Source organism: Brevibacillus sp. FSL K6-2834, assembly GCF_038592925.1.
Taxonomy (GTDB): domain Bacteria; phylum Bacillota; class Bacilli; order Brevibacillales; family Brevibacillaceae; genus Brevibacillus; species Brevibacillus borstelensis.
The window spans coordinates 1,853,625-1,911,295 of record NZ_CP151945.1; the positions used below are offsets into that span (position 1 = coordinate 1,853,625).

Below are 57,671 nucleotides of genomic sequence, written 5' to 3' on the forward strand. Positions count from 1 at the left end.
TAATCCGGAAGAGTACGTTGAAAAACTGAAGGAACGGGCCCCGCAGCTGGACGTCACGATAGCCAGCCTGAGGACGTCGCGCTCCCATTACGTACCGAAGGATCATCCGGTCATCCAAACACTCTCCCGCGTCTACACCAATCATACGGGAGAGGAAGCGACACTGCTTTCGTCCGGCGGTGCAACCTATGCCAAATCGCTGAAAGCAGGAGTCGCATTCGGCCCTCTCTTCCCCGGAAAGAAATCGATGGCTCATCTCACCGATGAGTACGCAGAGATTGACGACTTGCTCAGGGCGATGGCTATCTACGCGGAAGCCATGTACGAACTGGCGAAATAACATCATGGAGGTTGAGCCATGTCCCATTACCTCGTAAAACGCGTTCTGATGATGCTGCTCACACTGTGGATCATCGTGACGCTGACGTTTTCTTTGATGCATGCCATCCCTGGTGATCCGTTTGCTTCCGAATCGGATCAGCTCCCGGAACAAATTTTGGCCAACCTGCGCGCCAAATACAACCTCGATGAGCCGTTGCCCGTACAGTATGTGCTCTATTTGAAAAACCTCGTCATGCTTGACCTCGGTCCATCGATCAAGTCAGACACGCGCGGCGTAAACGATATGATCGCCGACGGATTTTCCGCTTCCGCTACCTTGGGGGCGCAAGCGATTGTCATTGCAATATTTTTCGGGATCACCTTTGGAATCATCGCAGCGCTGAACCGAAACAAATGGCTTGATTACGCTGCGATGGCGATAGCCGTCCTAGGCATTGCCATTCCGAGCTTTATCATGGCGCCGCTCCTGATCAACTTTTTTGCGATCAAGTTTCCGATCTTTCCGGTCGCAACGTGGGGCACCTGGATGCATACGGTTCTGCCGTCGCTCGCCTTGGCTTTCGGGCCGCTGGCGATCATCACCCGTTACATGCGGGCCAGCATGATCGAAGTGATGAACCAGAACTACATTCGCACCGCAGAAGCCAAAGGTGTTCCTACCTTTGCGCTTGTGGTCAAGCACGGCATTCGCAACGCGATCCTGCCGGTCGTCACCTTCTTGGGACCGCTTATCGCTTCGTTGATTACGGGAACGTTCGTGGTGGAGAAAATCTTCGCCGTTCCGGGCATCGGGAAATACTTTGTGGATGGAATCTTTAACCGCGACTACCCGGTAATTTTGGGAACGACGATTTTCTACAGCTCCATCCTGATCGTAACGATCTTCCTGATCGACTTGGCGTACACCCTGATTGACCCGAGAATTAAGCTGACGAACAAGGAGGGATAACCAGTGGCGATGGAACAACGTATCGATCCGCTGTTCCGACCGCTTTCCAAGCAGTCGGAAGCCCATGACATATCCATGCGCCCCAGTCTGACAAATGTTCAGCAAGTGGTGCGCAAACTCGTAAAAAACAAACTGGCCATGCTCGGTCTTGCGATCATCCTGCTGCTCGTGGTGATGGCAATCATCGGTCCCCATCTGGTGCCTTACAGCGCATCGGATCAAAGCCTGCTCACGAAAAACAAGCCGGTGTCGGCAGAGCACTGGTTCGGAACGGATGATCTCGGCCGGGACATGTTCGCCCGTACCTGGGCCGGAGCCCGCATCTCCCTCACGATTGGCGTAGTTGCCGCTCTGATCGATTTGATTATCGGCGTGACCGTCGGCGGTATTGCCGGTTACATGGCCGGCAGAGGAAAGCGGGGTGAGCGGATCGACACCATCATCATGCGTGTGATCGAGGTACTGTACGGGTTGCCGTATCTGCTCGTCGTCATTTTGCTGATGGTCGTGATGGAACCGGGGATGCTCACTATTATCATCGCGCTCTCGGCTACCGGCTGGACAGGGATGGCGCGGCTTGTGCGCGGTCAAATCCTCCAGTTGAAGAACCAGGAGTTCATCCTTGCCTCTCAAGTGCTGGGAGCCAAGTTTTCCCGAATTTTGTTTAAACATCTGATTCCCAATACGATCGGTGTCATCATCGTCAACCTGACCTTTACGATTCCGTCTGCGATTTTCGCGGAATCATTCCTCAGCTTCCTGGGCCTGGGCGTGCAAGCGCCGGACGCAAGCTGGGGAACCATGACCAACGATGCGATGGGGGTTATTTTGACAGGCGACTGGTGGCGGCTTTTCTTCCCTGGCCTGATGATTTCACTGACGATGTTTGCGTTTAACGTATTTGGAGACGGCTTGCAGGATGCACTTGATCCGCGTCTGCGCGAGTAGGACTGGAGGGAGGAACCGCGATGGAAAAACATCTGCTAACGATTGACAACCTGAAAGTGAACTTTAAGACATACGGCGGCGAAGTACAAGCTGTTCGTGGCGTATCCTTCCATGTGGACAAAGGGGAGACGCTGGCGATCGTCGGCGAGAGCGGCTGCGGAAAAAGCGTAACCGCCCAGGCGATCATGGGCTTGATTCCCAATCCTCCGGGCCGGATCGTGGACGGAAAGATCGTCTTTGAAGGAAGCGACATCACCCATCTGACGAAAAAAGAGTGGATGCAAATCCGCGGCTCCAAGATCGGGATGGTGTTCCAGGACCCGATGACTGCGCTCAATCCGACGATGAAGGTCGGAACGCAAATCGTCGAAGGATTTATCCGCAACCATCAGGTAACCCGCGAGGAAGCGCAAAAACGCGCGATTGAGATGCTGCGTCTCGTCGGGATTCCCGATCCGGAAAAACGGGTCGACCAGTATCCGCACCAATTCAGCGGCGGGATGCGCCAGCGTGTCGTCATCGCGATCGCACTGGCGTGCCAGCCCCAGCTTGTCATCGCAGACGAGCCGACGACAGCGCTGGACGTGACGATTCAAGCACAAATCCTCGACCTGCTGCGGCGTCTGCAGGAGGAGCAGGAGCTCTCTGTCGTCATCATTACCCATGATCTCGGCGTCGTGTCTGAAATCGCCCACCGCATGGTTGTCATGTACGCGGGGATCGTGGTGGAGACGGGAACGGTTGAAGACGTGTTTGCCGCGCCGCGCCACCCGTATACATGGGGTCTGATGCGTTCTCTGCCGCGAATTGACGGAGAGGAAAAGCAGCGGCTTGTCCCGATCGACGGAACGCCGCCGGACTTGTTCAACCCGCCGAAGGGCTGTCCTTTTGCAGCCCGCTGCGATTACGCCATGGAAATCTGCAATCAGCAAATGCCCGAGATCAGCACGTTCGAGCCGGGACATCAGGCAGCCTGCTGGTTGCATGATCCGCGTGCGCCGCGTATCGAGGAATTGGTTGCAGCAGGGAGGCAGGGAGAATGAAAGACAGCTTGGTAGAAGTAAACAACCTGAAGAAGCACTTTCATATCGGAAACGGCCAGCTTTTGAAGGCGGTCGACGGCGTGACATTTTCCATCAGGCAGGGCGAGACGCTCGGCCTGGTGGGAGAGAGCGGCTGCGGAAAGTCTACGCTGGGGCGGACGATCATCCGTCTTTACGAAAATACGGACGGAGAAGTGCTGTACAAAGGAAAGAACGTCCATCGCCTGAAAGGGAAGGAAGCGGGCCAGTTCAACCGGGATGTACAGATGATCTTCCAGGACCCGCAGGCGAGTCTGAATCCGCGGATGACGGTGGAGGACATTATTGCAGAGGGACTGGACATCCACGGCCTCGCCAGGGGAATGCGCCGGGAGCGCGTTACCGAGCTGCTGCAGCTCGTCGGCCTGAGAAAGGAACACGCTTCCCGTTTTCCGCATGAATTCAGCGGCGGTCAGCGGCAGCGGATCGGCATCGCCAGGGCGCTTGCGGTGGAGCCTGAATTTATCATTGCGGACGAGCCGATTTCCGCCCTGGACGTTTCGATTCAGGCGCAGGTGGTCAATCTGCTGGAGGATTTGCAGGCGGAGCGCGGGCTTACTTATCTGTTCATTGCCCATGATCTGTCGATGGTGAAGCATATCTCGACGCGCATCGGCGTCATGTATTTGGGGAAAATGGTAGAGCTTGCAACCAGCAACGAATTGTACAAGCTGCCGCTTCATCCGTATACGCAGGCGCTGCTCTCCTCGGTGCCGGTACCAGACCCGACCGTCAAGCGGGAGAGAATTATTTTGCAGGGAGACCTGCCAAGCCCGGCCAACCGCCCGAGCGGCTGCGGATTCCGTACCCGCTGTCCGAAGGCGACCGAGCGCTGTGCACTGGAAGAGCCTGTCTGGAAAGAAGCGGAGGCAGGCCACTGGGTAGCCTGCCACCTTTACGACTGATAGAGATAGAAGCAAGTTAGCACAACCGAAAACATCAGCAGGGCAGCCCCCGCCCACAATGACAGAGACGTGCAGACTCGGATCAGCGTCTCTGTCTTTTTTTGCAATACCGGGTCCTTTTCTTGAAACCAATCGCTTTCCATGACCCTGGGCCGCTTGAAAAAAAGCAGCTTTAATTGCTTGAAGCCTTGGAAGAACACAGTGAAAAAGCCGGAGCGAAGCACCAGAGCGATGCTGCCGAGAAGCAATAAAAACAGTCCCGCTAGAAAGCTTTGGTTGATCAGCCCCAGGAGCGTCTGCGAAGAGAAGAGGAATCCTGCGGCGAGTGCGAGCAGCAGCGCCGCGGGGAGCAGGTATGCGAGCCGTTTGCTCATGGTGTGATCCACGTCCTTTGTACAGTGAGGTTGAACGGATTCATAATTCTATATTCCTATGATAACTTATTTTTCCGCTCTCTTGTGTCTAAACCTTTGGAAGCTTAGGAAACTTGTAATAGCTTCTGATCAATACGAAAGGCGGCGAGTGTGGATGGCCAACAAATATCCCCGTGCCGCAAGCTCCGGCCGGGGATATTTTGATGAAGCAGCTTTTGGATAGGCTTTGGTTTCTACAGGTTTCCTTGTCAAAATGGCTGCCAGCGAAGATTTCTCGCTTGTTGAAACCGCTCCTCGACATAGGGCCAGTTGACCAGCTTCCACCAGTTTTCCACGTAGTGGGCCCGGTCGTTCTTGTACCGCAAGAAATAGGAATGCTCCCAGACATCGAGGACGAGCAGCGGGATGACATCCCATTGTGACAGATTCTGATGCTTTTCGGCCTGCAAAATCTCCAGGTGCTGTGCACGCGGGGACCAGACGAGAATGGCCCAGCCCGGACCCTCTACTTTTTCGGCGGCCTGGGAGAAATGGGCTTGAAACGCGGCGAATGAGCCAAAATCGCGGGCGAGCTGTCGCGCGAGATCTCCCGTCGGCTCGCCGCCGCCCTCCGGACTCATTACGTTCCAAAAAATCGTATGGAGGTAATGTCCGGCTCCGTTGAAGGCCAGCTCCCGTTCCCAGTGACGGACGAGCTCAAAGTCGTTTCTGGCGCGAGCTTCCGCAAGCTTACTCTCCGCCTTGTTGAGATCCTCTACGTACTTGCGATGCAGCTTGTCGTGATGGATGCGCATCGTCTCGGCATCGATATACGGCTCCAGTGCATCGTAGGCATAGGGAATCGGGGGCAATGTATGCTTGCCTATAGGTACAGGGCGAGCGATGGGTATCGGTGCCGGTTGGCGAGCAGGCGGATAGACCGACTGGCTGACTTCGGGCTCCTGTTTTTCGCGGTCCTGGATCAGACGCAGGAACTGGTGGAATTGCTGCTGTACAGCTTCTGCCTGTTGCATAAGCGCAGGAATGGCTGTTGCGGATTCCTCATTTTTAAGTGAATTCGCCCTGCGGCCTATTTGGCTAAAGGCTTCTTCAAATTTGTGCATATGCCTTTCCAGTTCGCGATTGAAGCGATGCTGGCGGCGGAGATGCTCAATCCATTGAATGCCCCACTGGCTCCAGTTGGACAGGTGTCGGGTATGCTCCTGCAATGGTTTTCCTCCTCGCTTGCAATCTCATCTACAACGTATGACAGAAGCCCAGAGAGTGTGCGGCATTCGCGGAGTACATGGTAAATATCCAGCGCATATGGTAGTAGCGAAAATAAAAGGAAGTGGTATGCTATTAGGTATGGACAACACAACAGGGGAGACACACCGATGAGCGACCATGAATCTATAGCAATCATTGATTCCGGAGTGGGGGGGCTGACTGTTGCCAAAGAAGTCATGCGGCAGTTGCCCGGTGAATCCATTCTATATTTCGGCGATAATGCCCGCTGTCCTTACGGGTCCAGAACGTCGGAAGAGATACGTGCCTACAGTTTTCAGATGATTGAGTTTGTCTCGAAGTTTCCGATCAAGGCGCTCGTCATTGCCTGCAACACAGCGACAGCGGTGGTGCTGGAAGAAGCGAGGAGAAGGCTTCCGTTGCCGGTCATTGGGGTAATCGAGCCGGGGGCAAGGGCAGCGATAGGCGTAACGAAAACAAACCGGATTGGGGTGATCGGAACAGAAACCACGATCCGCACCAAAGCATATGAGCAGGCTGTCAAGCGATTGAGACCCGATTCATGTGTAGTCGGACTTGCTTGTCCTGCCTTCGTGCCTCTGGTGGAGACGCATTGTCAGCATTCAGAGGAAGCGCAAAAAGAGGTGGAGCGGACCCTTGAGCCGTTGCAGGGTCTCGAACTGGACACCTTGATTCTCGGGTGCACGCACTATCCGCTGCTTGCGCCATTGATTCAGAAAGCCGTCGGATCGGGGGTTGCCCTCATCAGCTCGGCGGAGGAAACGGCACGCGAGGTAAGCCGGTTGCTGGGAGACGTCACGAACGGTTTGGCGCGGGGAAAAGAGCGACCTGCAGATCCTCCCATACACTGCTTTTACACGAGCGGAAATGCGCTTTCCTTCCAGCGAATAGCGGAAGAATGGCTGGGCTTTCCGGTACAGGTTGAAAGCAGGTCGCTGGAAAAGCTGTATCAATCCTGAGTCGGCAAATAAACGCAGGAGGTTCTTTTTCGTCAGTCATTCTCTGATTGACGCGAAAGAACCTTCCTTTTTGCGGACAAACAACGCATAAACCCAAGCCATGCTCGTATACATGTTAGTACAAAGTGTCTGGAGGAGGCTGGATAACATGGAAATACGACGCATCGGCAAAATGACGGCCGTGATCGGGGTTAGCGCCCTGCTGCTTTCAGGGTGCGGATTGTTTGGGCCGGAAAAGGAAGCGACCAGCATCGACCCGCCCCCGTTGTCGGAAGTGGCGGTGGAGACGCCAGGTACCCAAACCCCCGCAGACGCTGCAGCCGGAGAGACAGTGGCGGCAACACAGGAATCGGTCGACCGAACCGTTTATCTGCTTGATAATAATGGATACGTCGTACCTGTATCGTTGACGCTGCCAAAGGTGGAAGGCATGGCAAAGCAGGTACTGACCTACATGGTGAAAGGCGGTCCGGTAGAGAGCATGCTGCCCAGCGGTTTTTCGGCCGTCCTGCCAAAAGGGACAGAGGTAAAGGGGCTTGTCATCAAGGAAGGTGTGGCTACGGTCGACTTTTCCAAGGAGTTTAAGAAGTACGACGAAAAGCAGGAAAAAAAGATTGTCGATGCGGTGACGCGGGCACTCACTGAGTTTGGCAACGTAAAATCGGTACAGATCTGGGTAAACGGCACGCCGCTCTCGGAAATGCCGGCAAGCAACACGCCAACCACGTACCTCGACCGCAATCAGGGAGTCAACGTGGAGCTCGGAGAGGGGGCGGTACCCGGGAAAACGTCCTCGGTCACCGTCTATTTTCAGGGGCAGCTCGATGACAAACGGACGTATTTTGTACCGGTGACGAGGCTGGTGCCAGAAACAGAGAACCTTGCCAAAGCAGCTGTAGAGGAATTGATCAAGGGACCAAAAGAAGGCTCGCCTCTTTTCAGCTCGCTGCTGCAGACGACCCGCGTTCTCGATGTTCGCCAGGAAAACGGGCTGGTCACTGTCAATCTGAGCGATGATATCCTGAAATACGATGACGGCAGGGAAGCGAGTCCGGAGGCTTTGGAATCGCTGGTGTTGTCGCTTTCCGACAGTACGGGAGCGAAAAATGTTCAGCTCATGGTGGAAGGCAAGCCGCTCAAGAGCGGAAGCTTTGATTTCAGCAAGCCGGTCAGCCGGTCCGTTCACATCAACCCGATCCAATATTAAGGAAGGATATCATTCCACGCCTCTGGTCCCGGCGTGGTTTTGCTTTTCCGAAAGTCGGCCGGCAAACTTTCAACGCACCTGCGCAAGTCAAACCCCGTGCAGAGTGGCAAGTGGTTTTGTCTCTCTGGTATAATGGGCGGAGTTGATGAAAGTACACTAGGAGGAACATGGAATGAGAAATGATGGCCGCACCCATGACCAACTGCGTCCTGTTAAGATTACGCGGAATTACATCAAGCACGCGGAAGGTTCTTGCCTGATCGAGGTGGGAGACACCAAAGTAATCTGCACGGCGACGCTGGAGGACCGCGTTCCGCCGTTCATGCGCGGTGGCGGCAAAGGATGGATTACAGCCGAATACGCCATGCTCCCCCGGGCTACGGAATCACGCAATGCCCGAGAGTCTTCCAAAGGGAAAGTGGCAGGGCGAACCATGGAAATCCAGCGTCTGATCGGTCGGGCACTGCGGTCTGTCGTTCAACTGGAAGCGATGGGTGAACGTACGATCTGGCTGGACTGCGACGTAATCCAGGCGGACGGAGGCACCCGGACAGCGTCGATTACCGGAGCCTACGTGGCGATGGTAGAAGCAATGTCAAAGCTCGTCGAAAACGGTACGTGGAAACAGTACCCGCTGACTGATTTTCTCGCAGCGACATCTGTCGGAATTATCGACGGGGAAGTCTTGCTTGATCTGAACTACAAGGAAGACTCGACAGCGACGGTCGATATGAACATCGTGATGACCGGGGAAGGAAAATTCGTCGAGCTGCAAGGCACCGGGGAAGAGGCTCCTTTTTCCGTAGAACAGCTGCAGGAGCTGCTTGCACTGGCGAAAAAGGGCATTGACCAGCTATTTGCCGCTCAAAGGGAGGCCTTGTCCGAGCTGACGCTCTCTTTTGAGAACAAAGGCGAAGGCGATCAGGAGAAAGAGGCGGAGGAAAATCATGTCTGAACCGAAAAAAGTCGTACTCGCTACGCGGAACAAAGGAAAAGTGAAGGAGTTTAACAAGCTCTTTGCAGAATTGGGATGGGAAGGAATCAGCCTGGATGCGTTCGAAGGCGTTCCGGAAGTGGTGGAGGACGGCGATACGTTTGAAGCCAACGCACTGAAAAAAGCTGTAACCATTTCTACATACTTGAACATGCCGGCAGTCGGTGACGATTCCGGTCTGGAGGTAGATGCGCTGGGCGGCCGTCCCGGCGTCTACTCCGCCCGGTACTCCGGCGAGAATGCGTCTGATGAAGCCAACTGGCGAAAACTGCTGGGCGAGCTGGCTGACGTGCCGGACGAGCAGAGGACGGCGAGATTTCGCTGCGTACTCGCCCTCGTGGAGCCGGGACGGGAGCCGGTAGTGGCAGCGGGCTCCTGCGAGGGTGTGATCGCCCGCGAACCAAAAGGCACCAACGGCTTCGGCTACGACCCGGTTTTTTATCTGCCGCAGCAAAAGAAAATGATGGCCGAGCTGACATCCGAGGAAAAAAATCAGATCAGCCACCGCGCCATGGCCATGCAGAATTTGCTGACGACCTTAAAGTCCGGCGAGTAATTCAGTGTACGCAAGGAGAGTGAGGAAAAGTGAGCATTCTCATCCTGAGCGATACCCATGGACTGGTCCGTGAAGTAAAGGAAGTAGTCGAAAGACACAAGGCGGAGATGGTCTTTCACTGCGGCGATTACTGCGTCGACCATCAGCGCGAGCCGTTTTCGGGCATGAAGCTGGTCAAGGGAAATTGCGATTTCCCTTCGGACGTGCCGACAGAGAGGAAGACCTCCTGGAAGGGACTTACGATCCTCCAGACACATGGACATCTGTTTGGCGTGAAAAGCTCGCTGCTGCGCCTTCATTACCGAGCAGAGGAAACAGGGGCGAACGTAGTGCTGTTCGGTCATTCCCACGTGCCGGGATGCGCAGTTGAGCGCGACATCCTTTTTTTGAATCCGGGGAGCCTGCAGCTTCCGCGGGGGTATGATGTCCCGACATATGCGATTTTGAAAAAAGTCGAGCAAAAAGAGTCGGCCGTGGTCGTTCAGGTAACCTACTACGACCACAAGGGCAAGGTAGCTCCGAAGCTGGGGGGAACTTTTTCCCTGCGGAGCTGACTTCTTGAAAAATGGAGAATATGTGCTATACTTGAATGGTTATAATGGCTAGAATTGCACCGCCCTGTCATCACGGTCCTTGCCAGACCCGACAGGCGTGTTTCTCTTGAATCAATCTAGGAGGGGAAGTTTACGTGGCAGCAAAATGGGAAAAGTTAGAGAATAACCAGGGAGTCCTGACGGTAGAAGTAGACGCTACGCAAGTAGATGCAGCACTTGACCAGGCGTTCAAAAAAGTTTCAAAAAAGGTTAATGTACCAGGCTTCCGCAAGGGAAAAGTACCGCGCAAAATGTTCGAAGCGCGTTTTGGCGTGGAATCTCTCTATCAGGATGCGCTTGATATCATTCTTCCAACCGCTTACGGACAAGCTGTTCGCGAAACGGGCATCGAGCCTGTGGACCGTCCGGAAGTAGACGTAGAACAAATGGAAAAAGGCAAAAGCCTGATCTTCAAGGCGACAGTTACTGTTAAGCCGGAAGTAAAACTGGGCGAATACAAAAACCTGACCATCGAGCCGAAAGAGTTCGCGGTAACTGACGAGGATGTAGACGCTGAACTGAAGCGCATGCAAGAGCGTCACGCCGAGCTGGTTGCTGTAGAAGAAGGCCAAGCTCAAAACGGCGATGTCGTAATGATCGACTTCGAAGGCTTCCAGGATGGAGTGGCATTTGAAGGCGGCAAAGCGGAAGACTATTCTCTGGAGCTCGGTTCCGGAACGTTCATCGCTGGTTTTGAAGAGCAGGTTGTCGGCATGAACATCGGCGAGGAAAAAGAGATCACCGTAACATTCCCGGAAGAGTACCACTCTCCGAACCTGGCTGGCAAAGAAGCTGTTTTCAAAGTGAAGCTGAACAGCCTGAAGCGCAAAAACCTGCCGGCATTGGACGACGAGTTTGCCAAGGACGTAAGCGAGTTCGATACATTGGACGAACTGAAAGCAGACTCCAAGAAAAAGCTGGAAGAGAAAGCTGCACAGGACAAGGAACAATACGTGCGCGAGCAGCTCGTTCTGAAAGCGGCTGAAAACGCTGAAATCGATATTCCAGAAGTCATGATCGAACACGAACTGGATCAAATGGTCAATGAGTTCGGACAACGCCTGCAATTCCAAGGTCTGACTCTGGATCTGTACTACCAATTCTCCGGCATGGATGAAAGCCAACTGCGTGATCAACTGCGCGCTGACGCTACTTCCCGTGTTCGCACTTCTCTGGTGCTGGAAGCAATCGGAAAAGCAGAAAACATCGAAGTCAGTGAAGAGGATGTAACTGCTGAGTTGGAAAAACTGTCTGGCGTTTACGGCCGTCCAGCTGACGAGCTTCGCAAAATTTTCACTGCGCAAGACGGACTGGCTGCACTGTACCGTGATGTGCAAACTCGCAAAACAGTCGATTTCCTGGTTGCAGAAAGCAAAGTTAGTGCATAATCTTAGGAAGACCGCATGATCGTTCGGGGGCGAATTTTCGTTCCCGAACCTTCGATACCAAGGCACGATACCCTCGTGCCTTGTTTTTCACCATCGCGTTTCTTTTTTGTATCCGTCCCGCCGTACAAGCGGGAAATGCTTCATCTGCAGCCGGCCGGCGGCCAAAAAACCGCCAGGGTAAGCTGCAATACCTCTTTTGCTGACAGAGGAGGAAATACATATGTTAATTCCAATGGTAATCGAACAGACCAATCGGGGAGAACGCGCATACGATATTTATTCGCGGCTCCTGAAGGACCGGATTATTTTTCTCGGCAGTGAAATTGACGATGAAGTGGCCAATGTCGTAGTCGCTCAATTGCTTTTCTTGCAAGCAGAGGATCCGGAAAAAGACATCAGTCTCTACATAAACTCTCCAGGCGGTTCCGTGACTGCGGGACTTGCCATTTACGACACGATGCAATTTATCAAGCCCGATGTCTCCACTATTTGCGTCGGTATGGCTGCAAGCATGGGAGCCGTGCTTCTGACAGCAGGCGCAAAGGGAAAACGCTTCGCCCTGCCCAACAGTGAAGTGATGATTCACCAGCCACTGGGCGGAGTCCGCGGTCAAGCAGAGGACATTCGGATTCATACCGAATGGATTTTGAAAACAAAGAAGCAGCTGACCCAGATTTTGGCGGACCGGTCCGGTCAGCCTTATGAGCGCGTGGAAAAAGATAGCGATCGTGACAACTTTATGAGCGCAGAGGAAGCCAAAGCCTACGGATTGATCGATGCCATTATTGAACGGAAAAACTGACCCGGTGTGAGGTGATACGCGCATGTTTAAGTTTAATGATGATAAAGGACAGCTGAAATGCTCGTTCTGCGGAAAATCCCAGGAGCAGGTAAGGAAGCTCGTTGCTGGACCTGGCGTTTACATTTGTGATGAGTGCATCGAGTTGTGCAATGAAATCGTTCAGGAAGAGCTGGGTACCGAAGAAGAAATCGACATGAAAGAAATTCCGAAGCCGATGGAAATTCGCAACATCCTCGACGATTATGTGATCGGGCAGGACATGGCGAAAAAATCTCTCTCGGTTGCGGTTTACAACCACTATAAACGGATCAATTCCGGTGCCAAGATCGAGGATGTGGAGCTGCAAAAATCCAACATCCTGCTGATCGGACCGACGGGCAGCGGTAAAACGCTGCTGGCCCAAACACTGGCGCGGATTTTAAATGTTCCGTTTGCCATCGCTGATGCGACATCGCTGACCGAAGCGGGTTATGTGGGCGAAGATGTGGAAAACATTCTTCTGAAACTGATTCAGGCGGCAGATTACGATGTGGAAAAGGCCGAAAAAGGCATAATCTACATTGATGAGATCGATAAAGTCGCACGCAAATCGGAAAATCCGTCGATTACCCGCGACGTATCCGGTGAAGGTGTACAGCAGGCCCTGCTGAAGATTCTGGAAGGAACGGTTGCAAGTGTTCCGCCACAAGGCGGCCGCAAGCATCCGCATCAAGAGTTCATCCAGATCGATACCTCCAATATCCTGTTCATCTGCGGCGGTGCGTTTGACGGTGTTGAACAGATTATCAAGCGCCGTCTGGGCAAAAAAGTAATCGGCTTTGGCACAGATATGAACGAAGGCGTAAAAGGCGACCTCAAGCAAGGCGAGTACCTGAAGTACGTCTTGCCGGAGGATTTGTTGAAGTTTGGCTTGATCCCGGAATTCGTCGGCCGTCTGCCGGTTCTTGCCACGCTCGAACCGCTGGATGAAGAGACGCTGGTGAAAATTCTCACCGAGCCGAAAAATGCGTTGGTCAAACAGTTCCAGAAGCTGATGAGCCTTGATAACGTCGAGCTGGAGTTCGATGCAGGGGCATTGAGCCAGATCGCCAAGGAAGCGATCAAGCGCAATACGGGTGCGCGCGGACTTCGTGCCATCATCGAGCAGATCATGCTGGATATGATGTACGAGCTGCCGTCTCGTGAAGACGTGAGCAAATGCGTCATCACGGAAGAAACGGTTCGCGATAAAGTGAAGCCCCAGCTTTTGACAAAGGAAGGCCAGGAGCGAAAGCACGAGAGTGCCTGATTCATACTAATGCGCAGAAACCACCTCAACCCGAGGTGGTTTTTTTCGTCGGGGACGGACTTTTTTCTTTTTCACGGCCAAGTCCAGATCTAACCTCCAATTCGGCTTTCTGCATCACGGCAATAGACGGGACCTGCTCGTTTTTGAGTTTATGTCCCGCACTGCGAGGCAATACTACTCATTATAGTTCAAGAGACGCGAACGAAAGGCCGTTCTGGGATAGTAACGCCGACGAGTACGGACAGCCTGCTAAATAGTTGCCAGTGAGCATGGGAGGGACTGCGGATGAACTATACGACACTAGTCATTGCCTGCATTGAAGTGATTGTCGGGATTATCATAGGAACCTACTTTTGGAATTTGCTGCGAACCCAGCGGGCCAACAAGACCTCAACCGAAAAGGAATCGCGCAAAGATCTGGATCAGTTGCGCCGGATGCGCATGATTGCCTTGACCGAGCCGCTGTCAGAAAAAACACGGCCTGCTGCTATGGAAGAAATTGTCGGGCAGGAGGACGGCCTGAGAGCGCTGCGCGCAGCTCTGTGCGGTCCCAATCCGCAGCATGTGATCATTTACGGACCCCCGGGCGTTGGGAAGACGGCTGCTGCGCGGGTAGTATTGGAAGAAGCGAAGAAAAACAAGATGTCGCCTTTCAATTCGGAAGCCAAATTTGTCGAAATAGACGCCACGATTGCCCGTTTTGATGAGAGAGGCATCGCCGACCCGTTGATCGGCTCTGTCCACGATCCCATTTACCAGGGGGCGGGTGCCTTGGGCCAAGCCGGGGTGCCGCAGCCAAAGCCCGGAGCCGTGACCAAAGCGCATGGAGGCATACTGTTTTTGGATGAGATCGGGGAGCTTCACCCCGTTCAGATGAATAAGCTGCTGAAAGTATTGGAAGACCGAAAAGTCATGCTGGAGAGTGCCTACTACAGCGAAGAAAACACGCAGATTCCTTCGCATATACACGAAGTATTCAAGTACGGGCTCCCGGCTGATTTTCGCCTGGTCGGAGCAACGACGAGGATGCCGGAGGAATTGCCTGCCGCTCTTCGTTCCCGCTGTCTGGAAATCTTTTTCCGTCCGCTCAAACCGGCCGAGATCGGCAGCATCGTTCGTACGGCTGTTTCGAAAATGGACATGACGATGGAGGATGCCGCTGTACATGTGATTGAGCGGTACGCGACCAATGGACGGGAAGCGATCAATACGGTGCAGATCGCCGCAGGGATTGCCTTGACGGAGGAGAGAAAAGTTATACAGTCCTCCGATGTCGAATGGGTCGTTCATAGCAGTCAAAAGTCGCCGAGACAGGAAAAGCAGGTACACTCCACTCCGCAGGTCGGTTTGGTCAACGGTCTGGCCGTCTACGGACCGAATATGGGCAGCGTAATGGAACTGGAAGTAACTGCGACACGTGCAGCGATCGCAGGAAACGGACGCATCACGACGACCGGCCTCGCCGAAGAGGAGGAAATCGGCGGCAGAAGCAGAACGATCAGGCGCAAGTCCATGGCCAAGGGTTCGATCGACAACGTTCTGACAGTGCTGCACCGCTTGGGCATCCACCCTTACAATTACGATCTCCACATCAACTTCCCTGGCGGAGTGCCTGTAGATGGGCCATCTGCTGGTATCGCGATTACGACAGCCATCTATTCTGCGATCAAGGAAATTCCGGTAGATAATCTGCTGGCGATGACGGGGGAAGTCAGCATTCACGGAAAGGTGAAGCCTGTCGGCGGAGTAGTGGCCAAGGTGGAGGCTGCCCGCGCAGCAGGAGCGACGCGTGTGTTTATCCCGGAAGAGAACTGGCAAAGCCTGTTTTCCGACATGAAGGGGATCGAAGTCATTCCTGTTTCAACTGTGCAGCAGGTTTTGGAGCTGGCTTTTAAGGATCATGCCGAGCCGGAGGTTGAAAGTGCCGGATTTACGCTGCAGCTGCCTGCAGAAGACCTGGCGTCCTCGCCACTCTCCTTGTAAAGAAGGATCGCACCTTGAAATTAGACATTGGAATGTGTTTGCGCTACAATGGTAAGAAGCTTCGACTTTCTCCAAAAGAAGGGAGAAAGCAGCGTGTCTTGGTGACCAAAAACGGCTGTTCAGGAGCCGTTTTTGCTTGTATAAAAAAGGCGGTCCGACCAAGTCTTTCATTTTGGGCAAGCATGGTTAACCCGCTTTTTCACACAAAAACTGCAAGAGACTGTTCAGATCAAGGAGAGGTGCATAAGATTGGGCGATCGTTCCGGTAAACGAGAGATTCCGCTCCTCCCGCTGCGTGGGCTGCTTGTGTATCCATCGATGGTGCTGCATCTGGATGTCGGACGGGAAAAGTCTGTCCGTGCACTGGAGCAGGCCATGGTGGATGACAACAAGATTTTGCTTGCAACGCAGGAGGAAGTCCATATAGAAGAACCTGAGGCCGAACAAATTTACAATGTCGGCACCGTAGCCCGCGTCAAACAGATGCTGAAGCTCCCAAACGGGACCATCCGGGTGTTGGTCGAGGGATTGCAACGGGCCAAAATTGAAGAGTATGTTCGCCAGGAAGATTTCTTTCAGGTAACCATTACGTATCTGGAGGAGGAAAGCGGAGACGAAAACGAAGTGGAAGCGCTGATGCGCGCCGTACTCAACCACTTTGAGCAGTTCATCAAGCTTTCCAAGAAGGTATCTCCAGAGACGCTCAGCTCGGTTACAGATATTGAAGAACCAGGTCGTCTGGCGGATGTCATCGCCTCCCACCTGCCGCTGAAAATGCGCGACAAGCAGGAAATTCTGGAGACGACCAACATCAAGGAGCGCCTGAACATTCTCCTCGACATCTTAAACAACGAGCGAGAGGTTTTGGAGCTGGAGCGCAAGATCAGCGGCCGCGTCAAGAAACAGATGGAGCGGACGCAAAAGGAATACTACTTGCGCGAGCAAATGAAAGCGATCCAAAAGGAGCTCGGCGACCGCGACGGACGGCAGGGAGAAGTAGACGAGCTGCGTGCCCAGTTGGACAAATCGGACGCTCCTGAACGGATCAAGAACAAAATCGAAAAAGAGCTGGAACGTCTGGAAAAAATGCCGTCGACCTCCGCAGAAGGGTCCGTCATTCGCACGTACATCGATACGCTGCTGGCGCTCCCTTGGACGAGAAAAACGGTAGACAATCTGGACATCAAGCATGCGGAAGACATTTTGAACGAGGATCATTACGGTCTGGAAAAGCCAAAGGAACGGGTACTGGAGTATCTGGCCGTTCAGAAGCTGGTCAATTCCATGCGTGGCCCGATTCTGTGTCTGGTCGGACCTCCGGGGGTAGGGAAAACCTCATTGGCTCGTTCCATCGCCCGTGCGCTGGAGCGGGAATTCGTGCGGATCTCACTGGGCGGCGTGCGTGACGAAGCGGAAATTCGCGGCCATCGCCGGACCTATGTAGGTGCCCTGCCAGGCCGGATTATCCAGGGAATGAAACAGGCTGGCACAGTCAATCCGGTGTTCCTTCTCGATGAGATCGACAAGCTCGCTTCCGATTTCCGCGGCGATCCTGCTTCCGCTCTGCTGGAAGTGCTGGACCCGAATCAGAACGACAAGTTTAGCGACCACTACATCGAAGAGACGTACGATTTGACCAATGTCATGTTTATCACAACGGCCAACAGCCTGCATACAATTCCCCGACCGCTCCTGGACCGCATGGAGGTCATCTCCATTTCCGGCTATACCGAGCTGGAGAAGCTGAATATCATGCGCGGCTATCTGTTGCCGAAACAAATGCAGGACCACGGTCTTGGCAAGGATAAATTGCAAGTGCAGGAAGAAGCAATGCTAAAGATCATTCGTCAGTATACCCGTGAAGCCGGTGTGCGGAATCTGAATCGCGAGGCGGCCAATGTGTGTCGAAAGGCAGCCAAACTGATCGTTGCCGGCGACAAGAAGCGTGTGGTCGTAACGGCGAAGACAGTGGAAAGTCTTCTCGGCAAGCCGCGCTATCGCTATGGACTTGCTGAAAAAGAGGATCAGGTTGGCTCGGTTACGGGTCTCGCTTGGACCGAAGCGGGCGGCGACACGCTGAATGTTGAAGTAACGGTCTTGCCTGGAAAAGGGAAGCTTACTTTGACAGGCCAATTGGGGGATGTCATGAAGGAGTCCGCTCAGGCTGCATTCAGCTATATTCGCTCGCGGGCTGCCGAGTGGAACGTCGACCCCGATTTCCATGAAAAGAACGACATTCATATCCACGTTCCCGAGGGTGCGATACCAAAGGATGGTCCTTCCGCAGGCATTACGATGGCCACTGCTCTTGTATCGGCTCTGACCGGGATTCCGGTTCGGAAAGAGGTAGGGATGACCGGGGAGATCACACTGCGTGGCCGCGTCCTGCCCATCGGCGGGCTGAAGGAAAAGTCGCTTTCTGCACATCGCGCAGGTTTGACGACTGTCATTTTGCCAAAAGAAAACGAAAAAGACATTGACGATATTCCAGAGAGCGTACGGAAGGATTTGAAGTTTATCCCTGTCGAGCACCTGGATGAAGTGCTTCGCCACGCGCTCGTTAAAAAGACGGTTGGTGATCACGAATGAAGATTACCTCTGCCGAATTTATCACCAGCGCTGTCGGCCCCAATCAATATCCGACTGACGGCCTACCGGAGATTGCTCTGGTAGGTCGATCCAATGTCGGCAAATCCTCGCTGCTGAACAAAATGATGAATCGCAAAGGGCTTGCCAGAACCAGTCAAAAACCGGGTAAAACGCAAACCCTTAACTATTTTCAAGTCAACAAGCAGCTATACTTTGTCGATTTTCCCGGCTACGGCTATGCCAAAGTAGCCAAATCGATCAAAGGCCAATGGGGAAAAATGATCGAGACGTATCTGAAGCAGCGGAAGGAGCTGCGGTTCATCATCCAGCTGGTCGATATTCGCCATGCGCCAAGCAAGGACGATATCGCCATGTATGAATGGTGCAAGGAGATCGGCATTCCGACCGTTGTCGTCGCCACCAAGGGAGATAAAATTGCCCGTGGCCGCTGGCTGCAGCATACAAAAGTGATCCGCCAGCATCTGAATATGCGCGGAGACGATACGATCCTCATTTTCTCGTCCGAGACGGGACAAGGACGGGACGAATTATGGTCAGAGATCAAGCGGCGCCTCTATGAATACGAAGAGGCCAAGCGAGAACAGGCGAAAGAAGAGAAGGTTCCCTCCTCTGCCGAACAGGCAGAAGGCAAGGCGCAATAGCAAGCTGGTATACGCCGGACGGGAGAGGAGGCCATTTTGTGACGTGTCACGAACGCTTTCCCATACGGGGTGTCATCGAAGGGTTCTATGGCAAGCCATGGACCCATGAAGAGCGCTTGGACATGATTGATTTTTTAGGCAAGCATCAGTTTAATGCGTACTTTTACGCTCCCAAGGACGATCCGTTTCTCCGTGAGAGGTGGCAGGAGTACCATCCTCCAGTTGAACGGGAGCAAATCGATCAACTCATCGCTGCAGCACATAAGGCGAAGCTGTCATTCTATTACTGTTTGAGTCCCGGCTTGAACATGGAGTACGCGAACCGCGCTCATGCCGATCAACTGCTGGATAAATACCGGTTTATGTACAAGAGGGGAGTCAGGCACTTCGCTCTCCAGTTTGACGATATTCCGCTGGCTCTCTTGCATGAAGTGGATACGAGGAAGTTTGGCACATTGGCGGAGGCTCATGCGGAAACGGCGTTGCAGCTGTACAAGCAGATGGCAAGCTGGCCGGAGCCTGTCAAATTGGTGCTGTGTCCGACGCAGTATTCCGGCATGGGAAATGAACCATACATTACGACACTGGGGCAGCTCTTGCCTGATGAGATCGATCTGTTTTGGACAGGAAGATTCGTCTGTTCCCCTTTTCTTACAGAAGGGGACGCTGTCCGCTTCCGGGAATACACAGGACATCGCCCGTTGTACTGGGACAACTACCCTGTAAATGACCTTGCAATGGCAAACGAGCTCCATATCGGTCCGTTGCGGCACAGAGATCCGGGTTTGGGCCGGCTTTCCGCAGGCTATGTGGCGAATGCGATGGAGTGGGCGGAGAGCTCCAAGATACCGCTGATCACGGTAGCGGATTACTTGAACGACCCGGAGGGCTACGATCCCGTTCAGTCGTGGAGGCGGGCAGTGGAGGAAGTGGCTGGAGCCGACGATGCGGAAGCTTTTCTCCGTTTTGCCGACAATGTGCAAAGCTCATTTTTGAACGAAACAGAGTCCCCAGCTCTGATGGAGACATTTATGCAGTTTCGTTTCCATTTTCTGTATGGAGACAAAAGGCAGGGTACCGAGGAGCTCAGGCGATTGTTCGCCGAGATGGAGGAAACAGCCAATCATCTGCTGACGGGTATGCAGAATCAGAAGCTGTCTGCAGAAATACGCCCATGGGTCGAAAAGTATTGGCACTGGGCCAAGGTAGGACAGACGGCAATTGCCTTGATCGATGCTGGCAGCAGTGGCAGGGTGCCACAAGCGGCCTATCATTTGCTCCGCCTGAAAAGATGGCTGAAGCGGACCGAAAGACTGCCGCAAAAGGTTTGCGGTCAGGTGATGCCCATCTTTGTCGAAGCGCTATTGCAGGAAGTAAAAAAGGCGACATAGAAATGAAAAGGAGCGGGGCTCTCGTACGTACGAGACAGACCCGCTCCTTTTTTTGTTCGATAGTTCGTTTCAGTCTTCGTTCCAATCATCAAATGCCGATCTCACGCTTTCCGAACTTTCTCAAGCCGAACTTCTGTTTTCTTCCTCGCTCTCGCGTCGGCTTCGCGATAGTTTTAGCCATTGGCCAATCGGAAGCTCAGCCAGGATCATTCCGAAGAAAATGAGCAAGCCCCCCAGGATTTGACGACCGGTAAGCACCTCATTGATCCACAGATAAGAGGTAAGGGCGGCAAATACGGGTTCGAGAGCAAAAATGAGTGCGACACGGGTAGAACTGGTCTGCTTTTGCAGAGCCGTCTGTGCGAGAAAGGCAAGCGCAGTCGCAAATATCGAGGTGATGAGCAGTCCTCGTGCGACTTCCGGAATCAAAAGAATCTCCAGATTAAATGCCCTGCTCCAGTCTTCAAACAAGAAGGTATAGACCCAACTGAGAACCGCTACTGTTGCCAGCTGCACGATGGCGAGCGGCAAAGCCGAAAATTGCGGCGCGTACTTGCCGGTGACGACGATTTGCAGCGCAAAGCAGATCGCGCATCCAAATACAAGGAGGTCCCCGATGTTGAAGCTGAGCGTCTGGTTCAGGGTCAATAAATACAGACCAATCGCGGCCAGCAAGACGCCGACGATTGCCGCGGGTTTGATGCGGCTGCGCAGGATCAGAAAAGCGAAAAGAGGGACCAGCACAACGGACAGGCCGGTGATAAATCCGGCTTTGGACGGCGTTGTATACAACAGCCCTACTGTTTGCAGCCCATACCCGAGGCAAAGCCAAAACCCGATGATACAGCCGGCTTTGAGCAAGGCGCCGCTCCATGCCCTCCACTGGCTGCGAAAGAACAGGAGTTGTATCACGAGCAGGAACAGGGCGGCGATCGTAAAGCGAATGGCATTGAAAGCGTTCGGCGGCAGCGCTGAGATCGCTTGTTGGACGACGAGAAACGTCGCTCCCCAGACAAATGCGATCAAAAACAGGGTCACATCCGCCATCCACGGTTTTTTCAAAGGCATCTTCTCTCCTTCCACCATCATCAGATGATTCAAAACGTTCAAATGATCTTGCAAGCATGATAAGGGATAGAAAGCGGGAAAGCAAGGGAAAAACTTTGCCTGTGCCTTGCCTTTTTGACAAGGTGTCTGAAAATAAAGAAAACCCGGACTTGGCTTATCCGGTTAGAGGATGGGGATAGAGAAGGGACATTGTCGTCAGAAGCTTACCGAACACCCTGAAGCGGATTGCAAAACGGTTTCGTATGGGGCTGCCTTTCGACGAATATCGCGCGCTCTGTCGCCAAAGTGTCGGCCGTTAATAAACTTTTCACAATTACAACTGACCCGTTCAGGACATAATGATATAATGATAGTGCATTTATTAGAGAATTGACTGGCATGTATGACCGGGAGGACGCTATGGATATTCTTTTGCTGGGTCTTAACTACAAAACGGCACCTGTCGAAATTCGCGAGAAGTTTACTTTCAGCGACGACGGCACGTCTCGGGCTCTTTATCTCCTCTCCCAGACGAAGAGCATCGCGGAATGCGTGATCCTCGGGACTTGCAACCGCACGGAAATTTACGTGGTTTGCGATCAGTTGAACGTCGGTCGCGATTACACGCTTCGATTTTTGGCGGAATGGTTTGGTGTGAGCAAGGAATCTTTTAAGGAACATCTCTATATAAAAGGGAACGAACAAGCCATCGAGCACCTGTTCCGCGTCTCCTGCGGCATGGATTCGATGGTGGTGGGAGAAACGCAGATACTCGGTCAAGTGCGCGATGCTTTTACACAAGCGCAGCAGCAGGAGACGACCGGAACCGTATTCAATATGCTGTTTAAGCAGGCGATCACCTTTGCGAAAAGGGCGCATACAGAGACGGCCATCGGACAGAATGCTGTGTCTGTCAGCTACGCGGCGATCGAGCTGGGGAAAAAGATTTTCGGATCGTTTTCCGGCAAAGAAGTGCTGATCGTCGGAGCGGGAAAAATGAGCGAGCTGACTGCCAAACATCTGCATGCCAATGGTTCGGGACATGTTCGTGTAGCCAACCGGACACTGGAGCGGGCACAGCTGCTTGCCGAGAAATTCCAAGGGGACGCCTGTACGATGGAGCAGTTGTCATCGGCACTGCTCACAGCAGACATCGTCATCAGCTCGACGGGGGCGACGGGATACGTCATCACCAAGGAGCAGCTGCAGCCGATCATGAAGCAGCGCAGGCATCGCCCGCTGTTTATGATCGACATTGCGGTACCGCGGGATCTGGACCCGAGCCTGCACGATCTCGACAACGTATACCTGTACGACATCGACGATCTCGAAGGCATTGTCGCCAGCAACCTGGAAGAGCGTTCCAGAGAAGCGGAACGACTGGAAGGCATGATTGCCGAGGAGATTGTCGCCTTTACGACCTGGTACCAGACATTGGGCGTTTCTCCTCTGATTGCAGCCTTGCGTGAAAAAGCGTTTGATATTCACAGCGAAGGCATGCGCAAGATGGAGAACAAGCTAAGCGGCCTGACAGAAAAAGAGCTGCACATCATCCGCAAGACGACCAAAGGAATGATTAATCAGTTATTGCACGATCCGGTCGTTCGCCTAAAGGAGCTGGCAGCCAAGAAGGATGGCCCCGATGTGTTGGACATGTTCTCTACGATTTTTGCACTCGAAGAGATTCTGGAGCGGGCCGAGCGGGAAGCGAACTGGGAAAAAGAAAAAGCAAAGCAGACTTCCGCGCGTGAACAGGTGCTCGCATCCCGGATCCCTGAGTAGATACCGATACGGAAAGAGAGGAGAGAGTACATGGCCGATGCGAGATGGATCTATGATTTGACGATCTTTCTCTACGCTGCAAGTGTTCTCTTCTATTTCAACGACTTCTTGCAAAGCAACCGGAAAGTCAATCGACTGGCTTTCGGGTTGCTTGCTGTCGTTTGGGCCTTGCAAACTGCTTTTTTTGTCTCGCAAATGGCGGAAAAGGCATACTTCCCCGTCATTACTTTATTTGAGACTTTGTTCTTTTATTCGTGGGTGCTGGTTACGTTATCGCTTGTGATCAACTATTTTTTTCGCATAGATTTGCTGGTGTTTTTTACCAATGTGATCGGGTTTGTCGTGCTGGTTCTGTCCATGTTCTTGCCTGAGACGCCGCTGAACGCCGTATCCGGTCCATTGACGTCGGAGCTGCTTCTGGTTCACATCACGCTGGCGATGTTCAGCTATGGGGCTTTCTCGCTTTCCATGGTTTTCTCGGCCATGTATCTGCTGCAGCACAACATGCTGAAAGCGAAGCGCTGGACGCCGATGCTTCGCCGGCTGCCAAGTCTGGATGTGTTGGAGGGGTACGCGTACCGAATGAACATGCTGGGCGTCCCTATGCTGCTGCTGGCCATTTTGGTCGGCATCATTTGGGGAAAACTGGTACTGCCCGAAAAGTTTTGGCTGGATGCCAAGGTTGTATGGTCGCTCGTCGTCCTGGGCGTGTACTCGTTCGGGCTCTACAAACGGTACAGCGACACATGGCAAATGCGCAGTCTGGCGCTGTTTAATCTGGCGAGCTTCGGGCTGGTGTTGATCAATTTTCTGGCTACCGATTTTTCGAAATTTCATAACTGGCTATAATCGAGTGGCTATGTTAGGAGGCTACCATGAGAACATGGAAAGTAGGAACGCGCCGCAGCATGCTGGCGCTCACGCAGGCGAACTGGGTCGTCGACCAATTGAAACAGCTTGATCAAAGCGCGTCATTTGAGCTTCACGAAATCGTGACGAAAGGAGATCGCATCCTGGACGTCACTTTATCCAAGGTCGGGGGCAAGGGACTGTTCGTAAAAGAGATCGAGCAGTCTCTGCTGGACAAAGAAACGGATCTGGCCGTCCACAGCCTGAAGGATATGCCGGCCGAGCTGCCGGAGGGGCTGGTCATCGGAGCGATTCCGAAACGTGTCGATCCTCGTGACGTGCTTCTTTCCAAAGACGGAAAGACGCTTGACGAGCTTCCGCATGGGGCTTTGGTAGGAACGAGCAGCTTGCGCCGTTCGGCTCAGCTGCTGGCGTACCGGCCCGACATCCAGATCGAATCCTTGCGCGGCAATATCGATACGCGCATCCGCAAGCTGAACGAAGGAAACTTCGACGCTATCGTTCTCGCGGCAGCCGGATTGGAGCGGGTGAACTGGGATGGTACGATCAGCCAATTTTTGCCGGTGGAGATCAGCCTTCCTGCCGTCGGGCAAGGGGCGCTCGCGATCGAGTGCCGAGCTGATGACGAAGAGACATTGGCGCTGCTGAGCAAGTTTGATCATCCTGAAACTCGTCTTGCCGTGACGGCAGAGCGGAGCTTCTTGCATCGCCTGGAGGGCGGCTGCCAGGTGCCGATCGGCGCCTACGCGACCGTCTCCGACGGGGGTGGCAAGCAGCCTGTCATTACATTGACCGGTCTCGTCGCTACGCCGGATGGCAAGCGTGTGTTCAAGCGGACGGCTACGGGTGTTGACCCGCTTGCTCTCGGACGCGAAGTGGCTGACGTCCTGGCGGCAGAAGGGGCACAAGAGGTTCTGGAGCAGGTGAAAAGGGAGAGCCAGGCATGATTCACTCGGTTGAAGGCGGGCATGTGGGGCCGCTTGCCGGCATACGCATGATGGTGACCAGATCGCGGGGGCAGGCGAGGGAGCTGATCAGTCAGTTGGAAGCTCTGGGCGGGGAAGCGTATGCGTTTCCGCTATTGAAAATGGTGCCTCCGCAAGACAGCAGCCGTTTGGATGAAGCCTTATCCCGCATCGGCAGCTTTGACTGGGTCATGTTTACCAGCGTAAACGGGGTTCGCTTTTTTCTTGATCGGATGCGGCAGCTCGGAATCGGGATCGACAGGCTGACGGGGCACCTCGCTGCGGTCGGTCCCAAGACAGCGGCAGAGCTCGCCTTGCACGGGCTGAGAGCAGAGGTGATACCTTCCGATTATGTGGCGGAGGGCATGCTCGCCAGTCTGAAAGATCGGCTTCAGCCCGGCGAGCGCGTGCTGCTGCCGCGGGCTGACATTGCCCGCAAAACCTTGCCGGAGGAGCTGCGCCGCATGGGCCTGGATGTCACGGAGGTGGATGTGTACCATACCGTGATCGATGCAAAGGACGCTCCGGAAGCGGCGGAGCGCCTGCGGAACGGCTTGATTGACGTTATCGCATTTACGAGCTCTTCGACCGTTTCGTATTTTATGGAAGCGATGGCCCCTTATGGGGGGAAGCAGCTGCTGGCGGGCGTAACCATTGCCTGCATCGGCCCGATCACGGCCGATACGGCAAGAGCGCACGGCTTGCAGGCAGATGTCGTCGCCCGCGAGTACACCGTCGAAGGCTTGCTGGAAGCATTGAAAGCATATTGGGGAGGGAATGGAAATGGCCATTTCATTTGATCGTCATCGCAGATTGCGTACAAGCGCGGGTATGCGCGATCTTGTTCGCGAAAACCATGTTCGTCTGGAAGATTTGATTTACCCGCTGTTTGTGGTGGAAGGAACGAATGTAAAAGAAGAGATTCCGTCCATGCCTGGCGTGTATCACTTTTCTCTCGACAGGCTGCGCGAAGAGCTGGACGAAATCGCTTCGCTGGGGATCAAATCGCTGATGATGTTCGGGGTGCCCGAGCACAAGGATGCCTGTGGTTCCGAGGCTTACAATGACAACGCGATCACACAGCAGGCGATCCGCCAGATCAAGGAAGCCTACCCGGATATGGTCGTGATCGCCGATACGTGCCTGTGCCAGTATACCGATCACGGGCATTGCGGCGTTTTGCACGAGGGAGAGATCGACAACGACGAGTCTCTGAAGCTTCTGGTAGCCACAGCTGTGTCTCAAGCGAAGGCGGGAGCCGATATAATCGCGCCTTCCAACATGATGGACGGGTTTGTCGCAGCGATTCGCGAAGGTTTGGACGAGGCTGGCTTCGTTCATGTTCCGATCATGTCCTACTCAGTCAAATACGCCTCCAGCTTTTACGGTCCATTCCGCGATGCAGCTCACTCCACGCCGAAATCGGGTGATCGCAAAACCTATCAGATGGACCCGGCCAATGCGCGGGAGGGGCTGCGGGAAGCGGCTTCCGACGTAGCCGAAGGAGCAGACTTTTTGATGGTGAAGCCAGGCCTCGCTTTTATGGACATGGTGCTGAGACTGCGGGAAAGCTTCGATTTGCCTCTCGTGGTGTACAACGTCAGCGCAGAGTATTCCATGGTCAAAGCAGCTTCTGCCAACGGCTGGATCAACGAACAGCAGATCGTGATGGAAACGCTCCTCGGCTTCAAACGCGCCGGGGCCGATCTGATCATTACCTATCATGCCAAAGACGTGGCAAAATGGCTGCGAGGTGAGTAGACAATGAAAATGGACAATTCGTCCCGCATGTTTGAAGAAGCCCAGCGTTACATACCGGGCGGCGTAAACAGCCCGGTGCGCGCTTTTAAAAGTGTCGGCGGAAACCCTGTCTACATCGCGAAAGGCGAAGGCTCGCGGATTACAGACGTCGACGGCAACAGCTACATCGATTTCATCGGCTCTTGGGGTCCGTTGATTTTGGGCCACGCTCATCCAAAGGTGCTGGCGGCCATTCAGGAAGCGGCTGTGCTGGGAACAAGCTTCGGCGCTCCAACCGAACGGGAAACGGAAATGGCCAAGCTGGTTTGTGAAATCGTACCGTCTGTCGAGGTTGTTCGCATGGTCAACTCCGGAACGGAAGCGACGATGAGCGCTCTGCGACTCGCCCGCGGTTATACGAAGCGCAATAAAATCATGAAGTTTGAAGGCTGCTATCATGGTCATGCCGACAGCCTGCTCATCAAGGCCGGCTCCGGGGTAGCTACGCTCGGCTTGCCTGACAGCCCAGGTGTGCCGGAAGCGACAGCAGTCAACACCATTACGGTCCCGTACAACGATCTGGAAAGCGTCAAGCTGGCATTTGAAAACTTCGGCGCTGACCTGGCTGCCGTGATCGTGGAACCGATCGCCGGAAACATGGGTGTTGTGCCGCCGCAGCCGGGCTTTTTGGAGGCGCTGCGTGAAATTACGCAGCAACACGGCACACTGCTGATTTTTGATGAAGTCATGACCGGCTTCCGTGTATCCCGTGGCGGGGCACAGGAGCTGTACGGCATCACTCCGGATCTGACGACCATGGGCAAGGTAATTGGCGGCGGACTTCCGGTCGGCGCTTATGGCGGCAAACGGGAGATCATGCAGCAAATCGCGCCGGCAGGACCGATCTATCAGGCAGGTACGCTTTCGGGCAACCCGCTGGCAATGGCGGCCGGACTGACCACCCTGCAGGAGCTGGGACAGCCGGGAGCCTATGAAAAACTGGAGGCGCTCTCTGCCCGCCTGGCGGAGGGGCTTGCGGAAAATGCCCGCAAACTCGGTATTCCGCATACGCTGAACCGCGTTGGCTCCATGGTTTGCCTGTTCTTTACCGATACGCCTGTCGTCAATTACGACACGGCCAAGACTGCCGATCTGGACAAATTCTCTGCCTACTTCCGCTATTTGCTGGAGGAAGGCGTGATGATTCCGCCGTCCCAATTCGAGGGAATGTTCGTTTCCCTTGCTCATACGGAAGAGGATATCGAGCGGACAATCGACGCCAGCTACAAAGCGATGAAAAGGCTGTAAATAACAAAGAAAGTCCCCGGTTGGGGACTTTTTTGTTTATGTTCGGGATTGGACGGGGCAAACAAGCTCTTTGGCTTTTTCAGGTCTTTTCATCATCTGCCGCAGCGTATCAGCGTTGATGAAAACAATCCCCAAAATTGTCGTAGCGGCCCCTGCGGCCATCGGCCAGGATACAGCTTCCCGGTACAGGATCGCCCCCAGGGCCATGGCGATGATCGGTGAAATGTAGAGCCAGGTGGAGGGAAACACCGGATTGGTTTTGGCGACCAGCCAGTAAAAAATCGTATGTCCGACCATCGAGCCGAACACGATCAAATACAAGAGCGAACCGATGGCGCTTGGGGCAAGCATTGTCTCGGGGTGAATCTTCTCCGTAAAAAGCGAAAGTACAAGCAGAGCGGTACCGCCGTAAATCATTTGGGCTGCATTCAGGGCGATCGGCGATGCGTCTGCAAAACGCTGGATGACGCGTTTCGAATACAGGGCGCCACTGGAATAAAACAGCTCTCCGATCAAAATAGCGACACACCCGAGCAGCCAGAACAGACTGACCGTGATCGAAACCTGCGGGAAGACGAGGAGTACGACACCGGCAAAGCCAAGCAGGCAGCCAAGCAGCGCTTTGCCCGTTACCCGCTCTCGCAGGACAGTCGCCTGAAGCAGCAATATCATGATCGGACCGGTCGCGGAAAGAATCGCTGCCGCTCCTGACGTGACATGCTGCTCCGCCCAATACAGCGTGGAAAACGTTCCGAATGTCAGACAAAGGCCGGTAATCCACATTTCCTTGTGCAAAAGCAAAGAAAAACGGGCTTGCTTTTTCCAGACCATCCAAATGAAAAGCAGGAGACCTGCGGCCAAAAAACGCAGGCCAGCCGAGAAAAAGGGAGGTGCTCCCGCATCGATCCCGATTTTGATCGCCAAAAACGTTGTTCCAAACACCAAGCACATCACGACATAATTGATGATGACCATAGTAACGCCTCCTTGGTATCATCATAAAAAGAGGTGAATAGAACAGTTTTCAAACAACAGAACAGATTCTGAAATGCTTGTATAAGATAAACATAAGGGCAAAGGAGGCAGGCAAGCATGGACGTCCGTTTTTCTTCAAGAGCAAGTACCCAAACGCTGTTTGCACAAGTGTATGAATACATCTGGACGCGAATCCAGCGCGGGGAGTGGAAGGAGCATGAAAAGCTCCCGTCCGTCCGCCTGCTGGCAGCCGAACTGAACGTCCACCGCCTGACCGTATTCAAGGCGTATCAGTTGCTCAAGGAAGAAAAGAAAGTCTATGTCAAAGACAAGTCGGGCTACTATGTGCATCCCGGCGGTGCGATGCCATTGGACAATCTGGATTCGCCGATTGTCTCCTCCTATGTTAAAAAAAGCCATTTATCCGAAATTCACAAAGTGCCGGTCACTTATCAGTTTTCCTATGCGCTGATCGACCCCAACCTGTTGCCGAACCGGTTTTTTTCCGAATACGTAAAAGAGATTTTTGACTTGTATCCAAAGGTGCTCAGCTCCTATTCCACTGTGCAAGGAGATGAGGAGCTGCGGGAGGCGCTTTGCCGATACTTCATGCACAAGCACCGGTTTCACCTGTCGCCAGAGGACATCATGATTACGTCCGGCTCCCAGCAAGCCATAGACTTGCTCGCGCGGATGCTTGTCCAGCCGAGGGACGCTGTGTTGATTGAGCGTCCGACATACAGTGCGGCTATTGATATTTTCAGGCAGCTTGGCGCCCAGCTTATCCCCGTCGAGATTCATCCGAACGGCTATGACCTGGATCAGGTTGAAGCTTATATGAAGCGGTACAAGCCGCGTCTGTTTTACCTGAACCCGACCTATCACAACCCGACGGGCTACACCGTACCGGCCGAGCAGAGAAAGCAGCTTGTAGAGCTTGCCGAGCGGTATCGCTGTTTTGTGATCGAAGACGACCCGTTCCGTGACATGTATTTTGAGAGCGAACCGCCCCCGCCTCTCTTTTCTTACAGCGTGGAAGGCTACGTCGTGTATATCCGCAGCTTCAGCAAATACGTGGCGCCCGGATTGAGGATTGCCGCTGTTTGCCTCCATCCTTCGCTGGTGAGCCATTTCTTTACGGTCAAGTCGCTGGCGGATAATGGGAGCCCGCTGCTCAATCAGAAAATCTTCCTCCATTACTTTTCCTCCAGCCGCATGCAGCAGCATATTGAAAAGCTGCGAACCGCCCTGAATGTGCGAAAAACAATTATGGAAGAGGAGCTCTCCGCTACTGCCTGGAGATGGAACAGTCCTGCCGGCGGTCTGAACCTTTGGGTCAAGCTGCCGGAATCCCTTTCCATGGAGGCGCTGCTTGCCAAAAGCATCGAGCAGTCGATCTCGTTTGTACCGGGCTCTATATGCGATCCATTAAAGGAGACAAAGTCGTGGCTTCGTCTTAGCTACTCGTATATCAGTGAAAAGCAGCTTCGCGAGGGAACGAAGCTGCTTATCTCCATGGCCAGCGAGCTCGCCGGAACAGTCGAATGAAAGCACGAAAACTCCGCCAAGTCGACGGCGGAGTTTTTACTGCCCGCGGCTAAAAGAGTTTTCGCTGCTCTCTGAAACTATTCTCTTGAACTACTCTTTTAATACACTCCAATACTCATAGGAATGAATTGCGACTCCAGCAAAAGAAGGATGGCTTGCCAACAGTTCACTCAGCTTGCTTAGCTCGTCTTCCATCCGAGCGGTTCCCTCCTCATAAAAGCTGACAAAATTGCCTTCATTGCTCTCCTTTGTCTCTACAGCGACGATTACTTTTTTACCAAGTCGGTCCGCCATCTCCAGCTCTTGCGTGACGAGGGCCGAAATGCTGTTTGGGCCTTCCGCCCGATCGCGGTATGCCATGACTGTAACATGATCGTGCCTGGAGATGAGCCACTCGCTAATCGAGACAACAGGCTGATCGGGCAAGGCCGTCTTGTCCAGCCAAAAAGGAATGTCACAGCCAACCTGGAGGGACGGGTCCAGCTCTTTTGCCTTCGTCACGTAAGCATTCACATTGCCCATCCACTGCCGGATCACTTCATTTTGATCGCTTTTCCACTCGGGGAGTGTATACGGCTCGATATCGAGATGGATACCGGTTATGGCTGCATCCGTCTCCACCGTCTGGTTGTAGCGGCCTACCCAGTCTACGAGCGACAAAATTTCCGGGCGGTTTCGCTCCAGTCCCCAGCCGGATTTGCCGCCAAGTGCGTGTACTTCCATTCCGTTGGCGCGGGCTTTCTGGATAAAAGTGTGGTAATAGGAAGGTCTCAGCGAAGTGTCGATCTTCAGATACAGCAGGTTTACCCCTTTTGCCGCTGCAAACGCAACGATCTGATCAGGGGCTGACGCAGTCTGGTATGTTTGCCACAGCCAAGTAGCTTTTACCGGTTTTTCTCCCGACGAAAAGCCGGTCAGAAATAAAGCGGGGAACATGAGAAAGAAAAGTGCCGTACGCGAAAACTGCTTCATCGTGTATCCTCCTGATGTCATTGAGCACTGCCCTCAATAACGATATTCCTTACTCATATCGGTAGGGCTGGAAGAGTTGATAATAGCGAAGAAGGTTTCCAGGCAAAAAGGGGTCGAATTGACCAGGACCGTGAATGGGGCGGGGGACAGATCTGGGTAAAAGGAAAGGGAGACGCCCTGCAGGCATCGAGATAGAAGTTTAATGATAGTTTGTTCCAAAAAGAGGATGTCATGCAGATAAAAATAGCTGCCTTTCATGCTAAGATAGCAAAAAGGGAAATGCCAGCCAAATTGATAGAAAAGGAGCTGTGTGCGATGCAGGGAGCGATCGTTCAATTGCCGGAAATGTGGATGGTAGGCGCAAGCTTTACCGGTCCCTTTCAAAGCTTGGGAGTGGAAATGCCGAAGCTGTGGGACGTTTTTTCGCAGAGGGTGAACGAAATTGGCAATCTGAAATACCCGCTATGCTTTTACGGTGTCAGTGATGAACGCAAAGTCGGTTCCTATCAATTGTTCACGGAGTACATTTCCGTTGAAGTAGCAAAATTTGACCGCATCCCGGAAGGAATGGTCGGATTTACGATTCCGGCAAGAAGCTACGCCCTGTTCACTCATCAGGGCCCCATGGACCAAGTTCAGTCAACGTATCATCGCGCTTTTGACTGGATAAAGCGCCAGGGGCTTGCGGTAGAGGAAAAGGCGCTTCGCCTTGAGCGCTACGATGAGCGATATCTCCCGCCCCGTCATGCTGCAGAGCGGGAAGAAAACGCCTATGACATCCTGATCCCGCTCGCTTAGCGGGAATTGTCCGAGCGAAGCGTGTCCGACGTAAAACGGCTGATGCCGGAGAAAACTTGCTGCAGTGTCTCCAAAGACACTGTCGTATCAAAAGGAATCTCCAGTGAATGATCGGCGTTCGGCACGATGTCCAACTCGATGTTGGCGTGTTTGTCGCGAATCTGTTCGATCGTCTCGCTGTGGTAATAATGGTCCGCCGTGCCGGTCACCAGATACATGTTCTGCTTGCAGGCCAGCAAGCTCTCTGCAAATCCTTCCTGATTCAATAGCGGCGTGAGCAGGATAGCGGAGGCCTCGGAGGGAAGCATGGACTCGCCAAATCCGCTGACAATGGGGAGCGTGCCGATCGATTTACCGATAAACAGAATTTCCTTGCGGGGCTGATCCGCCAGCACATGCCGGACGACGGCCTCTACGTCCTGGAGCATCAACGTCCCTCTTTTGCGGGGAGGCAGGCTCCAGAATTCTACCTGTATTGTAAACCTGGTTGGGAAAAAATGTTGGAAAAAATGGCGAGACTATAGAAAAAGGAGGAGAAGTAGATGAAAAAAGCGGTATTGCAAAATGGAGTCGAACTGGCTTACGAAGACAGGGGGACGGGAGACGCCGTCTGTCTCGTGCACGGCTTTTGCGGAAGCTCGGTATATTGGAAAAAGCTCATCCCGAGACTGGAGAAATCAAGCAGGGTGCTTGCTCCCGACTTGCGCGGCCACGGAGGCAGTTCGGTTCCGGATGAAACGTACACCGTGGAGAAAATGGCAGAGGATCTTGCCTTTTTCATGGATGAGACCGGGATTGAAAAGATGACGCTCCTCGGACATTCCTTGGGCGGTTATGTCGCCTTGGCTTTTGCCGAGCGCTACCCCGACAGGCTGAGTGCGATGGGGCTGATCCATTCTACCGCGTTTCCCGATGATGAGCAGGCAAAGGAAAACCGGACCAAAGGAATGGAGAGCATCCGTCAAAACGGGATAGAGCCCTTTATCAAGGCGCTGGTTCCCAAGCTGTTCGCCCCTGGCGCTTTATCCCGTTATCCGGAAGAATGGGAGCGGGTCAAACAGGTCGGCCTGCAAACACCGCCAGACGGCGCGATCCGGACATTGGAAGCGATGCGGGAAAGAGCAGACCGGCAGCATGTCCTCAGAAAGCTTGCTTGTCCCGTCCTGCTTATCGCAGGGGAACAAGACCAGATCATTCCGGCAGACAAAACCTTTACAGCAGATGGGGCGAATGTCACTCGGGTACTGCTTGCGGAGGCTGGTCACATGGGAATGCTGGAAACCCCCGAGAAAATGGCTGATGCGATCAAGCAATTCCTGTCCAATATCTAGCAGGAAGCTGAACATCTATCCAGAAATATTTGCTATAATCAGAGATGTCCTATTTTTTATTTTTTACATAACGGGAGGAGAAGCGCGAATGAAAAAAGCACGTCGCATTACCCTGGCCGCTCTGGCAGCTGCCATCTGTTCGTCCCTGATGGCCGGATCGGTCCTGGCAGCACCGCTGCATCCGGTTCAGCACGTAGACTGGATGGTAAAGAAATCCATCGTATCTCCGGGAGCAAACGGTGATCTTGCCCTTGAGCGCAATGTGACTTTGGCGGAAGCAGTTGTCGTTTTTGCCAAACTGGGCGGAAGCAAAATTTCTGCTCCTGACAAAGGGGCGCATTGGTCTGCGCCTTACCTCGCTTGGGCAAAAACCAAGGGAGCAATTATGCAGGATGACTTCAAAAACCCGACACAAGTTCTTTCTTCGGCAAAATTGACAGAGGTCGCCAAAAAGCTGGGCTACACCATTGAAATGGAAAACAAGGCGCAAGTGACCCGCGGCGATTTCTTCCAGGCGCTCGGGGATGCGGCTACTACACACATTACGATCGCGCATACCAATGATACGCACGGACATATTACAGAAGATAAAAACTTGAAGGAATTCGGTTACGCCAAGATCGCCACGCTGCTGAAGGACTGGCGTGAGGAGAACGACAACTTCCTCCTGCTTGATGCGGGTGATACCTTCCAGGGCACCGTCTACGTCAACCAATTCCAAGGGGAGTCTGTCGTACCGATCCTCAATTACTTGGGCTACAACGTAATGGCGGCAGGGAACCACGAGTTTGACTTTGGCTATGAACAGCTGCTGAAGCTGCGCGACATGCTGAAGCACCCGGTTATTTCCGCAAACGTGTTCAAAGCGGATGGAAAAGAACTGCTCGTACCTACCTTCAAGGCGGAAATCGGCGGCAAAAAGTTTGCCTTCGTCGGTTTTGTAGCGGAGGATACACCGATCCTCACCCACCCGAACAACGTGAAAGGCCTTACCTTCAAAAACCCTGTAGAAGTGGCGAAGACCGTCGTGCCACAGCTGAAAAAAGAGGTTGACCATGTAATCGTCGTTTCCCACGTCGGCGTGGATGTTGACCGTGAGATCGCGAAAAACGTACCGGGCATCGATCTGATCGTCGGCGGACATTCCCATACGCCGCTGGAAAAGCCGGAGCTGGTGAACGGCACGTACATCGTACAGGACTGGGAGTACGGCAAGTCTCTCGGACGCGCAGACCTGTACTACCTCGGCAAGGAGCTGGTTGCGTTCAGCGGCGGTTTGAAAGCGTATGACGAAACCGTTCAAGCTGATCCTGAGGTAGAGAAAATGGTTCAAGAGATCGTCAAGAAAATCGACGAAGTCATGGACGTGGTCATCGCCAAGTCTGAGGTAGACCTTGATGGCGACAGAGCGCTGGTTCGCAAAAAGGAGACAAACGTAGGAAACCTGATCGCCGACATCATGCTGGAGCGCACGAAATCCATCCCGGGGCATGAAGCAGACGTTGCGCTGACCAACGCAGGCGGTATCCGTACACAGCTAAAGGCGGGCGACATCACGAAGAAAAATCTGTACACCCTGCTGCCATTCCCGAATACCCTGGTCGTGATCGAGGTGACCGGCGAAGAGCTGCGTCAAGCGCTGGAAAGCGGTGTAAGCAAGGTGGAGACGGGAGAGGGACGCTTCCCGCAAATCAGCGGCATGTCTTTTACCTACAATCCAAGCAAGCCTGCGGGTCAGCGCGTTGTCGAGGTAAAGGTAGGCGGTCAGCCGCTCGACCTGAAGAAGACGTACAAGGTCGCAACCAATGACTTCCTGGCAACAGGCGGAGACGGATATGAGAGCTTTAACAAACCTGCGTTCAATACAGGTCTGACTTTCTACAGCATTGTGGAAGAAGAGCTGATCAAACGCAAGACGGTTAATCCGAAAGTAGAAGGTCGCATCGTCGAAGTAAACGAATAGGATTTGATCATTGCATTCCGGCATATAAGGAAAGCGGATCATTCGGGCCCTGTTCCCTTTGAGGGAAGAGGGCCCTTTTTGGTGCGCCCAGCATGGGCGATAGCTATAGGGTGAAAGTCCCGAACGGGGGTTGGCTGTACCAACCGTTAGCTCAAGGCAAGGGTGTCGACCGCGAGGTCGAATCTGAAGGAAGCCGGCGGCAAAATCCCGACCTGAGGTACACGAACCCAATTTGAGGCTGTTGTATCCGGGCGAGTCTGCCAAACAAGACAAAGCCCCATACAGCCAAGGGATACAGTAGTAAACTTGGGCAGGTACATGGGATGAAAGTTATCGTTCTTACCTGGGGAGGTCTGCATGAAACGCCTTCAACTGTTGGTAACCGTCTCCGTAAGGAGACGCTGAACATGCAGAAGTCAGCAGAGGCCATAGTACCCGAGTAGAGGACGCTTGAATGGGGAAGGGCCGAACATCAAGCCAGCATGCGATCCATGTCTTTTGATACGGTACGTCGAAGCAGAATTCTGTCAAGGAACTACTTTTGAAGAGCAGGGGTGAAGCCCCGAGGGTACAAAAGAGGGCTGAGTATCGTACAGCAAGCACGGAGTCCGCATGTGCGAAGGAAGGAACATCATTATGGATTTGCTGGAAAAAGTCTTATCACGGGAAAACTTACGGATGGCACTCCAACGAGTGGAGGAAAACAAAGGTGTCGGTGGAGTCGATGGTGTTTCAACCGAACAACTACGCGATTATCTACGTGAACACTGGCAAGCCATCCGCGAGAAGATGGAAAGGGGAACCTATAGACCTTCACCTGTTCGCAGAGTCGAAATCCCGAAACCTGACGGTGGTGTAAGGTTATTAGGCATTCCCACCGTGGTAGACCGCTTTATTCAGCAGGCCATCCTCCAAGTGTTAACGCCGATCTTCGACCCCACCTTCTCGGAATCTAGCTATGGGTTCCGTCCAAAACGTAGCGCTCACATGGCAGTAAGGAAAGCGCAAGCGTATATCTCCGAAGGATATCGTTTCGTGGTGGACATCGATCTAGAGAAATTCTTTGATCGCGTAAATCATGATATTCTAATGAGCCGTGTGGCTCGAAAAGTTCAGGACAAGAGAATTTTAAGACTGATTCGTTCCTACTTGAATGCGGGGATCATGATAAATGGCGTCTGTACAACATCAAGTGAAGGAACACCGCAAGGTGGGCCGTTAAGCCCACTTTTGGCAAATATCCTACTTGATGATTTGGACAAGGAACTCGAAAAGAGAGGCCACCGTTTCTGCCGCTACGCAGACGATTGTAATATCTACGTGAAAACAAAACGGGCAGGGGAACGAGTAAAGAAGAGTATTCAAAACCACTTGGAGAAGGTACTAAGGCTAAAAGTAAATGAGGAGAAAAGCGCGATAGACCGACCATGGAAACGAAAATTCTTGGGCTTTAGTTTTACCTTTGCAAAACAGACAAGGATTCGCATCCACCCCAAATCCCTCCTCAAGCTAAAAGAGAAAATCCGCACGATCACGAATCCGGTGTGGAGCATCTCGATGGAGAAGCGGATTGAAAGAATAAATCAGTACCTCATGGGCTGGATTGGATATTTCGCCCTTGCAGACGCGAAGGGCATTCTACAATCCATTGAGGAATGGACAAGGCGCAGGCTCCGTCTTTGTTTGTGGATGCAGTGGAAACGCGTGAGAACCAGATATCGAGAACTTCGTTCTCTTGGCATATCTCACGTAAAAGCCATTGAAATTGCAAATACCCGCAAGGGTGCATGGCGTACCACAAAATCTCCGCATATACACAAAGCCCTCGGCATTGCCTACTGGCAACAACAAGGGCTGAAAAGCTTAGTGCAACGATATTCTCAAATTCGTCAAGCTTGGTGAACCGCCGTATACCGAACGGTACGTACGGTGGTGTGAGAGGACGGGGGTTAGTCGCCCCCTCCTACTCGATCACAATTTTTACCCGTGTGCATTTATCTATTTTTATAAAGTACCTTGCATTGTATAATAGTGCTCTGGTAAGATCTAACATGGTGATGCTAAGTGAACGTTCAATTTAAAAAAGGCGTACTGGAACTTTGCGTACTGGTGCTTGTTGCCCAAAAAGACAGATATGGGTACGAACTGGTGGCCAGCATCTCAGAGAAATTTCACATCGCAGAAGGAACCGTTTATCCCCTGCTTCGCAGGTTGACCACGGAAGGCTTTTTTATTACTTACTTGGCCGAATCGCAGGAAGGCCCGCCGCGCAAGTACTATCAGCTCACCGATAAAGGGCGCAGATATATGAACGACCTCGTGCTGGAATGGAAAATATTTACGCGCGGGGTCAACCAGATTATCGAGGAGGGAATCGGTTTATGACGAGACGCGAATTTATGGATGAGCTTGACGGGCTTCTCCGCGAATTGCCCGACAAGGATCGCCTGGACATATTGGCAGACTATACCGAACATTTCTTGATCGGAGTGGACAGGGGGAAAAGCGAACAGGAGATTGCCGACAGTCTGGGCAGTCCAAAGGTTCTTGCCCGCGAGATATTAGCCGGATACCGCATTCATCAGGCACAATCGAACGCATCCATCAGTAATATGACGAGAGCTGTTTTGGCGACCGTCAGTTTGGGCTTTTTTAACCTTGTTTTCGTATTGGGCCCATTTGTCGGACTGATTGCTGTCCTTATCGGTTTGTTTGCCGTCGCTCTGGCATTGCTGCTTACACCGATTGGCTTGTTTTTGAAGTACGGAATTCCGGGAAACGCAGATGAGCAATATCTGGTTCTCTTCTCGGGGATGGCATCATTTGGTTTGGGCGGAATGCTTGCGATCGGGTTGGCCCGCTTGAGCCGATGGCTGTATCGGCAATTTTTGCGTTATCTGAACTTTAATGTCCGCATGATTAGGGGGAAATAGCATGAGAAGAATGATAAATGTCTTGTTCGTCTTTTTCTGTCTGTTGTTTCTCGTTGGAGCGATCGGATTTGTCTGGCAGTTCAAACTGAACCCCGACTTTAAGGGAGACACGGAGACAGTCAGTGAACTGCGTACAATCGACCAGCCTATCAAGGGTGTCGAAGTGGAAACGGACATCGCTGACGTCGTGTTGACTACGAGCAATTTGTCCAGTGCGACTGCAAGAATGGTCGGGGAGGTTGATAGAAAGCGATTGGACAAAATCAAGTTTACGACGGAAGTCACCCCTGACGGAATTCTGCAGGTAAGGATAAAGGAACCAACTGAAATGCAGTTCGGCTTTTTCTTTCATCAACGGGTAGACCTGGAGCTCCAGGTGATGATTCCGGAAGCGGTCTACGAAAAAATAGCCGTGAACAGCGGCACGGGAGACTTCCGTATCAATGCGATCAAAGCAAAGGAAGGAACGCTGAAAACGAGCACGGGCGATATCGAGTTGGCGGGGTTTGAAGGAGAAACACTCACCCTGAGAACAGATACAGGCGACATGGACATATCCTCCGTCAGTGCAAAAGTGGATGCCTTCAGCAGTACAGGTGATATCGATTCGCTGCAACTGAAAGACATGAAGCACGACGTAAATGTCCGAACGGATACAGGAGACATCACGGTATCCTTGTTAAAACTGCCCGAAGCAGTAAAGATGGAACTGGCTACGGATACGGGAGATATAAAAGCCGATTGGCCGGAAATGTCTTACTCGGAAAAAGGGGAGCAGAGAGTAGCGGGATCGGTAGGCACGGAAGGTCCGGCGCTGACTGTCAGCAGCTCAACAGGGGATATTCGTATTCGTCACTGAGCTTTTGGGAAACAATGGTACCAGGAGAACAGTGGTTGAAACGATAACGATTTTGACACAATCAATGCATTTTTTGTCGATTGCCGAGTGGTATCATAAGGATAAGGAATATTACCGTGTAAAGCGAGGTTTATTCATGACTGCAAAACCGTTTAACGATACGTTTTTAAAAGCTTGTCGCCAGGAACCGACAGATCATGTGCCGGTGTGGTACATGCGCCAGGCGGGGCGTTATCAACCCGAATACCGGGCTATCCGTGCCAAGCACACATTTTTTGAAATGAACTATATACCCGAAGTTTGCGCGGAAGTAACCCGTCTGCCGGTTGAGCAGCTCGGGGTGGATGCTGCGATTCTTTTTGCTGACATTATGACTCCACTCAAGCCGATCGGGGTCGATGTAAACATTGAATCGGGGATCGGACCTGTCATTGCCAACCCGATTGGATCGCTCGAAGATGTCCATCGCCTGGGCGAGCTCGACCCGGATACGCACGTGCCATACATCATGGAAGCGATCAAAATTTTGCGCCAGCAGCTCTCTGTACCGCTGATCGGTTTTGCAGGAGCTCCGTTTACCCTTGCCAGCTACATGATCGAGGGAGGTCCTTCCAAGCATTATCACAAAACCAAATCGTTCATGTACACGCAGCCGGCAGCTTGGGAAAAGCTGATGGAGAAGCTGGGCACGTTGACCATTACATATCTGAAAGCGCAAATTGCCGCAGGCGCGCAAGCTGTCCAAGTATTTGACTCCTGGGTAGGCGCCCTGAACGATGAAGACTACCGGACATTTATCGCTCCGGTCATGAACCGCATCTTGCTGTCGCTGCGGGAGACGGGCGTGCCGACAATCTATTTCGGCGTAGGCTGTGGTCACCTGCTTGAGGAGTGGAACAAGCTGCCGGTCGATGTGGTCGGCCTCGACTGGCGGACTTCGATCACAAAAGCGCGTGAGCTGGGCGTCACCAAAACCTTGCAAGGAAATCTGGATCCTACACTGCTTTTGGCTCCTTGGGAAAAATTGGAGGCGAAAGCAAAGGAAATACTTGACGAGGGCACGCAGCAGCCCGGCTATATCTTTAACCTGGGTCATGGAGTGTTCCCAGACGCCAAAGTAGAAACCTTGCAAAAGCTGACCAGCTTCATTCACAGTTATCGCCGGAACGCGTAATACGGAGGTGCTACTTATGTCCAAGCAAAAGATCGGATTACTCCTGATGGCGTACGGAACACCGCGCAAGAAGGAAGAGATTGAACCCTATTACACGCATATTCGCCGGGGCCGCAAGCCTTCGCAGGAATTGCTGGACGATCTGACAGCCCGCTATGAAGCGGTGGGTGGCGTCAATCGCTTTGCCGAAATTACGGACGAGCAGGTACGCCAGCTTGAACAGGAGATGAACCGCCGTTTTCCGGATAAGGAATTTGTCGGCTATCTTGGTCTAAAGCACATCGCTCCTTTCGTGGAGGATGCAGTCGAGGCAATGCATCGCGATGGCATCGAAAAGGCGATCAGCTTGGTGCTGGCTCCCCACTATTCCAGCTACAGTGTAAAAGAATACAACGGCAGGGCAAAGGAACACGCAGCGAGCATCGGCGGCCCTGAAATCCATTCAGTGGAGAGCTGGTATACGGAGCCCGGGTTTATTTCCTATTGGAGCGATGCGATCAAGGATACGTTCGCATCGATGCCGGAAGCGCAACGAGACAAAGCCGTGGTGATTTTCTCTGCCCACAGTCTCCCGGAAAAAATCCTCCAATCGGGTGATCCGTATCCCCATCAGCTGGAGGAAACGGCTGCATTGATCGCAAAAGAAGCGGGCATTTCGCACTACGCTATCGGCTGGCAGAGTGCAGGCAATACACCCGAGCCATGGCTCGGACCGGACGTGCAGGATTTGACCCGCGACCTGCACAACGCTCATGGATACCAAACCTTCGTGTACTGCCCGGTCGGCTTCGTCGCAGAGCATCTGGAAGTGCTCTACGACAATGACATCGAATGCAAAGCGGTAACCGATGAACTCGGAGCCAATTACTACCGGCCCCCGATGCCGAATGCCAGACCTGCTTTTATCTCCTGTCTGGCTGATGTAATCGGGAAAAAGCTGCCGGCAATGGGGAAATAGCAAATGAGCGAAAAACAGCTGCATGTCACGATCGTAGGCGGCGGTATGACTGGACTTACGGCTGCCTACTACCTGCAGAAATGGACGCGGGAACAAGGATTGCCAGTCCGGTTCACATTGCTGGAAGCAAGCGACAGGACCGGCGGGAAGGTTCAGACCTGGAAGCACGAGGGATTTACCATTGAGCTGGGAGCAGACTCCTTTTTGGAACGAAAAACGAGCGCAACCGAGCTCATCAAAGATGTCGGCCTGGGTGATCGGCTGGTAAACAACAACGCGGGTCAGGCGTATATTCTGCATAAAAACGGTTTGTACACGATTCCGGAGGGAGCCGTGATGGGTGTACCGACCAAGCTGATGCCTTTTGCCATGACACCGCTTATCTCTCCGTTGGGCAAGCTCAGAGCGGCGGCAGATTTGATATTGCCGGGGGCGCAAACTGGCGAAGACGAGTCCGTTGGGAATTTTTTCCGTCGCCGGCTTGGAGATGAAGTCATCGAGAATGTAATCGAGCCTTTGATCTCCGGCGTTTACGGTGGCGATATCGACAAATTGAGTCTTCTCTCCACCTTTCCGCAATACGCCCAGATGGAACAGAAGCACCGCAGCCTCATTATGGCGATGAGGAATTCTCGCCCTAAGCAGAGCAAACAGTCCGAGGGACAGCCAAAGTCAAAGGGAATGTTCGTGAGCTTGACCAGCGGCTTGCAATCACTCGCTGATCGATTGGAAGAACTGCTGCCTGCTGACTCGGTCCGGAAAAGCACGGCTGTCAAGCGCTTGGAAAAGCGCCAGGACGGATATAGCGTCGAACTGGCTCATGGTGAGGTTTTTGATACCGACGCTGTTATTTTAGCGATCCCTCATCATTTGGCCAGGGAAGTTGTCAAGGAGCATGTCGATATACCGCCGATCAGCGGCGCCAAGCCTACGATTATGGCGACAGTCGCTCTCGCCTATCCCGAGCAAGGCGTAAGGATCGATAAAGAAGGGACAGGCTTTGTCGTCCCTCGCAAGGAAAAGTTTACGATCACGGCGTGCACGTGGACTCAGCGAAAGTGGCCGCATACGACGCCGAAAGGCAAGGCGCTTGTACGCTGCTACGTGGGCAAGCCGGGCGCCGAAGAGATTGTAGACCGTTCTGATGAAGAAATCGTCGACGTGGTCGTCCGCGATCTCCAGAAAGTCATGCAGATCGATGACCATCCAGAATTTTACAAGGTTACCCGTTGGAACAGGGGCTTGCCGTACTTGGTTGGTCACAAGCAATGGCTCAAAGGGGCCACCGCCAAGATGAAGGAGCATCTGCCCGGTGTATGGCTGACCGGCGGTTCCTACGGAGGTGTCGGGGTGCCGGACTGTATTGACCAGGCAAAACAGACTGTACAGGAATTATTGGAATATTGGACGCAAAAACCAGGGAGCTGATACCCTGGTTTTTTTACGTTGTACGATTCCCTCGGATTGGTTCTGATAAGTGCTGCCCTTGCTCCTTATGACGAAGAACCGAGATTTTCTTCCGCCGCAGCTTTTCTATTTTAGCGGTTGGACAGGCTTTGGTGGAGGAGATGAAAAAGGAGAAAACGGCTACAGGTTCGGTGGGACACTGCTGGGGGCTGTACTGTCCGGCTCCATTCCAAAAGCAAAACCGCGTCCAAAAGCAGTCTGCTCAAGGCAGCGTCTCAGAGTTGGACGCTGAAAACGTGTTTTGCTTCTTCCATTCCGCCTGGGTAGTGTCCCAAAGACCTTCGCCGTTTTCTCCTTTTTCATCTCTACAGCTACTGATAAAGGCTGCGAAAAACTACAGACAACCTGAACCCTCCCACATGCTTTGTAAAGCTCGCAGAAGCAGATCAGATCGCCAGAGAAGCCTGTTTCCAGTCGGAGCGACTAGCGAAGTCCCACCCAGCTCCGCAATGACCCCGAGGAAACAGAATCGCAACCTATGACTACACTTCAAAGCTGCGCGCCGTTTTGCGATTCCCTCGGGAGCATTGCGGAGCGGACAGTGCTCACTTCCATGCGGAGCGTAGACCGGAGCGGAGAATGGAAACAGGCTTCTCTCCGCTACAGCAGCTTTAAACCGGGGGTTATTCCAACGTAACTGCCTACTACTCTCGGTTGAAAATCAAGGCGACTTCTTCCAAACCCAATTTTCCGGTGCTAAAAGGCTCGTCTGCCCCATATAGTGTAAAGAAATGTCCTGCACTTGAAAGGAGGAGCACGGATGGCGCTACAGGATGGACTGCTTTCGTTTGCCATCAAGGAAACCATTTTCCTCTCATCGGATAAAGCCGGAATAGACGAGTGGAGAGAATTGGAGTTGTTTCCTGATGTCGAGGTGCTGGAAACAGAGTCAGCGATCTCCATCACCGGTTGCCTGCAATTATTCGGGAAATACAAGCCGATCAAGGACACCTCTGAGACAGCTGGAGGCGGTACGGAATCCTTGGTTGAGGCGGTGACCTTTTCACCTTTTCGGCCGGGCGGGTCAGACGGGCAGCTGTACGGCCAGGAGGAACAACTGCACCACAGGATTCCGCTAAACATCACGATTCCTTTGAATCGAATCGCTGAAATAGAGGATATTTACGCAGTTGTCGACAGCTTTGATTACCAGCTTGATTCTCCCCATCAGGTGATGATTGAGGCTGATCTGAAAATCGCGGGCATCAAGTTTGCCGAGACCAATTATCAGACAGGACAACCTGCGGGCAATCCTGAACCAGTCTCCTATGGAGAAGTTCCCTCTAGCGGAGAGTGGCAATTTGCCCATGCTTCGCAAGATCAGTCAGAAGAACTTGCACAGCCTATCTCGCTAGAGGACATCGAGCGGAAGCTGGCGGAGCTGGAAAGTGAATTGCATCGGCAAATCCCGCTGGAGGAAGCACAGCAGACTCACGCAGTGCAACAGACCCACGCAGTGCAACAGACCCACGGGGTGCAACAGACCCACGGGGTGCAACAGACCCACGGGGTGCAACAGACCCACGCGATGCAACAGACCCCAGCCGCACAGCAAAGCCCGAGCGGGTTTGCAGCGATGTTTGAAGCTTCTCAGCACAAGGGGACTTCAAACCGGACAGAAAATGAAAGTCTAGGATTTGGGGATGTAACCGAGGCGCTCACGGTCAAAGAACAAGGAAAAGGCTCCGATCGCGATAGCAGCCCCTCTATCGAACAGGTGTCATGGAATGAGCCTGAAGCGAATCCGGCGCTCTACGAAGGGATGGCCCCCGAGAAGAAGTTCGTATCGCATGTCGAGAGGCAATCCGAGGAAACGGCTTCCGAGCCGTCCTTGGAGCTGCGGAAGGTGGCAGAGTCGCAGGCGGCCCAACCGGTTCGCTTCCAACCGGAAAGAAAATTCGGGGATATAGCTCCCGAGCCGTCCTTGGAAGTGGGCAAAGTGGCAGAGTCACAGGCGGCTGAACCGGTTCATTCCCGACCGGAAAAGCAATCCGAAGAGACGCTGCCCGCACCGCCTTTGGAGTTGCGGGAGGTGGCAGACTCACAGTCGACCGAGACTCCTCGCACCCAACCGGAGGCTGTGCAAGAAGAAACCGTCGCGACGGGAGTCTCCGATGAAAGCAGGGAGGAAGCGCAAGCTGAGCCGGCCACAGCGGATGCGGATGAAGCCGCTGTAGAAGCAGCAGCACAGGAGACAGCAGACGAGGAGGCCGTAGAGGTCATTGCCCAGCAGCCTCAGGAGGCAGTGGAAGAGAAGGAAGTGCGTGTAGCGATATCGGGCAAACCGGCGCGTGAAGAAGGCGGCAAGGTAAATCTCACGTCGATCTTTTCGCAAGCGACCCGGGTGCAGCAAGAGGCCAAAATGGAAGAAGAATCTTCTTCACAGGCGTCGCGAAAAGGTTCCTTTGAAGCAGATTCGGCTTCGATCGAGACGATGCACAATCTCACTTCCTTTGTCCGCAGCAAAGAGGAAAAGCAAAGCCGGCTAAAGTTGTGCATCATTCAACGCGACGAAACGCTGGAAACGATCTGTCAGCGTTATGCCATTCCTCAGTCTCGGATTCTGGAGGTAAACAACCTGCGTTCAGACCAGATCGTGGCCGGGCAAATACTCTATATTCCACAGTGAGGAGCGGGGGGCCGTGGAGAAAATCAATCTGTCCGAAGTGTGTCAACGGTATCGGGCAAGGGTAATCCACATCACCCCGCTGAACGATTGCCATCTGTTGGAGACAAACCGCGGTCCGAAAGAGCTGCGCATATGGCCACGGGTAGACATCATGCGTTGGTCGTTTGCATGGCGTGAACGAATGGTTCGCCAAGGTTTCCGCGATTTGGAGAGATTTATTCGGACGAAGGATTCAAAGCCGTATTTGGTGGTAGGCCAACGCGGAATTACGCTCACAGATCATCTTCGCCGCATCGAATCGATACCACTGGGAACGGATACCATGCGTCAATGCGGCAAGATCGTTGCGATGATGCATGAATCCCAGCGGGACGGCAGTATCTTTCACCCCGCCGATTTTTGGGAACGAGAACAGGCGAGAATGGCTGCGACAACGAGAAGGGTAAAAGATTTTTGGGAATCTCTCCGTTATCGCGGCAGACAATCAGGCAGGGATCATCGTTTTTATAGCTGGCTATTTCCGCCCCTTTTGGAGAGAATGGAGCGCTGCACCGACATGCTTTTGAGTACCAGGATCGATCAGAAAGAGCTCTTTGTCTCCCACGGCACTTTGCGCCCGGACAATTGGGGGCTGGTAAACGACAAGCTGTTTTTGCGCGGTTTTTTCCAGCCGGTTTTATCGGTCGCTCAGCGGGATACAGCCGGGTACCTGAGAGATCTGTTTGTCCGCCACGAGGATTTGTCACTGATCGAAGCGTTTTTAAGTGGTTACGAGGAAATTCGGCCGCTTGGTCAAACCGACTACACGCTCCTGTTGGCTTTCATGGCCTATCCAGAGGAAATATCGCATATGGTGCAGTCTAGCATTGAGGTGTATCGCGAGCCGGGAGAGGCGCGTTTGGCGCGAATCGAGCAGGCTGTCAACCGCCAGCAGATGGTTGATCAGCTCTTGAAATATATAGCCGAACGGGCCGAGGAAACGAGGAGTGAGTCAAAAGCATGAGTCGCTTTGACGATATCTTTCCGCTGTTTCAGGAATATGACATGTTCGCACAGACCGTTGACGTGGTGAAGGCCCCGAATGTGTACAAAGCGATCACTCCGTATGGATCGTTTATTTGCAAAAGGACACAAGCCGCTCCCCAGCGCTTGCATTTGGTCAGCGGAGTTCTCCGTCACCTGGAGCAAAAGGGGTGGGATGGGGCTGTCCCATTTTTTCATACAAAATACGACGAACCGTATGTTCTGCATGGTGAAGATACGTATTATCTAACCGCCTGGCAACCGGGGGCAGAGAAGTGGGAGGAAGAGCCGTTAGCCTGGGCGAAGCCAGCTGTAGAGCGCCTGGCAGAGCTTCATCACCTGACCCAGAACTTTCGTTTCGATGATCCGAGACAAGTGGAGCCATTGATCGATTCCTTGCTCCGCAGGTGGGACTCGATGCTGCATATGACGGAAAGAGCGGCTGAGGCGGCAGGACATCGTCTCTATCCTTCCCCGTTCGATGTCGTTTTTTTGGCCAACCACGCTTACGTCAAGGAGATGGCTCAAAGTGCGATCGGCTTGCTGCGGGACTGGCGTGAAAGGCATCGGACTCATGCTCATTTTCGCTTGTCGTTCATCCACGGTTCGCCACAGCCAGCCCACTTTTTGCCTGATCGTAACGGAAAAGTACGGATGCTGAACTTTGACCGGGCTGTGTTCGATACCCCGACCCGAGACTTGGCCATGTTCTACCGGACGTATTTTTACCTGGCCGGAGATGAGGCGGGTGCCAGTCAGCTTTACCGGCACTATTCAGAGATCTTTCCGCTGCGGCCGGAAGAAACGAATTTGCTTGCCGCTTTTCTGACTTATCCGGAAAGAATCATGCGAGATATCAGTACCTATTACAGCGAGAAAAATGAGTGGAGCGAATTGTACGCGGTCAAACGACTGGAGAAGGATATGGACCGTTTGATACGCCTGCAACGCTGGGTGCAGCAAGCTTTTTAGACACAAAAGACGTCTCACCAGGTGGGGCGTTTTTTTGCGTACATGCACCAGCTATCAGAGCCATTCAAGAAGAATGGCGACGTACAGGATAGCCAGCAGTCCCAGCAGGATGACATCAAAGGATGTAGGAACGAATATCGTGCGAATAAATTGAAACACAATCAACGGAAGGAGAATTTGCCTGCAGCCGAATTTGATCCGCAAGTAAGTGGGGTGGTATTTCCAGCGAGACATCGCGATCACCTCTCAGCTCCAGTATATGCACAAGACGAAAGGCCAGTGTCTGCTTTCTCGAAACCCCCTGCTCGAAACGGAGCCGGATGCTGTATAATGAAAAAACCGACGTTTGGACCTGCCCTTACCGGGGAACAGAATGCAGAGGGGTAGCAGAGACATGCAAATGCAAAAAGGTGATCCGTAATGGTATGGAAAGCGTTGCTTTACGCGAGCGGCATAGGGGCAGGCGTATACATCATGCTTCTCTCCCGTCAATTGGTATCGATAAAGCGTTGGTACGACCTTTCGTTTTTACAAGGTGCCGGCTTGATCGCCTGGGGATTGTCACATCTGATGGTAAACCATCCCGACATTCTCATCCAGCAACTAAGCCTCCCCTTTGATATGCTGTATTACCTGTTTTTTCTCATGTCTATACATGCGTACCCATTGGCGCCGCATATCTACTATGACCGGTGGAAGAGTATTCTGGATGCAATGGCATTTGTAGCGGTTTACGGCGCGATGGCCCTTTGCTCATGGCTGTACCAAGAGGATGCGGGTATGATGATTGTCCTGCTGCACATCCTGAGCGGCATTCTGCTGCTGGCTCCGTGGACAACCGTTTTTCTGGCAAACGGGCTGGTACACGGTAAACAAGAAAAAGAATCGAAATTGTTGGTTGCGACTTTGCTGTTTACGGTGGCTGTCATGTTTCAACCGATCATGCCCACGGCGCTTTTTATGATCATGGGTTCACTGTCGCTTGGCATCTTGCTGTGGGCTCACATTCGTTTTCCACGCAACCCTTCAAAAGGGCGACTGATGAACGAATATGGCTATTTGCATGAACAGTTGAGGTTCAGCTTTCTTGACTCGAATTCCATGCAGGTATTGCTGTTTGTAGAGGTAGTCGCGATGTTTACCTGGCCCGATTCCCGCATCCATATAATCGGGATTGGAATTGGTGCCCTTATCACTGTTTTCAGATTATTCCTGACAAAAGGTTGGAATCAATCCTTGGTCCGTCAGATGATGGACACAGCAAGCAGTCTGGAGAAAAAATTTACCGAACATATGGATCAGATTCAACGAAAGAATGATCAACTCTCGCAAATCCTTGCCATCAAGCAAACCTATGAAAAAATTTTGCTGGCTAGCAATGAACAAAGCTTGCGCGAGGTCAGCTATGAAAATCTGCAGCAGGTGATCGAAGAGCTGGTGGATGCCTGGTTTTCCAAAATGGACAACCTCGTTTACTTGCGCATTTCTCTGGAATCGCAGGAAGGTGTAGTTTATTATGAAGTGGTCAGGGGAGATCCCAACCATCCCTATATCCAGAGAGACATATCGGAACAAATTGTGGTAGATGAACAGAGGGATACGCCGCTGGCACCCAGGTATGTAGTCATGCTGGCGAAAAGCACTACAGAGAGCGTGGAAGAACTTGAACTGGAGCAATCCTTTTTTCAATTGCTGGTCGTAAACGTGCGCGGACTGATCCTCAGATGCTTGCAGGAAAATCAGCTGCTGGAGCTGCGCTTGATGGAGCAGGAGATGGAACTGGCGCAAAAAATCCAGTTTTTGCTGATTCCCCGAGAACGGCTTGTCCTGCCCGGTCTTCAAGCCAAGGCTGTGTTCCTCCCTTATACCTATGTGGGCGGAGATTATGTGGACTACCTGATGCTCGATGAGCGCTTTACTTGCTTTGTGGTGGCCGACGTTTCGGGCCACGGCCTGCCAGCCAGCCTGATGACGACAGGAATCCGCAGCGCTGTCCGGGCCGTGACGCAAACCTATTGGAAACCTGAACTGATTTTGCATCAACTGAACAAATTGCTCTACGAAGATTTGAGCAAAACACGCTCGTTTATTACGATGCTGATCGCAGTCTACGATTCGGTAGACCACACATTATCGATCAGTCGTGCCGGGCACCCGCAGCCGTTCATATTGGACGGCTCCGGGGCAAGGCTCCTTCCATGCAGCGGCGGCCTGGGTCTGGGGTTGCTCCCGAATAGCGTCTACGTTTCAGACGAAGTACCCCTGGACCAAGACGGCATGCTGCTAGCCTATACAGACGGTTTGCTGGAGATGAGCAGAAAAGACTCCCAGCAATGCTTGCAAACGTGGTTGAAAGGATTTTCGAGCTTGCTAAGCGAGGAAAAGCGGTCGGGTGAAACCGACAGTATTGCGTTGGTGGAGAACTATGTCTGGGCGAGGACGAAAGAGGGTCTGCAGTCCGATGATATATCCCTGTTAATCCTGCGGTTTCAATCAGGTACGGAACAGGAGGAAAGGAAACGATGATGTTGTGTGAGGAGTGCCCGCAGAATCCTGCGTGTCAGAACTGTCTAGCTGCATTGCGGGCAGGAGCAGGACAAAAAGTGATACCTGCCCGCACAGTCAGGGTGAAGCTGGATTCCGGCGAAGTCGCATCGGCTGAACTCCGCGCTATCTGCCGGACCGCAATCGGTCTGTTCTGTCATGAACAAAAGCTGTCAGATCGGGTCGAAGTAGAATTGGCGTCCGACTTCCGGATTATTGGGAACGCTTTCCAAGGAATTCACGATGTTCCCTACTATGTGCTGGATATCGAAAAAGTGCTTCGCCGGGAAGAGGTTTTGGGGCGATTGCTCATGGAGGAATTCCTGCAATGGCATCATAGTGCGGAAAAGCAACCGACAGACATGCTGGCCGAGTTGAAAGAGCCAGAGGATGAACGGCACCGCCTCATCAAGGAAGAGCTGCAAAAGCTCTCTATCTTGCGTCAGGTGCAGAGCATTTACTTGTACGTAATGGAGAATGGAGACATAAGACCGATTGGAGCCCAGCGGACAGAAGAATTGATGGAAGGGGACATGAGGCGAGTAGCTCTAGAGGCCATAAAGAGCGGCACTTCTGTAAGGGAGCAGCTGGTCTCGTCCGATGGCAGCAAGATGTACGAAATGTATGCCTCCCCTCTGCCGGATCAGACCTGTGGACTGGCGTTGATCGATGTGACAGAGGCCATTGCCGAAGAGCGTCGGCGCCAGCAAAAAGAATGGGACATGTACAAGCAGGTCTTGGGGGCAGTCACCCAGGACAAGCTTGTTTTATTGACAGATGCGGAGTTGACGGTACTGGCCGAAGACGGACTGAAGCTGGCAACGGTGTTGATCCAGTCGGCGGAAGACCTGGCATTCCTCAGAACGGAGTGCAGGCGGATCATGGATGCGCTCCAGGTAGAGGAAAAGCGGAAGTTCCAGTATGTCGTGGCTGTCAATGAAGCGGCGACGAATACGTTGAAGCATGGCACCGGCGGGACCGTGACCATCCACCTCGCATCTGCGGAAAATACAGTACGTGTCATTGTACATGATCACGGGAACGGAATTCTCCTGGAGGAGCTGCCGAGAGCGACACTGCGACAAGGCTACTCGAGCAAGCATTCGCTGGGGGTTGGCTTTCACGCCATGCTCCAGTTTTGCGACCGGGTATGTCTGGGCACCTCTCCATCTGGTACGAGGTTGATTTTAGAGTGTATGATCGGTTAATTCCGATGTTTGGAAATAGAAAAACTTGGGTAACTTGATAACGGGGTAATTCGTTACATAAATAAAGAATGAAAGCGTGAGAGGAGTATGTGTGCATGGACTTCCAGGCAACAGAAACGAACGGACAGGCTACCCTTTACTTTGCCGGTGAATTGGACATGGCTGTAGGTGACAAGGTCGGCAATCTATTGCGCGAATACGGAGAAAGAAACGGCTCGGTTACGGTTGATTTTCGGGATGTGACGTTCGTCGATTCTTCCGGCATCGGCAATCTGTTTTTTACGACGAAAGATTTGCTCGCTTTGGGAAAGCGGGTAGAGATCATCAATGTACGCGAAGAAATAATGGACATCCTGCACGTCCTTGGATTTGCGGAAGCGCTCGGAATCACCGTGAATTAGCCAGGTGAAACCGGGTTTGACGGGCTGCACCTGGATTGTATATAATACGATTGACATGAAATGAAACAAAGTGATTGCTGTGAACGGGAAGAGTAGACCAGGACGCCTTGGCAGAGAGGAGAATCAGTAGCTGCGAGATTCTCTAAGGAAGGGATTGGTCGAAGGTCGCCCGGGAGTTGTTTCGGTGAATGCACATATTTTGTGCTGTAGCCGCGACCGGCTAACAACCGTTATCTTGTCAGAGTGAATGCGGCACTTCGGCAATGGATGCGAAGGCTTGCATTAACAAAGGTGGTACCGCGAAACAATCCTTTCGTCCTTTGGGATGGAAGGTTTTTTTATTTTCTTAAGGAGGCATTGCCATGTCGAATCAACAAGCGACCAATGACATTGATCAGCTGCTGCCGAAAAACTACGATCCAAAGGCAGCCGAATCCAAATGGTATCCGTACTGGATCGAAAAAGGCTTTTTCAAAGCAGAGAGAGACCCCCAGAAACGTCCGTTTACAATCGTTATCCCGCCGCCAAACGTAACGGGAAAGCTGCACCTGGGCCATGCCCTGGACACGACACTGCAGGACATCATCACCCGAACCAAGCGCATGCAGGGATACAGTGCGCTGTTTTTGCCGGGAATGGACCACGCCGGTATCGCGACGCAAGCTCGTGTAGAAGCGACGCTGCGCGAGGAAGGCATCTCCCGTCACGATCTGGGACGTGAAAAATTCCTCGAGAAGGTGTGGGAATGGAAGCACATCTACGCCGAGCATATTCGCGAGCAATGGGAAAAGCTCGGTCTTGCCCTTGATTACTCGCGCGAGCGCTTTACGATGGACGAAGGACTTTCCCGTGCCGTTCGCGAGGTATTTGTACGTCTGTATGAAAAAGGACTCATTTACCGCGGCAATCGGATTATCAACTGGGACCCTGCTGCCCGCACGGCCCTGTCCGATATCGAGGTCATCTATAAAGAAGTAAAGGGCGCCCTGCATCACATGCGCTACCCATTGGCAGACGGAAGCGGCTACATCGAAGTGGCGACGACGCGTCCGGAAACCATGCTTGGTGATACGGCAGTAGCCGTTCATCCCGAAGACGAGCGTTACAAGCATCTGATCGGCAAAACCGTCATTCTGCCGATCGTTGGCCGGGAAATTCCGATCGTGGCAGATGACTATGTAGACCCTGAGTTTGGTTCCGGTGCCGTAAAAATTACACCGGCCCATGACCCGAACGACTTTGAGCTCGGTCAAAGACATCAGCTTCCGCAAATCGTCGTCATGGACGAATCAGGGACGATGAACGAAAATGCGGCTGGCTATAAAGGGCTGGACCGTTTTGAGTGCCGCAAGCAAATCATCAAGGACTTGACCGAACAAGGCGTCATGTTCAAGATCGAGGAGCACATCCATCAGGTTGGACACAGTGAACGCAGCGATGCCGTCGTTGAACCGTATCTGTCCACCCAGTGGTTTGTCAAAATGCAGCCCCTGGCAGATGCGGCGATTGCCAACGCGTACAGCGAGGACAGTGTCAAATTCGTGCCGGAGCGCTTCAAGACAAACTACCTGCGCTGGATCGAGAATATCCGCGATTGGTGCATCTCCCGCCAGCTCTGGTGGGGCCACCGGATTCCGGCCTGGTACTGCCAGGATTGCGGCGAGACCATCGTTTCCCGCGAAGATGCAGGTGAGTGCCCGCACTGCCACAGCCATCAGCTAGTGCAGGATCAGGACGTTCTCGACACCTGGTTCTCCTCGGCCCTCTGGCCATTCTCGACGCTGGGCTGGCCGGAAGAGACAGAGGATATGAAGTACTTCTATCCGACCAATGTACTGGTTACCGGCTACGATATCATCTTCTTCTGGGTAGCGCGGATGATTTTCAGCGGACTCGAATTTACCGGCAAAAATCCGTTTGACACCGTTTTGATTCACGGCATTATTCGGGACTCCGAAGGACGGAAAATGTCCAAGTCGCTGGGCAACGGGGTTGACCCGATGGAAGTAATCGAGAAGTACGGAGCGGACGCCCTGCGCTTTACGCTCGCAACGGGAAATTCGCCGGGTAACGACCAGCGTTTCTACTGGGAAAAAGTAGAGGCGAACCGCAACTTCGCCAACAAGATTTGGAATGCGTCCCGCTTTGCTTTGATGAATCTGACAGGGTTTGGCTACGAGGACATCGATCTTAGTGGAAACCTGTCCACACCGGACAAATGGGTTCTGTCCCGCCTGCAGGCGACGATCAAAGACGTTACCCGTCTCATGGATGCGTTTGAATTCGGCGAAGCTGGCCGCGTCCTGTACAACTTCATCTGGGATGACCTTTGCGACTGGTACATCGAAATGGCGAAGCTGCCGCTGTACGGCAATGACGAGGCAGCGAAAAAGACGACCCAATCCGTCCTGGTCACTGTACTCGATCAGACCTTGCGTCTCTTGCATCCGTTCATGCCTTACATGACCGAGGAAATTTGGCAAGCACTGCCGCATCAGGGAGAAAGCATCACGGTTGCAGCCTGGCCGACAGTAAATGAGCAATTGATTTTCCCGGACGCAGAGGCAGAAATGAATCTGCTCGTGGAAGTCATTCGCAGTGTCCGCAACATCCGGGCCGAAGTGAATGTGCCGATGTCCAAGAAAATCGAGCTCTTGATCAAGCCGGGCGATTCTCTCACGCTGGAACGTCTCCAACGCGGTGAAGAGTACCTGGTCCGTTTCTGCAATCCGGAGCGCCTGGAGATCAGCGAGCAGCTAAAGACACCGGACAAAGCGATGTCCGCAGTCGTGTCAGGTGCGGAGCTTTTCTTGCCGCTGGCGGGATTGATTGATCTGGACCAAGAAGTGAAGCGTCTGGAAAAAGAACTGGCGACGCTGCACGGAGAAGTCGAGCGAATCGAGAAAAAGCTGAACAATCCGGGCTTCATGGCTAAGGCTCCGGAAAAAGTAGTCGAAGAGGAACGGGCGAAGATGGCCGGTTACATGGAAAAACGCGAGAAAGTAATGGCCCGCCTATCTGAGCTAAAAGGCGAATGAACCGCCGTACCTTCGCATATTTTTGAGAATGGAGCAATGCGGCATGAATGCTGAAGGATTGGAAGGATACACAAAAGCGCTAGACTGGCTGCACGGACTGCTTCGGTTTGGCCAAAAGCCGGGACTGGAAAGAATGCAGTGGATGCTGGGGCAATTGGGGAATCCCGAGAGACGGCTTGCTTTTATTCACGTCGCCGGTACGAACGGGAAAGGCTCTACCTGCTCTTATCTGAGCCATATGCTGATGGAGGCCGGATACAGTGTAGGGATGTTCACTTCCCCGTACCTGATCGATTTCCGGGAAAGGATTCGATACAACGGGGCGATGATTCCGCAAGCCGATTTGGTCGAATTGGTGGAACAGGCAAGGGTTCTTGTGGAGCGCTGCGAAGCAGAATCAGGATTTGGCTCTCCTACCGAATTTGAAGTGATTACACTCATTGCCATCCTCTATTTTGCCAACGTGACAAGACCGGCAGTCGTGGTCTGGGAAACGGGCTTGGGCGGACGACTGGACTCGACCAATGTCGTTTTCCCGATCGCAACCGTCATTACGAACATAGGCATGGATCACATGGACGTACTCGGAAACAGCCTTCCCGAGATTGCCCGGGAAAAGGCGGGGATCATCAAGCCGGGGGTACCCGTCATCACTGGTGAAAGGCGGGCAGAAGTGCTCGCGGTCCTGCAGGAGGCCGCAGACAGGTCGCGAAGTACGCTGTATCGCATCGGTTCCCATTTTGATGCAGAGCAGCTGCAGGAGCGGATCGGTGAACAACAGATCCGCTACCGGAGCATTTTCCGGCGGGCCGAGTCAGAATACCGGCTGGCAATGAATGGCCCCCATCAGGCAGAAAACGCCGCGGTATCGCTGATGACCATCGACGTTCTGCGCAATTACCTGTCTTATCTCCTGGAGGAAGAAGAAATTGTGCGCGGACTGCAACAAACTCGCTGGCCTGGGCGTCTAGAGGTAGTCTCGCCAAGACCAATGGTCATGTTGGATGGGGCTCACAATCAGGAAGGAATCGAGGCGCTGGTTGCCAGCTTGAACCGGTTGACGACGCCAAATACCCGGCTGCATTTGCTGTTCTCCGGGTTGGCGGATAAGCCGCTGAAAAGGATGGCCGAAGCGCTGAGAGGATTGCAGACAAACGTAGAAACCGTTCGACTGACGAAGTTTGACTTCCCCCGCGCCGCGGAGACTGGTCAATTGCAAGAGGCATTTCTTGCGGGAGGCTGGGAAGCTGCACGCTTGGATATTGTCTCCGATTGGCGCCAGTTTCTCGCTTCTTGGGTGAAGGACAACCGAGCAGCAAACGGCGACGACTGGTTGGTTGTCTGCGGTTCGCTCTATTTCATCGCCCAAGTGCGCACATTCTTTCCCACTACTGTAGAAGAGGCAGGTGAATAGGGTGGATCAGGCCCAACACGTCCACTTTGTGGGCATAGGCGGATATGGCATGAGCGCCATCGCCCGCGTCTTGATCGACCTTGGCTACAAGGTAACCGGCTCCGATGTCGCAATGAACGACTTGGCCAAAAAACTAGTACAGCGTGGGGCTGTCGTGCATATTGGACACGACGCCAGTCACGTTGCAGGATGCGATAAGGTTGTATATTCCACCAGCATCTCCCCGGACAATCCGGAGGTGGTTGCGGCGGCGGAAAGAGGGATTCCGGTTTTGCACCGTTCCCAAATGCTGGCCAGTATTTTGAATGAGCGTACGGGTGTGGCTGTAGCTGGCGCACACGGTAAAACGACGACGACCTCGATGATTGCCCATGTGCTCGAGGAATGCGGTGTTGATCCGACGTTCATCATTGGCGGCGAGCTGATGAGCGCAGGAACCAACGCGAAAGCAGGCAAAAGCGACCTCGTCATTGCCGAAGCCGATGAAAGCGATGGCTCATTTCTGGAATACCGGCCGGTTTATGAAGTTGTAACCAATATCGAACCGGATCATCTGGAGCATTTTGACGGCGATTTTGCCAACCTGAAGCGTGCCTACGCCAAATTCCTGAGCCACTTGAAGCCGGGAGGAAAGGCTGTCCTCTGTTTGGATGACCCGCATATCCGGGAACTGATGGCAGACATGACGGGAGAGGCAATCACGTACTCCATTCAGCCTGCATATGTGGATCAGGCAGATTTCAGTGCCAGGGAGATCGTTTGCGGAGACAGGCGGACCAACTGCAAAATTTACCGCAAGGATGTCTTGCTGGGAGAGCTCGTGCTGTTTGTGCCGGGTAAACACAACATCGCCAACGCATTGGCGGCAGTTGTCGTATGCCTCGAGGCTGGTCTTGCGTTTGAACAGATCGCAGCCGCCTTTACCTCATTCAGCGGAGCCAAAAGGCGTTTCCAGATCATCGGGGATGCACAGGACATTTTGGTGGTAGATGACTACGCCCATCATCCGACAGAGATTATGGCGACCTTGAATGGCGCGCGGGCATCGGGCCGTCGCGTAATTGCGGTGTTTCAGCCGCAGCGCTATACCCGAACGTACTTTTTGATGGATGAGTTTAGCAAAGCCTTCGGGGAAGCAGATGAAGTCATTATTACAGACATCTATTCACCTGCGGGAGAAGCGCGGATCGAAGGCGTCACGGCAGAGGTGCTGGTTGAAAAAATCCGCACCAACAGCCATCCGCGCGCCCAGTACATTCCGACCAAGGAGCTCGTGCAGGATCATCTCGCGCGATCGCTCAAACCGGGCGACCTCGTGCTGACAATGGGAGCCGGGGACATCTGGAAGTCGGCGCACTGGCTGGCGGAAAAACTGGTGAAATAACGCATGCAAATGAAAGCAAGACAGATATGTATGGGAGCCTGGACGACAGTCCGGGCTTTTTTTCTTGTCAAAAGGAGCAAAAATCCATATAATTAGTACCAGGTACTA

The 57,671-nt window shown here is 53.0% G+C and carries 51 protein-coding genes and 1 other annotated feature (1 of these 52 only partly in view); of the genes, 44 read left to right on the forward strand and 7 right to left on the reverse strand.

Going from position 1 to position 57,671, the window contains the following annotated elements; all coding sequences use genetic code 11:
* The 5 genes in view from pepV to NST96_RS09150 are tightly spaced (at most 20 nt apart) and all read left to right on the forward strand, a layout consistent with a single transcriptional unit that may run on beyond the window.
* Window positions 1–340: the 3' portion of a dipeptidase PepV gene (gene pepV, locus NST96_RS09130; protein WP_024984464.1), read on the forward strand. 1,094 nt of this gene lie to the left of the window's left edge; 340 of the gene's 1,434 nt are visible here — the last part of the coding sequence; the start codon falls outside the window, past its left edge; it ends in the stop codon at window positions 338–340.
* Window positions 341–358: 18 nt separating this feature from the next.
* Window positions 359–1,291 (forward strand): ABC transporter permease, encoded by a 933-nt coding sequence (locus tag NST96_RS09135; protein WP_024984465.1) that lies wholly within the window; start codon window positions 359–361, stop codon window positions 1,289–1,291.
* A gap of 3 nt (window positions 1,292–1,294) precedes the next feature.
* Window positions 1,295–2,239 carry an ABC transporter permease gene (locus NST96_RS09140; RefSeq protein WP_003387683.1) on the forward strand — a complete coding sequence of 315 codons (945 nt, stop codon included), beginning with the start codon at window positions 1,295–1,297 and terminating at the stop codon, window positions 2,237–2,239.
* Between the two features lie 20 nt (window positions 2,240–2,259).
* Complete coding sequence (locus NST96_RS09145; protein WP_003387681.1) at window positions 2,260–3,282, forward strand: ABC transporter ATP-binding protein; 1,023 nt, start codon at window positions 2,260–2,262, stop codon at window positions 3,280–3,282.
* Window positions 3,279–4,226, forward strand: a complete 948-nt coding sequence (locus NST96_RS09150) for an oligopeptide/dipeptide ABC transporter ATP-binding protein (RefSeq protein ID WP_003387679.1) — start codon at window positions 3,279–3,281, stop codon at window positions 4,224–4,226. Before NST96_RS09145 ends, NST96_RS09150 begins: the two co-directional genes overlap by 4 nt.
* Here the strand turns inward: NST96_RS09150 and NST96_RS09155 are convergent.
* A complete protein-coding gene (locus NST96_RS09155) occupies window positions 4,217–4,600 on the reverse strand; it encodes a DUF3899 domain-containing protein (protein WP_243014760.1) in 384 nt (127 codons plus the stop codon). The genes NST96_RS09150 and NST96_RS09155 overlap by 10 nt on opposite strands.
* Window positions 4,601–4,848: 248 nt before the next feature.
* The gene (locus NST96_RS09160) at window positions 4,849–5,808 is read right to left on the reverse strand and encodes a superoxide dismutase (RefSeq protein WP_342406109.1); all 960 of its coding nucleotides are present in this window, start codon (window positions 5,806–5,808) and stop codon (window positions 4,849–4,851) included.
* Window positions 5,809–5,976: 168 nt separating this feature from the next.
* On the opposite strand from NST96_RS09160, the gene racE reads away from it, so the two are divergent.
* From racE to NST96_RS09220, 12 genes are all read left to right on the forward strand, one after another.
* Window positions 5,977–6,807, forward strand: coding sequence for a glutamate racemase (gene racE, locus NST96_RS09165; RefSeq protein WP_342406110.1), 831 nt, complete (start codon window positions 5,977–5,979; stop codon window positions 6,805–6,807).
* A 148-nt stretch (window positions 6,808–6,955) separates the two neighbouring features.
* Window positions 6,956–8,014, forward strand: a complete 1,059-nt coding sequence (locus tag NST96_RS09170; protein WP_003387674.1) for a GerMN domain-containing protein — start codon at window positions 6,956–6,958, stop codon at window positions 8,012–8,014.
* Window positions 8,015–8,186: 172 nt separating this feature from the next.
* Window positions 8,187–8,969: a ribonuclease PH gene (rph, locus tag NST96_RS09175; RefSeq protein WP_024984470.1), complete on the forward strand. Its 783-nt coding sequence runs from the start codon at window positions 8,187–8,189 to the stop codon at window positions 8,967–8,969.
* Window positions 8,962–9,564 (forward strand): XTP/dITP diphosphatase, encoded by a 603-nt coding sequence (locus NST96_RS09180; RefSeq protein WP_024984471.1) that lies wholly within the window; start codon window positions 8,962–8,964, stop codon window positions 9,562–9,564. Before rph ends, NST96_RS09180 begins: the two co-directional genes overlap by 8 nt.
* Before the next feature lie 29 nt (window positions 9,565–9,593).
* Window positions 9,594–10,118, forward strand: coding sequence for a metallophosphoesterase (locus tag NST96_RS09185; RefSeq protein ID WP_003387671.1), 525 nt, complete (start codon window positions 9,594–9,596; stop codon window positions 10,116–10,118).
* Window positions 10,119–10,252: 134 nt separating this feature from the next.
* A complete protein-coding gene (gene tig, locus NST96_RS09190; RefSeq protein ID WP_003387669.1) occupies window positions 10,253–11,545 on the forward strand; it encodes a trigger factor in 1,293 nt (430 codons plus the stop codon).
* 220 nt (window positions 11,546–11,765) lie between these two features.
* Window positions 11,766–12,347, forward strand: a complete 582-nt coding sequence (gene clpP / locus NST96_RS09195) for an ATP-dependent Clp endopeptidase proteolytic subunit ClpP (protein WP_003387668.1) — start codon at window positions 11,766–11,768, stop codon at window positions 12,345–12,347.
* 22 nt (window positions 12,348–12,369) lie between these two features.
* Window positions 12,370–13,635 (forward strand): ATP-dependent protease ATP-binding subunit ClpX, encoded by a 1,266-nt coding sequence (gene clpX / locus NST96_RS09200; RefSeq protein WP_003387667.1) that lies wholly within the window; start codon window positions 12,370–12,372, stop codon window positions 13,633–13,635.
* 285 nt (window positions 13,636–13,920) lie between these two features.
* On the forward strand, window positions 13,921–15,618 hold the full coding sequence (lonB, locus tag NST96_RS09205; RefSeq protein ID WP_003387666.1) for an ATP-dependent protease LonB: 1,698 nt from the start codon (window positions 13,921–13,923) through the stop codon (window positions 15,616–15,618).
* A 249-nt stretch (window positions 15,619–15,867) separates the two neighbouring features.
* Window positions 15,868–18,207, forward strand: a complete 2,340-nt coding sequence (gene lon, locus NST96_RS09210; RefSeq protein WP_003387665.1) for an endopeptidase La — start codon at window positions 15,868–15,870, stop codon at window positions 18,205–18,207.
* The gene (gene yihA / locus NST96_RS09215; RefSeq protein ID WP_024984473.1) at window positions 18,204–18,869 is read left to right on the forward strand and encodes a ribosome biogenesis GTP-binding protein YihA/YsxC; all 666 of its coding nucleotides are present in this window, start codon (window positions 18,204–18,206) and stop codon (window positions 18,867–18,869) included. Before lon ends, yihA begins: the two co-directional genes overlap by 4 nt.
* Before the next feature lie 38 nt (window positions 18,870–18,907).
* Window positions 18,908–20,260, forward strand: coding sequence for a protein O-GlcNAcase (locus NST96_RS09220; protein WP_003387663.1), 1,353 nt, complete (start codon window positions 18,908–18,910; stop codon window positions 20,258–20,260).
* 120 nt (window positions 20,261–20,380) lie between these two features.
* Here the strand turns inward: NST96_RS09220 and NST96_RS09225 are convergent, their stop codons facing one another.
* On the reverse strand, window positions 20,381–21,322 hold the full coding sequence (locus NST96_RS09225; RefSeq protein ID WP_024984474.1) for a DMT family transporter: 942 nt from the start codon (window positions 21,320–21,322) through the stop codon (window positions 20,381–20,383).
* Between the two features lie 405 nt (window positions 21,323–21,727).
* Between NST96_RS09225 and hemA the strand changes: the two genes are divergently transcribed.
* The 6 genes from hemA to hemL are packed head-to-tail and all read left to right on the forward strand — an operon-like array spanning window position 21,728 to window position 27,972.
* Window positions 21,728–23,089, forward strand: coding sequence for a glutamyl-tRNA reductase (gene hemA / locus NST96_RS09230; protein ID WP_003387661.1), 1,362 nt, complete (start codon window positions 21,728–21,730; stop codon window positions 23,087–23,089).
* A 30-nt stretch (window positions 23,090–23,119) separates the two neighbouring features.
* A complete protein-coding gene (gene ccsA / locus NST96_RS09235) occupies window positions 23,120–23,938 on the forward strand; it encodes a cytochrome c biogenesis protein CcsA (RefSeq protein WP_003387660.1) in 819 nt (272 codons plus the stop codon).
* 26 nt (window positions 23,939–23,964) lie between these two features.
* The gene (gene hemC / locus NST96_RS09240) at window positions 23,965–24,906 is read left to right on the forward strand and encodes a hydroxymethylbilane synthase (protein ID WP_243014757.1); all 942 of its coding nucleotides are present in this window, start codon (window positions 23,965–23,967) and stop codon (window positions 24,904–24,906) included.
* The gene (locus NST96_RS09245; RefSeq protein WP_172920959.1) at window positions 24,903–25,724 is read left to right on the forward strand and encodes a uroporphyrinogen-III synthase; all 822 of its coding nucleotides are present in this window, start codon (window positions 24,903–24,905) and stop codon (window positions 25,722–25,724) included. The genes hemC and NST96_RS09245 overlap by 4 nt, the downstream gene beginning before the upstream one ends.
* Window positions 25,708–26,685: a porphobilinogen synthase gene (gene hemB, locus NST96_RS09250; RefSeq protein WP_003387655.1), complete on the forward strand. Its 978-nt coding sequence runs from the start codon at window positions 25,708–25,710 to the stop codon at window positions 26,683–26,685. Before NST96_RS09245 ends, hemB begins: the two co-directional genes overlap by 17 nt.
* 3 nt (window positions 26,686–26,688) lie before the next feature.
* The gene (hemL, locus tag NST96_RS09255; RefSeq protein ID WP_122958150.1) at window positions 26,689–27,972 is read left to right on the forward strand and encodes a glutamate-1-semialdehyde 2,1-aminomutase; all 1,284 of its coding nucleotides are present in this window, start codon (window positions 26,689–26,691) and stop codon (window positions 27,970–27,972) included.
* Between the two features lie 36 nt (window positions 27,973–28,008).
* On the opposite strand, the gene NST96_RS09260 is transcribed toward hemL, so the two are convergent.
* Window positions 28,009–28,947 carry an EamA family transporter gene (locus NST96_RS09260; protein ID WP_003387652.1) on the reverse strand — a complete coding sequence of 313 codons (939 nt, stop codon included), beginning with the start codon at window positions 28,945–28,947 and terminating at the stop codon, window positions 28,009–28,011.
* A gap of 117 nt (window positions 28,948–29,064) precedes the next feature.
* On the opposite strand from NST96_RS09260, the gene NST96_RS09265 reads away from it, so the two are divergent.
* Window positions 29,065–30,495, forward strand: a complete 1,431-nt coding sequence (locus tag NST96_RS09265; protein WP_243014756.1) for a PLP-dependent aminotransferase family protein — start codon at window positions 29,065–29,067, stop codon at window positions 30,493–30,495.
* A 90-nt stretch (window positions 30,496–30,585) separates the two neighbouring features.
* On the opposite strand, the gene NST96_RS09270 is transcribed toward NST96_RS09265, so the two are convergent.
* Window positions 30,586–31,467, reverse strand: coding sequence for a hypothetical protein (locus NST96_RS09270; RefSeq protein ID WP_003387650.1), 882 nt, complete (start codon window positions 31,465–31,467; stop codon window positions 30,586–30,588).
* 231 nt (window positions 31,468–31,698) lie between these two features.
* On the opposite strand from NST96_RS09270, the gene NST96_RS09275 reads away from it, so the two are divergent.
* Window positions 31,699–32,265, forward strand: coding sequence for a GyrI-like domain-containing protein (locus tag NST96_RS09275; protein WP_228006843.1), 567 nt, complete (start codon window positions 31,699–31,701; stop codon window positions 32,263–32,265).
* On the opposite strand, the gene NST96_RS09280 is transcribed toward NST96_RS09275, so the two are convergent.
* A complete protein-coding gene (locus NST96_RS09280; protein ID WP_122958153.1) occupies window positions 32,262–32,693 on the reverse strand; it encodes a hypothetical protein in 432 nt (143 codons plus the stop codon). The two genes, NST96_RS09275 and NST96_RS09280, sit on opposite strands and share 4 nt — an antisense overlap.
* A 114-nt stretch (window positions 32,694–32,807) precedes the next feature.
* Here NST96_RS09280 and NST96_RS09285 point away from each other — a divergent pair, with 114 nt between their 5' ends.
* The 13 genes from NST96_RS09285 (at window position 32,808) to NST96_RS09345 (ending at window position 47,574) form a co-directional block, all read left to right on the forward strand.
* A complete protein-coding gene (locus NST96_RS09285; RefSeq protein ID WP_342406117.1) occupies window positions 32,808–33,596 on the forward strand; it encodes an alpha/beta hydrolase in 789 nt (262 codons plus the stop codon).
* 88 nt (window positions 33,597–33,684) lie between these two features.
* Window positions 33,685–35,559, forward strand: a complete 1,875-nt coding sequence (locus NST96_RS09290; protein ID WP_003387645.1) for a 5'-nucleotidase C-terminal domain-containing protein — start codon at window positions 33,685–33,687, stop codon at window positions 35,557–35,559.
* A gap of 636 nt (window positions 35,560–36,195) precedes the next feature.
* Window positions 36,196–37,461, forward strand: coding sequence for a group II intron reverse transcriptase/maturase (gene ltrA / locus NST96_RS09295; protein ID WP_024985202.1), 1,266 nt, complete (start codon window positions 36,196–36,198; stop codon window positions 37,459–37,461).
* A 162-nt stretch (window positions 37,462–37,623) separates the two neighbouring features.
* The gene (locus tag NST96_RS09300) at window positions 37,624–37,944 is read left to right on the forward strand and encodes a PadR family transcriptional regulator (RefSeq protein WP_003387643.1); all 321 of its coding nucleotides are present in this window, start codon (window positions 37,624–37,626) and stop codon (window positions 37,942–37,944) included.
* Complete coding sequence (locus tag NST96_RS09305; RefSeq protein ID WP_003387642.1) at window positions 37,941–38,492, forward strand: DUF1700 domain-containing protein; 552 nt, start codon at window positions 37,941–37,943, stop codon at window positions 38,490–38,492. The genes NST96_RS09300 and NST96_RS09305 overlap by 4 nt, the downstream gene beginning before the upstream one ends.
* 1 nt (window position 38,493) lies before the next feature.
* On the forward strand, window positions 38,494–39,351 hold the full coding sequence (locus NST96_RS09310; RefSeq protein WP_031932359.1) for a DUF4097 family beta strand repeat-containing protein: 858 nt from the start codon (window positions 38,494–38,496) through the stop codon (window positions 39,349–39,351).
* 136 nt (window positions 39,352–39,487) lie between these two features.
* Window positions 39,488–40,525: a uroporphyrinogen decarboxylase gene (hemE, locus tag NST96_RS09315; protein WP_024983986.1), complete on the forward strand. Its 1,038-nt coding sequence runs from the start codon at window positions 39,488–39,490 to the stop codon at window positions 40,523–40,525.
* A 16-nt stretch (window positions 40,526–40,541) separates the two neighbouring features.
* Window positions 40,542–41,483: a ferrochelatase gene (gene hemH / locus NST96_RS09320; RefSeq protein WP_039069877.1), complete on the forward strand. Its 942-nt coding sequence runs from the start codon at window positions 40,542–40,544 to the stop codon at window positions 41,481–41,483.
* A 3-nt stretch (window positions 41,484–41,486) separates the two neighbouring features.
* A complete protein-coding gene (hemY, locus tag NST96_RS09325) occupies window positions 41,487–42,911 on the forward strand; it encodes a protoporphyrinogen oxidase (protein WP_024983985.1) in 1,425 nt (474 codons plus the stop codon).
* A 517-nt stretch (window positions 42,912–43,428) separates the two neighbouring features.
* Entirely contained in the window at window positions 43,429–43,587 is a 159-nt protein-coding gene (locus NST96_RS09330; RefSeq protein WP_342406123.1) for a hypothetical protein, read from the forward strand.
* Window positions 43,588–43,710: 123 nt separating this feature from the next.
* The gene (locus NST96_RS09335; RefSeq protein WP_342406124.1) at window positions 43,711–45,579 is read left to right on the forward strand and encodes a LysM peptidoglycan-binding domain-containing protein; all 1,869 of its coding nucleotides are present in this window, start codon (window positions 43,711–43,713) and stop codon (window positions 45,577–45,579) included.
* 13 nt (window positions 45,580–45,592) lie between these two features.
* Entirely contained in the window at window positions 45,593–46,582 is a 990-nt protein-coding gene (locus tag NST96_RS09340) for a hypothetical protein (RefSeq protein WP_003387636.1), read from the forward strand.
* Window positions 46,579–47,574: a hypothetical protein gene (locus NST96_RS09345; protein ID WP_003387634.1), complete on the forward strand. Its 996-nt coding sequence runs from the start codon at window positions 46,579–46,581 to the stop codon at window positions 47,572–47,574. Before NST96_RS09340 ends, NST96_RS09345 begins: the two co-directional genes overlap by 4 nt.
* A gap of 54 nt (window positions 47,575–47,628) precedes the next feature.
* On the opposite strand, the gene NST96_RS09350 is transcribed toward NST96_RS09345, so the two are convergent.
* The gene (locus NST96_RS09350) at window positions 47,629–47,808 is read right to left on the reverse strand and encodes a hypothetical protein (RefSeq protein ID WP_003387633.1); all 180 of its coding nucleotides are present in this window, start codon (window positions 47,806–47,808) and stop codon (window positions 47,629–47,631) included.
* 186 nt (window positions 47,809–47,994) lie between these two features.
* Here NST96_RS09350 and NST96_RS09355 point away from each other — a divergent pair, with 186 nt between their 5' ends.
* The 6 genes from NST96_RS09355 to murC all read left to right on the forward strand — a co-directional run bounded on the left by NST96_RS09355 (window position 47,995) and on the right by murC (window position 57,563).
* Complete coding sequence (locus NST96_RS09355) at window positions 47,995–50,100, forward strand: PP2C family protein-serine/threonine phosphatase (protein ID WP_003387632.1); 2,106 nt, start codon at window positions 47,995–47,997, stop codon at window positions 50,098–50,100.
* The gene (locus NST96_RS09360; RefSeq protein WP_024983982.1) at window positions 50,097–51,326 is read left to right on the forward strand and encodes an ATP-binding protein; all 1,230 of its coding nucleotides are present in this window, start codon (window positions 50,097–50,099) and stop codon (window positions 51,324–51,326) included. Before NST96_RS09355 ends, NST96_RS09360 begins: the two co-directional genes overlap by 4 nt.
* Window positions 51,327–51,421: 95 nt before the next feature.
* Window positions 51,422–51,727: an STAS domain-containing protein gene (locus tag NST96_RS09365; protein WP_003387630.1), complete on the forward strand. Its 306-nt coding sequence runs from the start codon at window positions 51,422–51,424 to the stop codon at window positions 51,725–51,727.
* Window positions 51,728–51,797: 70 nt separating this feature from the next.
* Window positions 51,798–52,051 (forward strand) — a binding site (T-box leader).
* Window positions 52,052–52,089: 38 nt separating this feature from the next.
* Complete coding sequence (locus tag NST96_RS09370) at window positions 52,090–54,765, forward strand: valine--tRNA ligase (RefSeq protein ID WP_003387629.1); 2,676 nt, start codon at window positions 52,090–52,092, stop codon at window positions 54,763–54,765.
* A 43-nt stretch (window positions 54,766–54,808) separates the two neighbouring features.
* A complete protein-coding gene (locus NST96_RS09375) occupies window positions 54,809–56,179 on the forward strand; it encodes a folylpolyglutamate synthase/dihydrofolate synthase family protein (RefSeq protein ID WP_003387628.1) in 1,371 nt (456 codons plus the stop codon).
* 1 nt (window position 56,180) lies between these two features.
* Window positions 56,181–57,563 (forward strand): UDP-N-acetylmuramate--L-alanine ligase, encoded by a 1,383-nt coding sequence (gene murC, locus NST96_RS09380; protein WP_003387626.1) that lies wholly within the window; start codon window positions 56,181–56,183, stop codon window positions 57,561–57,563.
* Window positions 57,564–57,671: the final 108 nt, after the last annotated feature.

Bases quoted from the DNA above. Each gene is read 5' to 3' on its own strand.
- NST96_RS09245 (WP_172920959.1), top strand. From the start codon at position 24,903: ATGATTCACTCGGTTGAAGGCGGGCATGTGGGGCCGCTTGCCGGCATA.
- lonB (WP_003387666.1), top strand. From the start codon at position 13,921: ATGAACTATACGACACTAGTCATTGCCTGCATTGAAGTGATTGTCGGG.
- clpX (WP_003387667.1), top strand. From the start codon at position 12,370: ATGTTTAAGTTTAATGATGATAAAGGACAGCTGAAATGCTCGTTCTGC.
- NST96_RS09350 (WP_003387633.1), bottom strand. From the start codon at position 47,808: ATGTCTCGCTGGAAATACCACCCCACTTACTTGCGGATCAAATTCGGC.
- NST96_RS09265 (WP_243014756.1), top strand. From the start codon at position 29,065: ATGGACGTCCGTTTTTCTTCAAGAGCAAGTACCCAAACGCTGTTTGCA.
- ltrA (WP_024985202.1), top strand. From the start codon at position 36,196: ATGGATTTGCTGGAAAAAGTCTTATCACGGGAAAACTTACGGATGGCA.
- NST96_RS09370 (WP_003387629.1), top strand. From the start codon at position 52,090: ATGTCGAATCAACAAGCGACCAATGACATTGATCAGCTGCTGCCGAAA.
- NST96_RS09145 (WP_003387681.1), top strand. From the start codon at position 2,260: ATGGAAAAACATCTGCTAACGATTGACAACCTGAAAGTGAACTTTAAG.
- NST96_RS09270 (WP_003387650.1), bottom strand. From the start codon at position 31,467: ATGAAGCAGTTTTCGCGTACGGCACTTTTCTTTCTCATGTTCCCCGCT.
- NST96_RS09285 (WP_342406117.1), top strand. From the start codon at position 32,808: ATGAAAAAAGCGGTATTGCAAAATGGAGTCGAACTGGCTTACGAAGAC.
- hemA (WP_003387661.1), top strand. From the start codon at position 21,728: ATGGATATTCTTTTGCTGGGTCTTAACTACAAAACGGCACCTGTCGAA.
- NST96_RS09180 (WP_024984471.1), top strand. From the start codon at position 8,962: ATGTCTGAACCGAAAAAAGTCGTACTCGCTACGCGGAACAAAGGAAAA.
- NST96_RS09260 (WP_003387652.1), bottom strand. From the start codon at position 28,947: ATGGTCATCATCAATTATGTCGTGATGTGCTTGGTGTTTGGAACAACG.
- NST96_RS09345 (WP_003387634.1), top strand. From the start codon at position 46,579: ATGAGTCGCTTTGACGATATCTTTCCGCTGTTTCAGGAATATGACATG.
- hemC (WP_243014757.1), top strand. From the start codon at position 23,965: ATGAGAACATGGAAAGTAGGAACGCGCCGCAGCATGCTGGCGCTCACG.
- hemB (WP_003387655.1), top strand. From the start codon at position 25,708: ATGGCCATTTCATTTGATCGTCATCGCAGATTGCGTACAAGCGCGGGT.
- yihA (WP_024984473.1), top strand. From the start codon at position 18,204: ATGAAGATTACCTCTGCCGAATTTATCACCAGCGCTGTCGGCCCCAAT.
- hemY (WP_024983985.1), top strand. From the start codon at position 41,487: ATGAGCGAAAAACAGCTGCATGTCACGATCGTAGGCGGCGGTATGACT.
- NST96_RS09375 (WP_003387628.1), top strand. From the start codon at position 54,809: ATGAATGCTGAAGGATTGGAAGGATACACAAAAGCGCTAGACTGGCTG.
- hemL (WP_122958150.1), top strand. From the start codon at position 26,689: ATGAAAATGGACAATTCGTCCCGCATGTTTGAAGAAGCCCAGCGTTAC.
- NST96_RS09275 (WP_228006843.1), top strand. From the start codon at position 31,699: ATGCAGATAAAAATAGCTGCCTTTCATGCTAAGATAGCAAAAAGGGAA.
- NST96_RS09330 (WP_342406123.1), top strand. From the start codon at position 43,429: ATGACTACACTTCAAAGCTGCGCGCCGTTTTGCGATTCCCTCGGGAGC.
- NST96_RS09335 (WP_342406124.1), top strand. From the start codon at position 43,711: ATGGCGCTACAGGATGGACTGCTTTCGTTTGCCATCAAGGAAACCATT.
- NST96_RS09290 (WP_003387645.1), top strand. From the start codon at position 33,685: ATGAAAAAAGCACGTCGCATTACCCTGGCCGCTCTGGCAGCTGCCATC.
- racE (WP_342406110.1), top strand. From the start codon at position 5,977: ATGAGCGACCATGAATCTATAGCAATCATTGATTCCGGAGTGGGGGGG.
- NST96_RS09365 (WP_003387630.1), top strand. From the start codon at position 51,422: ATGGACTTCCAGGCAACAGAAACGAACGGACAGGCTACCCTTTACTTT.
- NST96_RS09280 (WP_122958153.1), bottom strand. From the start codon at position 32,693: ATGCTCCAGGACGTAGAGGCCGTCGTCCGGCATGTGCTGGCGGATCAG.
- NST96_RS09170 (WP_003387674.1), top strand. From the start codon at position 6,956: ATGGAAATACGACGCATCGGCAAAATGACGGCCGTGATCGGGGTTAGC.
- rph (WP_024984470.1), top strand. From the start codon at position 8,187: ATGAGAAATGATGGCCGCACCCATGACCAACTGCGTCCTGTTAAGATT.
- NST96_RS09310 (WP_031932359.1), top strand. From the start codon at position 38,494: ATGAGAAGAATGATAAATGTCTTGTTCGTCTTTTTCTGTCTGTTGTTT.
- ccsA (WP_003387660.1), top strand. From the start codon at position 23,120: ATGGCCGATGCGAGATGGATCTATGATTTGACGATCTTTCTCTACGCT.
- NST96_RS09305 (WP_003387642.1), top strand. From the start codon at position 37,941: ATGACGAGACGCGAATTTATGGATGAGCTTGACGGGCTTCTCCGCGAA.
- NST96_RS09355 (WP_003387632.1), top strand. From the start codon at position 47,995: ATGGTATGGAAAGCGTTGCTTTACGCGAGCGGCATAGGGGCAGGCGTA.
- NST96_RS09360 (WP_024983982.1), top strand. From the start codon at position 50,097: ATGATGTTGTGTGAGGAGTGCCCGCAGAATCCTGCGTGTCAGAACTGT.
- clpP (WP_003387668.1), top strand. From the start codon at position 11,766: ATGTTAATTCCAATGGTAATCGAACAGACCAATCGGGGAGAACGCGCA.
- NST96_RS09150 (WP_003387679.1), top strand. From the start codon at position 3,279: ATGAAAGACAGCTTGGTAGAAGTAAACAACCTGAAGAAGCACTTTCAT.
- NST96_RS09135 (WP_024984465.1), top strand. From the start codon at position 359: ATGTCCCATTACCTCGTAAAACGCGTTCTGATGATGCTGCTCACACTG.
- hemH (WP_039069877.1), top strand. From the start codon at position 40,542: ATGTCCAAGCAAAAGATCGGATTACTCCTGATGGCGTACGGAACACCG.
- NST96_RS09155 (WP_243014760.1), bottom strand. From the start codon at position 4,600: ATGAGCAAACGGCTCGCATACCTGCTCCCCGCGGCGCTGCTGCTCGCA.
- hemE (WP_024983986.1), top strand. From the start codon at position 39,488: ATGACTGCAAAACCGTTTAACGATACGTTTTTAAAAGCTTGTCGCCAG.